General features: G+C 73.4%; 50 protein-coding genes and 2 pseudogenes (2 of these 52 only partly in view). 25 read left to right on the top strand and 27 right to left on the bottom strand.

Annotated elements, in window-relative coordinates; translation table 11 throughout:
* Window positions 1–649 carry the 3' portion of a bifunctional FO biosynthesis protein CofGH gene (locus ACRWNP_RS04310; RefSeq protein ID WP_431959558.1) on the top strand. 1,925 nt of this gene lie to the left of the window's left edge, so only the last 649 of its 2,574 coding nucleotides appear in the window; its start codon lies off the left edge, out of view; its stop codon occupies window positions 647–649.
* 172 nt (window positions 650–821) lie between these two features.
* On the opposite strand, the gene ACRWNP_RS04305 is transcribed toward ACRWNP_RS04310, so the two are convergent.
* Window positions 822–1,289 carry an ester cyclase gene (locus ACRWNP_RS04305; protein ID WP_431959556.1) on the bottom strand — a complete coding sequence of 156 codons (468 nt, stop codon included), beginning with the start codon at window positions 1,287–1,289 and terminating at the stop codon, window positions 822–824.
* A 454-nt stretch (window positions 1,290–1,743) separates the two neighbouring features.
* Here ACRWNP_RS04305 and ACRWNP_RS04300 point away from each other — a divergent pair, with 454 nt between their 5' ends.
* The 4 genes from ACRWNP_RS04300 to ACRWNP_RS04285 all read left to right on the top strand — a co-directional run bounded on the left by ACRWNP_RS04300 (window position 1,744) and on the right by ACRWNP_RS04285 (window position 5,589).
* A complete protein-coding gene (locus tag ACRWNP_RS04300) occupies window positions 1,744–2,670 on the top strand; it encodes a LysR family transcriptional regulator (RefSeq protein ID WP_431959555.1) in 927 nt (308 codons plus the stop codon).
* A gap of 414 nt (window positions 2,671–3,084) precedes the next feature.
* Window positions 3,085–3,831 carry an SCO2400 family protein gene (locus ACRWNP_RS04295; protein WP_431959553.1) on the top strand — a complete coding sequence of 249 codons (747 nt, stop codon included), beginning with the start codon at window positions 3,085–3,087 and terminating at the stop codon, window positions 3,829–3,831.
* A 17-nt stretch (window positions 3,832–3,848) separates the two neighbouring features.
* Window positions 3,849–4,331 (top strand): DUF6069 family protein, encoded by a 483-nt coding sequence (locus ACRWNP_RS04290; RefSeq protein ID WP_431959552.1) that lies wholly within the window; start codon window positions 3,849–3,851, stop codon window positions 4,329–4,331.
* A 151-nt stretch (window positions 4,332–4,482) separates the two neighbouring features.
* Window positions 4,483–5,589 (top strand): ADP-ribosylglycohydrolase family protein, encoded by a 1,107-nt coding sequence (locus ACRWNP_RS04285; RefSeq protein WP_431959551.1) that lies wholly within the window; start codon window positions 4,483–4,485, stop codon window positions 5,587–5,589.
* A gap of 462 nt (window positions 5,590–6,051) precedes the next feature.
* On the opposite strand, the gene ACRWNP_RS04280 is transcribed toward ACRWNP_RS04285, so the two are convergent.
* A complete protein-coding gene (locus ACRWNP_RS04280) occupies window positions 6,052–6,765 on the bottom strand; it encodes an AMP-binding protein (RefSeq protein WP_431959550.1) in 714 nt (237 codons plus the stop codon).
* 302 nt (window positions 6,766–7,067) lie between these two features.
* Between ACRWNP_RS04280 and ACRWNP_RS04275 the strand changes: the two genes are divergently transcribed.
* The 4 genes and pseudogenes from ACRWNP_RS04275 to ACRWNP_RS04260 all read left to right on the top strand — a co-directional run.
* The gene (locus tag ACRWNP_RS04275; protein WP_431959549.1) at window positions 7,068–10,007 is read left to right on the top strand and encodes a BTAD domain-containing putative transcriptional regulator; all 2,940 of its coding nucleotides are present in this window, start codon (window positions 7,068–7,070) and stop codon (window positions 10,005–10,007) included.
* Between the two features lie 176 nt (window positions 10,008–10,183).
* The gene (locus tag ACRWNP_RS04270; protein WP_431959548.1) at window positions 10,184–10,318 is read left to right on the top strand and encodes a hypothetical protein; all 135 of its coding nucleotides are present in this window, start codon (window positions 10,184–10,186) and stop codon (window positions 10,316–10,318) included.
* Window positions 10,319–10,668: 350 nt separating this feature from the next.
* The gene (locus ACRWNP_RS04265; protein WP_431959547.1) at window positions 10,669–10,812 is read left to right on the top strand and encodes a hypothetical protein; all 144 of its coding nucleotides are present in this window, start codon (window positions 10,669–10,671) and stop codon (window positions 10,810–10,812) included.
* Between the two features lie 3 nt (window positions 10,813–10,815).
* Window positions 10,816–11,041, top strand: a pseudogene (locus tag ACRWNP_RS04260) (enoyl-CoA hydratase/isomerase family protein); the annotation flags it as partial.
* A gap of 198 nt (window positions 11,042–11,239) precedes the next feature.
* Here the strand turns inward: ACRWNP_RS04260 and ACRWNP_RS04255 are convergent.
* Entirely contained in the window at window positions 11,240–13,621 is a 2,382-nt protein-coding gene (locus tag ACRWNP_RS04255; RefSeq protein WP_431959546.1) for a PQQ-binding-like beta-propeller repeat protein, read from the bottom strand.
* A 135-nt stretch (window positions 13,622–13,756) separates the two neighbouring features.
* Window positions 13,757–14,557: a VOC family protein gene (locus ACRWNP_RS04250; RefSeq protein WP_431959545.1), complete on the bottom strand. Its 801-nt coding sequence runs from the start codon at window positions 14,555–14,557 to the stop codon at window positions 13,757–13,759.
* 193 nt (window positions 14,558–14,750) lie between these two features.
* Here ACRWNP_RS04250 and ACRWNP_RS04245 point away from each other — a divergent pair, with 193 nt between their 5' ends.
* Window positions 14,751–15,398 carry a TetR/AcrR family transcriptional regulator gene (locus ACRWNP_RS04245; protein ID WP_431959544.1) on the top strand — a complete coding sequence of 216 codons (648 nt, stop codon included), beginning with the start codon at window positions 14,751–14,753 and terminating at the stop codon, window positions 15,396–15,398.
* 86 nt (window positions 15,399–15,484) lie between these two features.
* Here the strand turns inward: ACRWNP_RS04245 and ACRWNP_RS04240 are convergent, their stop codons facing one another.
* From ACRWNP_RS04240 to ACRWNP_RS04230, 3 genes are all read right to left on the bottom strand, one after another.
* The gene (locus ACRWNP_RS04240; RefSeq protein WP_431959605.1) at window positions 15,485–15,985 is read right to left on the bottom strand and encodes a nitroreductase/quinone reductase family protein; all 501 of its coding nucleotides are present in this window, start codon (window positions 15,983–15,985) and stop codon (window positions 15,485–15,487) included.
* Window positions 15,986–16,350: 365 nt separating this feature from the next.
* Window positions 16,351–17,181, bottom strand: a complete 831-nt coding sequence (locus ACRWNP_RS04235; RefSeq protein ID WP_431959543.1) for a glycoside hydrolase domain-containing protein — start codon at window positions 17,179–17,181, stop codon at window positions 16,351–16,353.
* Between the two features lie 287 nt (window positions 17,182–17,468).
* Window positions 17,469–18,020 carry a GNAT family N-acetyltransferase gene (locus tag ACRWNP_RS04230; protein ID WP_431959542.1) on the bottom strand — a complete coding sequence of 184 codons (552 nt, stop codon included), beginning with the start codon at window positions 18,018–18,020 and terminating at the stop codon, window positions 17,469–17,471.
* A 442-nt stretch (window positions 18,021–18,462) separates the two neighbouring features.
* Between ACRWNP_RS04230 and ACRWNP_RS04225 the strand changes: the two genes are divergently transcribed.
* Window positions 18,463–19,656, top strand: coding sequence for a flavin-containing monooxygenase (locus ACRWNP_RS04225; RefSeq protein ID WP_431959541.1), 1,194 nt, complete (start codon window positions 18,463–18,465; stop codon window positions 19,654–19,656).
* A 234-nt stretch (window positions 19,657–19,890) separates the two neighbouring features.
* Here ACRWNP_RS04225 and ACRWNP_RS04220 read toward each other — a convergent pair whose 3' ends face one another.
* Complete coding sequence (locus tag ACRWNP_RS04220; protein WP_431959540.1) at window positions 19,891–20,517, bottom strand: hypothetical protein; 627 nt, start codon at window positions 20,515–20,517, stop codon at window positions 19,891–19,893.
* A 162-nt stretch (window positions 20,518–20,679) separates the two neighbouring features.
* Window positions 20,680–22,017, bottom strand: coding sequence for an MFS transporter (locus ACRWNP_RS04215; protein WP_431959539.1), 1,338 nt, complete (start codon window positions 22,015–22,017; stop codon window positions 20,680–20,682).
* A 70-nt stretch (window positions 22,018–22,087) separates the two neighbouring features.
* On the opposite strand from ACRWNP_RS04215, the gene ACRWNP_RS04210 reads away from it, so the two are divergent.
* On the top strand, window positions 22,088–23,113 hold the full coding sequence (locus tag ACRWNP_RS04210) for a GlxA family transcriptional regulator (protein WP_431959538.1): 1,026 nt from the start codon (window positions 22,088–22,090) through the stop codon (window positions 23,111–23,113).
* A 15-nt stretch (window positions 23,114–23,128) separates the two neighbouring features.
* Here ACRWNP_RS04210 and ACRWNP_RS04205 read toward each other — a convergent pair.
* Together ACRWNP_RS04205 and ACRWNP_RS04200 are read right to left on the bottom strand one after the other, a co-directional pair.
* Window positions 23,129–23,245 (bottom strand): annotated as a pseudogene (locus tag ACRWNP_RS04205) (Zn-dependent alcohol dehydrogenase); the annotation flags it as partial.
* 39 nt (window positions 23,246–23,284) lie between these two features.
* A complete protein-coding gene (locus ACRWNP_RS04200) occupies window positions 23,285–23,758 on the bottom strand; it encodes an ATP-binding protein (RefSeq protein WP_431959537.1) in 474 nt (157 codons plus the stop codon).
* A 621-nt stretch (window positions 23,759–24,379) separates the two neighbouring features.
* On the opposite strand from ACRWNP_RS04200, the gene ACRWNP_RS04195 reads away from it, so the two are divergent.
* Window positions 24,380–25,483, top strand: a complete 1,104-nt coding sequence (locus ACRWNP_RS04195) for a tetratricopeptide repeat protein (protein ID WP_431959536.1) — start codon at window positions 24,380–24,382, stop codon at window positions 25,481–25,483.
* 28 nt (window positions 25,484–25,511) lie between these two features.
* Here the strand turns inward: ACRWNP_RS04195 and ACRWNP_RS04190 are convergent, their stop codons facing one another.
* The 3 genes from ACRWNP_RS04190 to ACRWNP_RS04180 all read right to left on the bottom strand — a co-directional run bounded on the left by ACRWNP_RS04190 (window position 25,512) and on the right by ACRWNP_RS04180 (window position 29,145).
* Window positions 25,512–26,900: a cellulose binding domain-containing protein gene (locus ACRWNP_RS04190; RefSeq protein ID WP_431959534.1), complete on the bottom strand. Its 1,389-nt coding sequence runs from the start codon at window positions 26,898–26,900 to the stop codon at window positions 25,512–25,514.
* Window positions 26,901–27,106: 206 nt separating this feature from the next.
* A complete protein-coding gene (locus ACRWNP_RS04185; RefSeq protein ID WP_431959533.1) occupies window positions 27,107–28,525 on the bottom strand; it encodes a glycosyltransferase in 1,419 nt (472 codons plus the stop codon).
* Between the two features lie 242 nt (window positions 28,526–28,767).
* Window positions 28,768–29,145 (bottom strand): STAS domain-containing protein, encoded by a 378-nt coding sequence (locus ACRWNP_RS04180; protein WP_431959532.1) that lies wholly within the window; start codon window positions 29,143–29,145, stop codon window positions 28,768–28,770.
* 219 nt (window positions 29,146–29,364) lie between these two features.
* Between ACRWNP_RS04180 and ACRWNP_RS04175 the strand changes: the two genes are divergently transcribed.
* The gene (locus ACRWNP_RS04175; RefSeq protein ID WP_431959531.1) at window positions 29,365–29,913 is read left to right on the top strand and encodes a sigma-70 family RNA polymerase sigma factor; all 549 of its coding nucleotides are present in this window, start codon (window positions 29,365–29,367) and stop codon (window positions 29,911–29,913) included.
* Window positions 29,910–31,211 (top strand): maleylpyruvate isomerase N-terminal domain-containing protein, encoded by a 1,302-nt coding sequence (locus tag ACRWNP_RS04170; protein WP_431959530.1) that lies wholly within the window; start codon window positions 29,910–29,912, stop codon window positions 31,209–31,211. Before ACRWNP_RS04175 ends, ACRWNP_RS04170 begins: the two co-directional genes overlap by 4 nt.
* Before the next feature lie 66 nt (window positions 31,212–31,277).
* Here the strand turns inward: ACRWNP_RS04170 and ACRWNP_RS04165 are convergent, their stop codons facing one another.
* From ACRWNP_RS04165 to ACRWNP_RS04155, 3 genes are read right to left on the bottom strand one after another with little or no spacing between them, the layout of a single operon-like run.
* Window positions 31,278–32,846: a transporter gene (locus ACRWNP_RS04165; protein ID WP_431959529.1), complete on the bottom strand. Its 1,569-nt coding sequence runs from the start codon at window positions 32,844–32,846 to the stop codon at window positions 31,278–31,280.
* Window positions 32,843–33,631 carry an ABC transporter ATP-binding protein gene (locus tag ACRWNP_RS04160; protein ID WP_431959528.1) on the bottom strand — a complete coding sequence of 263 codons (789 nt, stop codon included), beginning with the start codon at window positions 33,629–33,631 and terminating at the stop codon, window positions 32,843–32,845. Before ACRWNP_RS04160 ends, ACRWNP_RS04165 begins: the two co-directional genes overlap by 4 nt.
* Before the next feature lie 34 nt (window positions 33,632–33,665).
* Window positions 33,666–34,346: a bifunctional DNA primase/polymerase gene (locus ACRWNP_RS04155; RefSeq protein WP_431959527.1), complete on the bottom strand. Its 681-nt coding sequence runs from the start codon at window positions 34,344–34,346 to the stop codon at window positions 33,666–33,668.
* A 250-nt stretch (window positions 34,347–34,596) separates the two neighbouring features.
* Here ACRWNP_RS04155 and ACRWNP_RS04150 point away from each other — a divergent pair, with 250 nt between their 5' ends.
* Both ACRWNP_RS04150 and ACRWNP_RS04145 read left to right on the top strand, forming a co-directional pair.
* Window positions 34,597–35,979 (top strand): transcriptional regulator, encoded by a 1,383-nt coding sequence (locus ACRWNP_RS04150; protein WP_431959526.1) that lies wholly within the window; start codon window positions 34,597–34,599, stop codon window positions 35,977–35,979.
* Window positions 35,980–36,180: 201 nt separating this feature from the next.
* A complete protein-coding gene (locus tag ACRWNP_RS04145) occupies window positions 36,181–37,488 on the top strand; it encodes a hypothetical protein (RefSeq protein ID WP_431959525.1) in 1,308 nt (435 codons plus the stop codon).
* A gap of 127 nt (window positions 37,489–37,615) precedes the next feature.
* On the opposite strand, the gene ACRWNP_RS04140 is transcribed toward ACRWNP_RS04145, so the two are convergent.
* Window positions 37,616–38,845 (bottom strand): ABC transporter substrate-binding protein, encoded by a 1,230-nt coding sequence (locus ACRWNP_RS04140; protein WP_431959524.1) that lies wholly within the window; start codon window positions 38,843–38,845, stop codon window positions 37,616–37,618.
* Between the two features lie 205 nt (window positions 38,846–39,050).
* On the opposite strand from ACRWNP_RS04140, the gene ACRWNP_RS04135 reads away from it, so the two are divergent.
* The gene (locus tag ACRWNP_RS04135; protein WP_431959604.1) at window positions 39,051–39,497 is read left to right on the top strand and encodes an SCO4402 family protein; all 447 of its coding nucleotides are present in this window, start codon (window positions 39,051–39,053) and stop codon (window positions 39,495–39,497) included.
* Window positions 39,498–39,654: 157 nt separating this feature from the next.
* Complete coding sequence (gene purU / locus ACRWNP_RS04130) at window positions 39,655–40,533, top strand: formyltetrahydrofolate deformylase (protein ID WP_431959523.1); 879 nt, start codon at window positions 39,655–39,657, stop codon at window positions 40,531–40,533.
* 49 nt (window positions 40,534–40,582) lie between these two features.
* Here purU and ACRWNP_RS04125 read toward each other — a convergent pair whose 3' ends face one another.
* Both ACRWNP_RS04125 and ACRWNP_RS04120 read right to left on the bottom strand, forming a co-directional pair.
* Window positions 40,583–41,428 (bottom strand): alpha/beta fold hydrolase, encoded by an 846-nt coding sequence (locus ACRWNP_RS04125; protein ID WP_431959522.1) that lies wholly within the window; start codon window positions 41,426–41,428, stop codon window positions 40,583–40,585.
* Window positions 41,429–41,776: 348 nt separating this feature from the next.
* The gene (locus tag ACRWNP_RS04120) at window positions 41,777–42,469 is read right to left on the bottom strand and encodes a metal-dependent transcriptional regulator (protein WP_431959520.1); all 693 of its coding nucleotides are present in this window, start codon (window positions 42,467–42,469) and stop codon (window positions 41,777–41,779) included.
* A 111-nt stretch (window positions 42,470–42,580) separates the two neighbouring features.
* On the opposite strand from ACRWNP_RS04120, the gene ACRWNP_RS04115 reads away from it, so the two are divergent.
* Window positions 42,581–43,330 carry an SIS domain-containing protein gene (locus ACRWNP_RS04115; RefSeq protein ID WP_431959519.1) on the top strand — a complete coding sequence of 250 codons (750 nt, stop codon included), beginning with the start codon at window positions 42,581–42,583 and terminating at the stop codon, window positions 43,328–43,330.
* 43 nt (window positions 43,331–43,373) lie between these two features.
* Here ACRWNP_RS04115 and ACRWNP_RS04110 read toward each other — a convergent pair whose 3' ends face one another.
* Complete coding sequence (locus ACRWNP_RS04110; protein ID WP_431959518.1) at window positions 43,374–44,690, bottom strand: PAS domain-containing protein; 1,317 nt, start codon at window positions 44,688–44,690, stop codon at window positions 43,374–43,376.
* 373 nt (window positions 44,691–45,063) lie between these two features.
* Window positions 45,064–45,687: a pyridoxamine 5'-phosphate oxidase gene (gene pdxH / locus ACRWNP_RS04105; RefSeq protein WP_431959603.1), complete on the bottom strand. Its 624-nt coding sequence runs from the start codon at window positions 45,685–45,687 to the stop codon at window positions 45,064–45,066.
* 295 nt (window positions 45,688–45,982) lie between these two features.
* On the opposite strand from pdxH, the gene ACRWNP_RS04100 reads away from it, so the two are divergent.
* Window positions 45,983–47,083 carry a citrate synthase 2 gene (locus ACRWNP_RS04100; protein ID WP_431959517.1) on the top strand — a complete coding sequence of 367 codons (1,101 nt, stop codon included), beginning with the start codon at window positions 45,983–45,985 and terminating at the stop codon, window positions 47,081–47,083.
* A gap of 24 nt (window positions 47,084–47,107) precedes the next feature.
* On the top strand, window positions 47,108–47,677 hold the full coding sequence (gene thpR, locus ACRWNP_RS04095; RefSeq protein ID WP_431959516.1) for an RNA 2',3'-cyclic phosphodiesterase: 570 nt from the start codon (window positions 47,108–47,110) through the stop codon (window positions 47,675–47,677).
* 144 nt (window positions 47,678–47,821) lie between these two features.
* On the opposite strand, the gene ACRWNP_RS04090 is transcribed toward thpR, so the two are convergent.
* The 3 genes from ACRWNP_RS04090 to ACRWNP_RS04080 all read right to left on the bottom strand — a co-directional run bounded on the left by ACRWNP_RS04090 (window position 47,822) and on the right by ACRWNP_RS04080 (window position 50,031).
* Entirely contained in the window at window positions 47,822–48,241 is a 420-nt protein-coding gene (locus ACRWNP_RS04090) for a CBS domain-containing protein (protein WP_431959515.1), read from the bottom strand.
* A gap of 68 nt (window positions 48,242–48,309) precedes the next feature.
* A complete protein-coding gene (locus ACRWNP_RS04085) occupies window positions 48,310–49,305 on the bottom strand; it encodes an aldo/keto reductase (protein ID WP_431959513.1) in 996 nt (331 codons plus the stop codon).
* 33 nt (window positions 49,306–49,338) lie between these two features.
* Window positions 49,339–50,031: a GDSL-type esterase/lipase family protein gene (locus ACRWNP_RS04080; RefSeq protein WP_431959602.1), complete on the bottom strand. Its 693-nt coding sequence runs from the start codon at window positions 50,029–50,031 to the stop codon at window positions 49,339–49,341.
* 252 nt (window positions 50,032–50,283) lie between these two features.
* On the opposite strand from ACRWNP_RS04080, the gene ACRWNP_RS04075 reads away from it, so the two are divergent.
* Both ACRWNP_RS04075 and ACRWNP_RS04070 read left to right on the top strand, forming a co-directional pair.
* Window positions 50,284–50,889: a DsbA family protein gene (locus ACRWNP_RS04075; RefSeq protein WP_431959512.1), complete on the top strand. Its 606-nt coding sequence runs from the start codon at window positions 50,284–50,286 to the stop codon at window positions 50,887–50,889.
* Between the two features lie 25 nt (window positions 50,890–50,914).
* Window positions 50,915–51,928 carry a hypothetical protein gene (locus ACRWNP_RS04070; protein WP_431959510.1) on the top strand — a complete coding sequence of 338 codons (1,014 nt, stop codon included), beginning with the start codon at window positions 50,915–50,917 and terminating at the stop codon, window positions 51,926–51,928.
* 76 nt (window positions 51,929–52,004) lie between these two features.
* Here the strand turns inward: ACRWNP_RS04070 and serC are convergent, their stop codons facing one another.
* On the bottom strand, window positions 52,005–53,123 hold the full coding sequence (gene serC / locus ACRWNP_RS04065; protein ID WP_431959509.1) for a phosphoserine transaminase: 1,119 nt from the start codon (window positions 53,121–53,123) through the stop codon (window positions 52,005–52,007).
* Window positions 53,124–53,209: 86 nt separating this feature from the next.
* Between serC and ACRWNP_RS04060 the strand changes: the two genes are divergently transcribed.
* On the top strand, window positions 53,210–55,993 hold the full coding sequence (locus ACRWNP_RS04060) for an FAD-binding and (Fe-S)-binding domain-containing protein (RefSeq protein WP_431959508.1): 2,784 nt from the start codon (window positions 53,210–53,212) through the stop codon (window positions 55,991–55,993).
* A 28-nt stretch (window positions 55,994–56,021) separates the two neighbouring features.
* Here the strand turns inward: ACRWNP_RS04060 and ACRWNP_RS04055 are convergent, their stop codons facing one another.
* Window positions 56,022–56,149, bottom strand: partial view of a Uma2 family endonuclease gene (locus ACRWNP_RS04055; RefSeq protein WP_431959507.1) — the final stretch only. The gene runs 451 nt beyond the window's last position; 128 of the gene's 579 nt are visible here — the last part of the coding sequence; its start codon lies beyond the right edge, outside the window; it ends in the stop codon at window positions 56,022–56,024.

Raw genomic sequence — 56,149 nt, 5'->3', positions numbered from 1 at the left:
CGTCCCCGGCACCGCCGCCGAGATCCTCGACGACGAGGTCCGCTGGGTCCTGACCAAGGGCAAGCTGCCCGCCGCCACCTGGGTCGAGGTCATCACCACCGCCCACGAGCTGGGCCTGCCCTCCTCCTCCACCATGATGTACGGGCACGTCGACCAGCCCCACCACTGGCTCGCCCACCTGCGGCTGCTCGCACGGATCCAGCAACGGACCGGCGGTTTCACCGAGTTCGTGACCCTGCCCTTCATCCACACCAACGCACCGGTCTACCTCGCCGGCATCGCCCGCCCCGGCCCCACCCTGCGCGACAACCGCGCCGTCACCGCCATGGCCCGCCTCCTGCTCCACCCGCACATCCGCAACATCCAGACCAGCTGGGTCAAGCTCGGCACCGACGGCGCCGCCGAGATGCTCCGCTCCGGCGCCAACGACCTCGGCGGCACCCTGATGGAGGAGACCATCTCCCGCATGGCCGGCTCCAGCTACGGCTCCTATCGCTCCATCCGCGACCTCGTCGCCATCGCCGACGCCGCCGGCCGCCCGGCCCGCCAGCGCACCACCACCTACGGCGACGTCCCCGCCGAACGCATCGCCACAGGTCTGGCCACCGACGGCCACCTGCCGGAGCTGCTGCCGGTCCTGGAGGACTGACCGATCGCTTGAGAAGGTGCCCGCCACCACGGCTTCGCGACCCGCCGCCCCCGTTCGAGGGAGGCGGCGGTCGTATCGCGGGTCACCTGCGGATCATCGGGGAGTACCTCGTGCCCGCCGTGACGCACGGCCCGCTGGACGGGTCCTGCCCCGGCACGATCAGCGGCGGCCTTCAGTAGGAGGCGGGGACGAGTCCGACGCCGAGCTGGCGCAGCCACTCCAGGTTGTCGTACTGGACCCACTCTTCCGCCAGCCTGCCGTCCTCGTCGTAGCGGAACATGTTGATCAGAGTCAGCGTCACCTTCTTGCCGTGCGGCTGCACCGTTCCCACCGGCGTCGGATCGAACGGATTCTCGAAAATGCCGCCCATCTCCGTCCGGCAACCGATCAGATTCCCGGCTGAGACGATTTCATATCGCTCGCAGTAGTAGTCCGTGAAGGCGTTGCGCATCTGACTGAAAAAGCTCGACAGTTCCTCGAACCCGAGGTCGCCGTCGGGGCCGTGGAACGCGAAGTCCTCACTGAAGTAGGCGCGCAGTGCGCCCGGATTCTCCTTCGAGATGGCGTCCCGGCCGATGCGGACGAGCGCACGGGAACGCACGTCGTAGCGGGTGTCGTCGGGGGATATGAAATGAGTCATGGTGTTTCCTCTGAGATCAGGTTGCTCACGGTGCCGTGCCGCATCGCGGCGCGCCCCTGCGAAGCCGACGCAGCGCCGCAGAACCGGAAGCGGATTCCGGGTCGAAAGATCCTGCCCGGGATGGACTCGGTCTCTTGTAAGACCGCGCACAAACGCCGCGGGCGCCGGCGACCTGGCTGGCGGCCGGTCATGCTCTGCACTGCTTTCCTCATGAAACAGCTTTGCACCGCCGGAGACATTCCACCAGCGAATCGTTGGCATCGCTCCCATGCGGAAACAGCATGGCTCGCCGGCCGGAGCAGACCCGTCCTCGCATCCGCCGGCGTGCCGCTCCAGGTCGCTAAGCGCGTCCCCTCGCACGCTTCGGCACACAGCACGGCCGCCTCCCCTCGCCATGCTCTGAGTGGACGGTCGCGCTTTGCCCTACCTTGTCGTTCACGCATATCGTCGGGCCATGCCGGAACTGACGCTGACGGGCCTGCGAGTCACGCTGGAGGTCGCTCAGCGCGGGTCCTTCACCGCGGCGGCCGAGGCGCTCGGCTACACCCAGTCCGCGGTCTCGCGCCAGATCATGGCCACAGAAGCCGCAGTGGGGGCCCCGCTGTTCGAGCGGCAAGCCCGTGGAGTCCGGCCGACTCCGTCCGGGGAGGCGCTGCTGCGGCACGCGCGCCGCATGCTCGCAGACGCCGAAGCGGCGGAACTGGAGATCGCGGGGCTCCGCGACCGTCTCGCGGGGCGCCTGGCCGTCGGCGCGTACCCCACCGCGGCCGCGGTGCTGGTGCCCAGGGCCATCGCCCGCCTGCAAAAGGCGCACCCGGCCCTCACCGTGAGCCTGTGGGAGGCGGGCAGCCCCGCCCAGCTGCGCCGCCTTCGCGCGGGACGCCTCGAGGTGGCCGTCGTGGCAGTCGGGGAAGGGCTCCCCGACTACGACCTCACCGGGCTGCGCACCGAGGTCGTACGCACCGGCCGCGGGATAGGCGTGGCCGTCCACACGGCACATCCGCTGGCCTCCAGGGAAGAGGTGCACGTCGACGACCTGGCGCAAGAGGCGTGGATCGTGGGAGCCGGCGAGGAAGGCGGGCCCCGGTTCGGCGCCTGGCCCACCCTGGAAGCTCCGCGCGTGGCCTACGAGGCGCACAGCTGGCAGACGCGCCTCGGGCTCGTTGCCGCGGGACTGGGGATATCGGTCATGCCCGGGCTGGCCGCGGACATCGTCCCGCAGGGCGTGAAGTGGCTGCGTGTCGAGGATCCCGCGCTCAGGTTCAAGAGGGAGACCATGATGGTCACGGCCACCGACCTGTCGGCACGAGCGAGAGCCATGCGTCAAGCCATGCACGACGAGGTCGCCGGACTCGCGACGGAGCGCCGATCACCCGTGTGACCGGCTCCCCTGCCCGGAGAGCGCCTTCGAGATCTCGACCCGAAGGAGCCTCCTCGCTTGGCGCAGGTCGCGGACCGCGCGGCACCGTTTCCGCACAGCGCCCGCTTCTCACTCATCCCTGACCAGCCGAGAAAGCCCCTACCGAGGCGGAACCAACCGAGGAGTCCGCCGACGCCCTGCCGACACACCTCGTCGACGACCCACTCGCTCCCAGAGGGCGCGGCCGGGCCGCGCCCCCGGCTCGACCTGCGCAAAAGAGTCCGAGCAACTCTCCAAAAGCGTCACACAGGCTGCGCAGCTCCTTCGGGAGGTGTCGTTAGCGTTGCTGGCCGTCCCGCCCTGCACGGGGAACGTGCGCGCGGACCTGCCGCCGACGTCCCCCGGCGGCTCGCGTCAGCAGAGAAAGACTCGGAGATGGACTACTGCTCCTCTTGCCGTCGGCATCTCAACGGGGCTCTCGTGTGTCCGGGGTGCGGCGCCTACGCACCCGACATCGCGCCGCCCATGTGGCAGGGCCCGGGCTCCACCGCGGAATGGCAGACGAGCCGTGAAGCGGACTCCGACGACCCCGACGGCCCCGGCCAGGACGACGCCGACCCGTCCCCGCAGGGCCGTGCGGCCCGCCGCCGGCAGATGGAACGCTGGAAGAAGAACCGGCGTCGCGCCGCGGCCGCCACGGCCGTGGCGCTCGTCGGCGGCGGTCTCACCGTCGCGGCGATGCCGCACGGCGGCTCCGACGGCCGGGCCGACACGGCAGCGGCGGCGGAGGCGGAGCCACTGACGCCGGCCACGGCCCGTACTGTCCCGCTCTCCTCGATCCCGGCGCGGCCCGGTGGCGGTGACGCCGGCCACCGCCCCGGTGAGGGCGCGCCCACCGCCACCACCGCGCCGCGCGGCGAGGCGGCCCGCGCCGAGCCGTCCGCCGCGAGCACCGGCGCGCCGGCGCACACCGCCCCGCAGGGCGACGCCGGTTCACGGGTCCGCCCGGTCACGGCCGTCCTCGCGCCGGCGGACACCGCCCCGCACACCACCGCGCCCTCGTCCGCCCCCCACTTGCCCGCGGACGTCGCGACCACACCCCCCACAACGACGGCGACCCCCACGTCGTCGGCAACGAAGTCACCGATGCAGCTGTGCCTCCTGGTGCTCTGCGTCGGCTGACCGGAAAGGAACGTCACGTGTCAAGCAGCCACGCCGACCACGACCGCCGCCGAGTCAGCGCCTGGCGGTTGTGGGGCGTCGGAGCCGCGACCGCGGTGCTCGCCGTCCTGCTGGCCAAGTCCGGCATCCTGGTCGCGCGGAGATTCCTGCTGCTGCCGCTCTTCGCCCCCCAGGGCTACGGGCCGTGGCGCGACGCCGCCGCGACCGCCTACGTCCTCGGGGCAGGGCTCATCGCACTCGCCGCGACGCTGCTGCTACGCCTCCTGCTCGCCGCGACGCCGCGCGCCATGGTGTTCTTCGGCTGGATCATGACCGCGCTGACCTTCCTCGCCGTGCTGATCCCCCTGGCCCTGCACCGCTCGAACGAGATGCTCGCCGCCTGCGTGGTGAACCTGTTCATCGGGCTGATCGTCACCTCCCTGCTCGCGAGCGCGGCGCGCTGGGCACAGACCCGCGGCGGCCGGGCCCCCCGGCCGGCCTGGCAGGGCCGCGGCTGGTAGCACCCGAAGTCCCCGCCCCTTGAAGGCCCCCGCTGCCCGGCAGCGGGGGCCTTCCCCCGTGCGTGACCGACCACATTCCGTTCGTGACCGGAGGCCGACCGATCTGGGTCGATTACAGTGCTTGGTCGGGTCGGACAGAGAGGCGCTGGTCATGAGCGGGGCCGTATGGGGGCGTGCCGAGCAGCAGGACTTCCGCAGCCGGGTGCGCGGCTGCCTGCTCGGTGGCGCGATCGGCGACGCCCTCGGTGCCGGCGTCGAGTTCGACTCGCTGACGGACATACGACAGACGCACGGCAAGGACGGCGTCACCGATTACGTCCCGGCGTACGGGCGGCGGGGGGCCGTCACCGACGACACCCAGATGACGCTGTTCACCGCCGAGGGCCTGATACGCGCCCAGGTGCGCCGCGACGCCGGGGCCTGGCACCCGCCCACCGACGTGCACCGGGCCTACCTGCGCTGGGCGGCCACCCAGAACGACTGGGGGCCCGACGAGCGCCGCAAGGACACCGGCTGGCTGGCCCGCGAGGAGTGGCTGTACGCGCGCCGCGCCCCGGGCAAGGCCTGCCTGACCGGGCTCGCCGACGAGCGGATGGGCACCCTCGACAACCCCAAGAACCCGGACTCCAAGGGCTGCGGCACGGTCATGCGGTCCGCGCCCTTCGGGCTGCTGGTCGGCTGGGAGCCGCATCTGGTGCTGCAGCTCGCCGTCGAATGCGCCGCGCAGACACATGGTCACCCCACCGGCGTGCTGGCCGCCGGAGCGTTCGCCGTCATCGTCCACGGACTGGCCCGCGGCGAGGCCCTGGACGGCGCCGTGCAGCACGCGCTGGCCCTGATCGCCGCGCGCCCTGGGCACGAGGAGACCTCCGCTGCCCTGCAGGCCGCCCTCGGGGCCGTACGTCAGGGGCTGCCCAGCGCGGAGCGGGTGGAGTCCCTGGGCGCGGGCTGGACCGCCGAGGAGGCGCTCTCCATCGGCGTCTACTGCGCCCTGGTCGCCGAGGACGTCCGGCACGGACTGCTGCTGGCGGTCAACCACTCAGGGGACAGCGACTCCACCGGCTCGATCTGCGGCAACCTGCTCGGCGTGGAGCACGGCGAGACCGCCCTGCCCCCGGCGTGGACGGCGGAACTGGAGGGCCGGGGCACCATCCTGCAGCTCGCCGACGATTTCGCCATGGAGACGACGCAGGGCCCCGCGCTGCACGGACCCGGCGGCGCGTCCGCGGCGTGGCTGGAGCGCTACCCCGGCAGCTGACCGCGGGCCGAGGGCCGGCGGTCCGGGGTACCACGGCTGGGATGCCGCGGTTCACAGATACTGCGGTATCGCGCCGGCCCTCCGCCGGCCACCGCTGGGGGGGTGGCCCTGCGCGTGCGGCGGATTGCCCGCCCACACCCCCACCGGCCGTTGGTCGCAGGCGATACTGGGGGGCGGGGGAGCTGGGGGCATCCCCGGCCGAAGGCCGGGGGAGGGTGGGCGTTCTGAACCCTGACGCGTATGTGTCGTGCGGCACAGACGGCACAGACCTGCACCGCCCGCCACGCACATGAACACGCGGTCCGGAACGCCCAGCCCCGCAGGCCCCGACCCCGGCCCACCCGACGCACCCCGCGCAGGCCCGCACCAACCATCCGGGGCGATCGGGCGCGCGGGGGATGGCCGCCGCAGGCGCGGAAAACCCGCACACGACAACCGGGGCGGAACACCGCGCACCCCGGGTCACGCCACCCCCCCATCCGGCTCCAGCAGCAGCATGCGCCACACCGCGTCCTCCAACCCCTGCACGGAGGCGATCCACCCCAGCCCGTCCTCCGGGGTGCCCCGGCCCGCCGCGACCGCCAGCTCGCCGACCGCGTCCGCGAGGTCCCCATGCCGCAGCGCGGGCTCCATGCGGCCCCCGCCCAGCCCGTCGGCGACGTACCGCTCGTAACCGGGCGCCGTGCGCAGGACGCCGACCGGACGCCACTCCTGCGCCAGCCGGTCCACCGGCTCGCCGCCCACCCGGCGCCCGTCGGCCTCCACGACCTGGGTGCGCGAGCGGTCCACCGCGAGCGCGGTCCACGCGTCGGCACCCGTGAGCACCGCTGCGGGCCGGCAGCGCTCGACGGCCTCCGCGACCGTCCCCACCCCGTCCGGGCCGCCGCCGACCAGCGGCACCGCCGCCATCCCGGCGTACAGGCAGCCGTAGAACGCCCCCGCGAGGTCCACGCCCTGCGGATAGGCCAGCAGCACCCGGCTGCCCGGCGGCAGCAGCCGGCCCAGCCGTGCCGCGACCGCGCGCGCACGGCGGTCCAGCCCGGCGAAGTCGCAGTCGTACGGTTCGTACGGGCGCCCTTCCGGCTGCCGGAAGGCCCGGCTGCGCAGTGCGGGGCCGGGCAGCCGGTACACCGACGGCGCCGGCCCGCCGCCGCTCCGGCTCCGTGGTCCGCTCACGGCCTGCGACACACAACGCGAGCACATGGGCGTCCCTCCACTCCCCCGGTCGGACCGCCCGCCGACCCGGCGGCATATGACCGTACTTCACCTGAAACTGGCCCGAACATCCCCTGCTACTCCTCGGAACGCCCCTCCCGAAAGCCACCCATAGGTGACCGCATACAGGTTGAGGCGGCAAACTGGCACAGGCGGCGGAACCGATGGTGATGGTCCCGCCGTCCGTGAAAACTGTTCCGGCTCGTGATGAACGATCGATATACGCGCTCGTCGCGAAGGTACGGCGGCACCTGGGGGCAGGCATGGCAAGCGGTAAGGACCGGGGCGGAGCGCTGCGCTTCGCGGTGCTCGGCCCGGTGCGGGCCTGGCGCGGCACGGAGCCGGTCTCCGCCGGGTCGCCACAGCAGAAGGCGCTGCTGGCCGCGCTGCTGCTGCGCGGCGGCCGCACGGCCACCGCGCAGGAACTACTGGACGCCGTCTGGGGCGAGGACCCGCCGCCCACCGCGCTCGCGGCGCTGCGCAGCTACGCCTTCCGCCTCCGCAAGGCCCTCGGCGCCGACGCGCTGGCCACCGTCGGCGGCGGCTACGTGCTGCGCCCGGGGGACGACTTCGACCTCTCCCTGGCCGAACGGCACCAAGCCGCGGCGGAGAAGGCTCGCGCGGCCGGGGACCTGGCCACGGCCCGTGAGGAACTGCGCGGCGCCCTCGCCCTCTTCGACGGCGAGCCCCTCGCGGGGCTGCCCGGCCCGTACGCCGAGACCCAGCGCACCCGCCTGCTGGAATGGCGGCTGCAGCTCACCGAGACCTGCCTCGACCTGGACCTGCAGGCCGGCTGCCACGCCGAGGTGGTCTCCGAGCTCACCGTCCTGTCCGCCGAACACCCCTTGCGCGAGCGCCCGCGCGCCCTGCTGATGCTCGCCCTGTACCGCAGCGGACGGCAGGCCGAGGCGCTCGGCGTCTACGCCGACACCCGCCGCCTCCTGGACGACGAGCTGGGCGTCGACCCGGGTGCCGAACTCACCGAACTGCACCAGCGCGTCCTGGAGGCCGACCCGTCGCTGCTGCCGCCGCCCGTCCCGCAGGAAGAGGCCGCCGCCGAGCCGGTACGGCCGGCCCAGCTGCCGGCCACGGTCGCGGACTTCACCGGCCGCGACGCCTTCGTCCGCGAGCTCGGCGAGCGCCTGGCCGCGGCCTCGGCGGAGGGCGGCGTCATGTCGGTCTCCGCCGTCGCCGGCATCGGCGGGGTCGGCAAGACGACCCTCGCCGTCCACGTCGCCCACGCCGTCACGGGCACGTTCCCCGACGGCCAGCTCTACGTCGACCTCCAGGGCACCGCCGCCCGGCCCGCCGAGCCCGAGACGGTGCTCGCCTCCTTCCTGCGCTCCCTCGGCGTCGACGACTCCGCGATACCCGAGTCCCTCGCCGACCGCGCCGCGCTCTACCGCACCACCCTCGCGGGCCGCCGGATCCTGGCCCTGCTGGACAACGCCCATGACGCCGCCCAGATCCGTCACCTCCTGCCGGGAACGCCGGGCTGCGCCGCGCTCATCACCAGCAGGGTCCGCATGGTCGACCTCGCCGGGGCCCACCTGGTCGACCTCGACGTCATGAGCCCGGAAGAGGCCCTGCTGCTCTTCACCCGCATCGTCGGGGAGGAGCGCGTCGCCGCCGAACGCCAGGCCGCCCTCGACGTCGTCGCCGCCTGCGGCTTCCTGCCGCTCGCCATCCGCATCGCCGCCTCCCGCCTGGCCACCCGCCGCACCTGGACGGTCTCCTTCCTCGCCCGCAAGCTCAGCGACGAACGCCGCCGCCTGGACGAGCTCAAGGCCGGCGACCTCGCCGTCAAGGCCACCTTCGAGCTCGGCTACGGCCAGCTCACCCCGCAGCAGGCCGTAGCCTTCCGCCTGCTGGCCCTCGCCGACGGGCCGGACATCTCCCTGGAGGCGGCCGCGGCCGTCCTCGACATGGACGTCTACGACGCCGAGGAACTGCTCGAGGCCCTGGTAGACATCAGCCTCATCGAGTCCGCCGCGCCCGCCCGCTACCGCTACCACGACCTGGTGCGTCTCTACGCCCGCGACTGCGCCGAGCGCCACGAGAGCGACGACGCCCGCTGCGCCGCCCTGTCCCGGCTGCTGGACTTCTACCTGGCGTCGGCCGCGTGCGCGTACGAGCTGGAGAACCCCGGCGACCGCCTGCTGGCGCACCTCGCGCCCGTCGGCCGCCCCGGGCTGCCCTTCGACTCCCGCGAGGACGGCCTGGACTGGCTGTTCACCGAGGCGCCCAGCCTCCTCGCCGCGGTCCAGCAGGCAGCGGGCGGCGGCTGCGAGGGGCCGATGCGGCGAGCCGTCGACCTGCTCTTCACCGCGCAGGACCTGATGGAGTCCGGCATCCACGCGCGCCAGTACGAGCAGGCCACACGCGCCATCGTCGCCACGGCCGGCAGCTGCGGCGAACCGCTCGTGGAGGGCCGGGCCCGCGTACTGCTGGGCCAGCTGAACAGCCTGGCCGGACGGCTGGAGGAGGCGGACCGGGAGGCCGAACGCAGCCTCGTGCTGGGGCGAGCCGTCGGAGATCCTCTGACCAGCAGTTACGCCCCCAATCTGCGAGGGATGGTGGCCTTCCCGAGGCGGCGCTTCCAGGACTGCGCGGACCACCATTCCCAGGCCCTGGAAGCCTTCATGGCCGACGGCAACCGGCACGGCGGCGCCGCCGCGCTGAGCAATCTGTCCCGCGCCCAGATCGAGCTCGGGGACGTCTCCGCCGCCGTGACCTCGGCGGAGCAGGCCCTGTCGATCTACCGTGAGCTGCGCGCCGGGTTCCGCCTCGGCAACGGCCTCTACGCGCTCGCCATCGCGCTCACGGCGGCCGGTCGCCGCGAGGAGGCGCTGGCGTCGCTCTCCGAGGCGCTCCCCGTCTTCAGGGCGGCGCGGCAGCAGTTCTGGGAGGCCATGTCCCTCTTCCGCATGGCGGAGGTGCACCTGACCTCCGGCGCCCATCGCCAGTCGGCGGCGCTGGCCGAGCAGTCGCTGAACGCGCTGCGCGACCTCGGGGGTGAGCTCTACCGCGCGAAGGTGCTCACCGTCCTCGGGCGCGCGCTCGCCGAGGCCGGCCAGGTGGACCGTGCCCGCGCCTGCTGGCGGGACGCCCTGGCGGCCTTCGTCGCGCTGGGCTCCCCCGACGCCGACGAGGTGCGGCGCCTGCTGCACGGTCCCGCCGCCGCTCCGGCCGTCGCCGTCTAGCCGGTTCCGCGCTGCGCAACACCGCCGATACAGGACATCAACAGTTCCGTTTATCGGTTGATTATCGACGCCTGCCACGATTCCATCACTGCAAGAGCTGCCCGCCTGGTAGCGCACGGGGGTCGTTGCCAGGCGGGCTTCGTATCGGCCCAGTTCCACCCACCAGGGGAGGCACCATGAGCGAGACGGCACCCGAGTCCGGCTCCACCGTCGAGGAAGAGCCGGAAGTCGTCACCACCGAGGAGACCGAGGAGCCCGAGGTCAAGAGCGACGACACCACGGTCAAGCCCGACAACTGGCACACGCCCTGACCGGCGCCTGACACGGGGGACGGCCGGCCCGAGGGGGCACGGGGGACAGCGCGACGGGGACGGCACCACCACGGGGGACGGCACGACTGAGGGGCGCACCAAGGGGGACGCGCTTCCGGGGGGAGCGGCACGGGGGAACCACGGACCGACTGCGGCGCGGAGGGGGCGCCGCAGCCGGTCCTTCTTTCTTGCGCGCGCCGGTCGGCGGCGGCCCTCGACGTCGCCCGGCTCTTGCCGGTCCGGTGGGCCAACACGGTATTTCTCCTGGGCGAGTTGGCCTCCCGCGCCCCTTGGGCCCAAGTCGTCTCGCCCGCTGGGTGCCCGCACCCGGCCTCTCCTCCGGAGGCGTAGTGAGGTTTGTACGCAAGGCCGCCGCCGTCCTCGCCGCCGTGACGGCCGGACTCCTGTCCGCCGCGCTCCCGGCCGCCGCCGCGGACAGCCCGGACAACTGGCACCAGACGATCGTCAGCCCCGACAACTGGCACGCCCCCTGACACCCGGAGCGCCGGACCGCCGAGGCTCTCCAACAGGGAGCCGACGGGGTCCTGGCCGCCCGTCCCACCGAGGCCGTACAGGGCACGATCCGCGCCGTCGGGTCGGCCCACGAAGCCGCGCGCCCCGGCCTTCGCGCACGGGCCGCACCTCATCGCCCTCGGCAACCTCCCGCCCGAGCGCCGGACCCGGCCGCTCGCGCACCGCACGCGGGAGCACCGGGTGCGCTGACCGGTGCGCCGCCTGCGTCCGGGCCGGCGGACCCCGGTGGCCGGGGCAGCCGTTGACGATCCGCCCGGAACGCGGCGAACGAGGGTCACCCGGACAGCCCCTCGCGTGGCGCCCCGGTCCCCCGCCGCGTAGGTTGACCAGCGACGGCCGTCGTCAGCCCCTTCCGTGAGCGGCACGACGGCCGTCCGCCGGCGTTCCTCAGGCGCGCCGGGTGGCCGCCTCGGTGCCCTTCACGGCGTTGAGGGCGTACACGCAGCGGTCCTTGCTGCTCGCGTAGACCACGCCGTCCGAGACGACCGGGGAACCGGTGATCTCCCCGCCGGTCTCCAGCTTCCAGCGCAACTGGCCGCCGCTCGCGTCGACCGTGTAGAGGCAGTGGTCCTTCGAGCCGAAGTGCACCCGCCCGTCGGCCACCACCGGGGAGCCGACGATCTCGCCCTGGGCGGCGAAGCGCCACTTCGGGGTGCCGGAGACCGCGTCGAGCGTGTACAGCGCACCGCCCGCGCCCAGCATCACCGAACCGCCCGCGACGAGCACCGGCTCCACGCTCTGCCGCTGCTCGGTGGCGACCCGCCAGCGGTCGCGCCCGTCCGCCGGGTCCAGGGCGTACACGGTGCCCAGGTAGTCCGCGACATAGACGCCGCCGCCCGTGACGCCCGGTCCCGGCACGTGGGCGGGCGGCGCGAACATGACGGCGGGGGCGTCGAAGCGCCACCGCTCGGTGCCGCTGCGGGCGTCCAGGGCGAGCACGCGGTTCCCCACGGTCACGTAGACCGCGCCGTCGGCGACGACCGGACGGGTCGGCATGGCGCCGCCCTCCCCGGTCGGGTACGACCAGTGCTCCGCGCCGCTGCCCGCGTCCAGGGCGTGCAGCCGGCCGCCGCCGTGGAAGTACACGACCCCGTCCACCACGCTCGGGCCCGACTCGGGCGTCTCGAACTCCGTCTGCGCGCCGCCGCGTTCCCAGCGCAGCCGTCCGGCCGCGGCGTCCCAGACCTGCACGCCGCCGCCGCGGGTACCGGTGACCACGGTCCCGGCGTCCGCGCGAAGCGAGTAGATCCAGCCGTCCACACCGGTGCGCCAGTGCTCGGCGCCGTCCGCGGCGTCCAGCGCGTACAGGCTCGGCCCGTCGGAGCCGTGGATCCGGCCGTCCGAGACCGCCATCGTCCACGCCACGTCACGGGTCTTGAACTGCCGCCGCCCGGTGGCCACGTCGAGCGCGTGCACCTCGAAGGAGGTCACGTAGAGCCGCCCCGAGGAGACGACCGGGGTGCCCCACACGTCGTTCGACATGCGGAACCGCCACGGCCGCCATTCGCCCGGCGGGACCGCGGGGGCCTGCGGGGCGCCCTGCGCGTTGCCCTGACCCGGCACCGCGGCCGGCGGACCTCCGGCCGCGCCACCGCGACCGGCCCAGCCGAGCCCGCCGCCGGCGGCGGCCGCGGTGGCCGCGGCCTGGTTCTTGCGCTCGGCGAGCCGCATCCCGGGCCCTATCGGTGCCGAACCGGCGAGCTGCACCGGTCCGCCCGGGCCCTCGGCGGCGGCCGGAGGGGGCGCCACGGGGGCCACGGGGGGCGCGGGAGGCCGGGCCGGCATCGGAGGCAGCGCGGCACCCGCGCCGCCGCCACCGGGCGCTCCGGCGCCCACGCCACCGCCGGGGGCGCCCGGCCCCGCGCCGGGGCGGCCGCCGCTGCGCCGCTCCTCTATCAGACCCACCGCCGCGGGCGGCAGCCACGCGGAGGCCGTACCGGTGTCGTCGCCCGCCGAGGAGAACAGGTGCGGCGCCAACTGCGCCTGCAGGTCCGCCGGACTCGGCCGGCGGTCGGCCTCCATGCGCATGCACGCCTCGATGAGCGGCCGCAGTTCGCTGGGCAGACCCGACAGATCAGGGCCCTCCCTGAGCAGCATGAAGACCGTCTCCACGGGATTGGCCCCGTGGAAGGGCGCGTGCCCGGTCGCGGCGAAGACCAGCGTCGAGCCCAGCGAGAAGACGTCGCTGGAGCCGGTGACGCTGCGCGAGTCCTTGGCCTGCTCCGGGGACATGTACGCGGGCGTGCCGACGGCCACGTTCGTCATCGTCAGCCGCGTGTTGGACACCCCGCTCGCGATACCGAAGTCGATCACCCGCGGGCCGTCCTCCACGACGAGCACGTTGGAGGGCTTCAGGTCCCGGTGGACCAGCCCCGCCCCGTGGATCGACTGCAGAGCCTCCGCGACCCCGGCCGCCAGCCACCGCACGGCCTGCACGGGCAGCGGCCCGGACTCGTTGACGATCTCCTCCAGCGAGGGCGCCGGCACGAACGCCGTCGCCAGCCAGGGCACGGCGGCCCTGGGATCGGCGTCGACGACCGCCGCCGTGTAGAAGCCACTGACCGCGCGGGCCGCCTCCACCTCACGGGCGAAGCGCACGCGGAACAGCTGGTCCTCGGCGAGCTCAGCCCGTACGGTCTTGATCGCCACGCGCCGGCCGGACGCCGAGCGGGCGAGATAGACCAGGCCCATACCGCCGGCGCCCAGCCTGCCCAGCACCTCGAAAGGGCCGATCCGTCTCGGATCGTGCTGCGTCAGCTGCTGCACCACTGCCCTGCCACCTCCCCGTGGGTTCCCCCCATCCCGGGGTCCGACCCTGATTCTTCCTGGGATGAGTATCAGTTGCGAACCCGGGGCGGTGTCGACACGCGATTACCTTTGATTCGGTTGCGGATCCGGGCGCGTTCAGGACGGCTTCTCACCGACCGTGGTGCCGGGGTCGATCAGGGCGAAATGGGCACCCTGGTCGTCGCTCGCCAGGAGAAAACGGCCGAAAGGCGAATCCATCGGACCCATCGTGACCCGGCCCCCGAGCCGCGCGACCGTCTCCGCGGCGCGGTCGGCGTCGGATACGGCGAAATAGACGACGAAGTGCGCGGGCAGTTCCTCGGGGAACCCCTGCCCCATCCGGAAGCGGCCGAGGACGGCGTTGCCGGGAGTGACCTCCTTGCCCCCGGGGACGAAGATCCGGAAGTCGATGGCCTCGTCCTCGATCCGTTTGCTGCCGAAGCCGAAGACCTCCTCGTAGAAGGGGTCGGTCCGCTCGGTCTCGCGCGTGTAGACCTCGGCCCAGATGTAGGAGCCCGGCACGCCGGTCGTCTCGAAGCCGCCGTGCGTGCCGGGCTGCCACACCCCGAACACCGCACCGCCCGGGTCGGCCGCCATGAGCATCGTGCCGAAGGGGCCAACGGCCATGGGCTCCATGATGAGTTGGCCGCCCGAGTCGCGGATCCTGCCCGCGGTGGCCCGGATGTCGCAGGAGGCGAGGTAGAGGTTCCAGACCGTCGGCATCCGGCCGTCCGGCTTGGGGGACAGGGCCGCGACGTTCTTCCCGTCCGGGCCGTACGCCTGGGTGTACTGGCCGTACCGCTCCTCGCCCTCGCCGAAGGTCCAGCCGAGCAGTCCGCCGTAGAAGCGCTTGCCGGCCTCCAGGTCGTTGAGCATGGCGTCGGCCCAGCAGGGGGTGCCATCGGGGTATGCGGCCATCTCGTCCTCGATTCGTCCGATGATGCGGCTGGCGATCCCGATTCACGTGGGGATTCGCGTGGATCGACGGAGTGTCTGGCTTGACACGTTATCGACGGATCCCCCGCCGCGCCCGAGGAGAAATCGAACACATGACCTTCCCCATTTGCATGCATCGAATCGCGCGCTGATCACCAGCCCGTAAACTGACGGCATGACAGGACAAGTTCGCACCGTCGACGGCCGTGTGGCAGGCCGCCGGGGACAGGCGACGCGGCAGAAGCTGCTCGACTGCCTCGGCGAAATGCTCAGCACGTCGCCGTACCGGGACGTCAAGGTGATCGACGTCGCCCGGATGGCGGGTACCTCCCCCGCAACGTTCTACCAGTACTTCCCCGACGTCGAGGGCGCCGTCCTCGAGCTCGCCGAGGAGATGGCCAAGGAGGGGGCCGCGCTGACGGACCTCGTCGCCGGCCGTTCCTGGGCCGGCAAGTCCGGCGCCGCGGCGGCGGAGGAACTGGTCGAGGGCTTCCTCTCCTTCTGGCGCAAGCACGACGCCATCCTGCGCGTCGTCGACCTGGGCGCCGCCGAAGGGGACAAGCGGTTCTACAAGATCCGCATGAGGATCCTCAACCCCCTCACCAACTCCCTTTCCGATTCGATCAAGGAGCTCCAGGGCAAGGGCCGGGTCGACAAGGATGTCAGCCCGGCAGCCGTCGCCGGATCCCTCGTGGCCATGCTCGCCGCGGTCGCCGCGCACCAGAAGGGTTTCCAGAGCTGGGGCGTCAAGCAAGCCGAGCTGAAGCCGAACCTCTCGCTGCTGGTGCACCTCGGTGTGACGGGCAAGAAGCCGACGCGGTGACGCCCGTCGCCGACGCCCGCCTCCGGCGGCATTGTTGATCTACACCTACGCTCAAGTCGAAGTCCTGCCTGCAACGACGCGGGCGCCTACCGGTCCTCGGGGGAGGTTGCCGGCCCAGGCGCCCGCGTTGTCCTTTCCGGGGACTTCGCGCCGCGGCCGCACGGCCGCGCCACCGCCCGGTTCCCCGGGGACGAGCCGGAACAGCCGGATCCGCCGCTCCGCGCGCCGCGCATAGGCCGCGTACGAGGGCCGGAACTCCACCAGCGCCGCCCACACCGACTCGCGCCCCTCGCCCGCCGGCAACGGGGCCCGTACGGGGATGTCCCGGCCGCGCGCCGGCTCACCTCGACGTCGGGATGCCTCAGCGGGTCCCCCGTCCACGCCGGATGATCCGTACCCCCGACGTTGCTGCCGACCAGCACGAACGTCCCGCCCTCCTCGCGCATGCACGCCGGCGGGGCGCACCGGGGCGGACCGCCGCGCACGCCGGTGCTGGTGAGCGCCACCCCGGGCAGCAGCCACGCGCTGGGCAGCACCCTGCCGCGGGTCGCCCGGTGCACGAACCGGGCGACCGCCGGGACGAACATGCGGCCCGACCCCGGCGAACGCCCGGTCGAGGACACCTTCTGCATGACGGTCCGCAGCGCGCTCATGCCGCCGCCCTCCTCGGTCGTGGCCGCGAACAGGCCCACGCGTTCGGCCGCGTGGGCCCGCAGGGCGTGCACGGGGCCGAAGGGACGTTCGCCGGAGGCGGCCGGGCGGGCCACCCGAACTGTTCCCTGGCCCCGACGTACTCCACGCGCCGCGGCGGCCGCCAGGACACCCGTACGGGCCAGTGCGGGGCGCGGAACGCCGGCCGCCTCCCCGCCCGGGGGCTCCGCTGGGACGTCGCACAGTTCGACGCGGGGCGCCGCGGGGCCCTGCGTCCCGCCGCGGCGCCTCGCTTCGGGCGTCAGCCGGTGACGGCGACCGGGGCGTCCCAGTAGCTGCGGTCCACGGTGATGGCGTAACCGCCGCGGGACTCCTTGCTGTTGACCATGTACTGGTGGCCGCGGCGGTGCCCGGTCCACAGCGACGTGGAGAACGGCCAGTCGGTGGTCGTGGTCTTGTGCCCGTCCCACAGCGCGTACCAGAGGATGTCCGGCAGGTCGGTGCGGTTCGTCGCCGTGGCGACGGCCTTCGCGCTGGAGCTGCGGAAGCCGTAGAAGCCTGCCCAGTACCCCTTGGCGTGCACCGCCTTGTCCCACGCCCGGATGTACGTGAGCACCGCGTTGTTGCACGAGGTGTTGGCGACGTCGTACGACTCCATGTCCAAGTACACCGGGCTGCCGGCCTTCATCCCCAGCGCCGACGCCTTGGCCACCGCGTCCGCGCCGTCCGTCGCGCCGAGCGAGGCGGCGGTGGAGGCGGTCAGCTTCTCCGGGTTGCGGCTGGTCTGGCACGGCGGCTGCGCGCCCACGTAGAGCGGGATCAGCTTCCAGCCCGTGGCACTGACCGACTTGACCCAGGAGGCAGTCAGGTTCGGCTGCGCGCAGCCCCGGTTCCTGCCGCCGACGTACACCGCCGCCGCGCCGTAGAACCCGGTGTGCCACGCCTTCATCGCCGACGCGGACGGCGCCGCGCACGTGTCGAACGCCCGCCCCGTGTAGACCTTGGGCGCCGGGCGCGACACCGTGGTCGCCATCGAGGCCTCCGCGGCCACGCCACCGCCCACGAGCACCGCGGCCGCCGCCACCGCCCATGCGATGTAACGACGCTTCTTCGACATCCGGTGACCGGACATCCCCACCCCATTCATGACACGGGGCGCACCGCACCGGGTGCGCCTTGCAGGACTGCTGAGGCCCCCGGCGCGGCACGCGTGCGGCACTGGGCGCGGCACGGAGTACGGCGGCCGCGCGGCGCACGGATTCACCGGCGTACGGGTCCGCGGCGCGCGAGGGGCGGATCGCACCCTAGCCAATCCGCACACCGTGATCGGGAAAGCACATGTCCCGATCGGCACAAGATTCCGCCAAGGCACGGCAAATCTCCGCCGAGGGGCCGGGGACGCGGGCTCGAAGACGCGGGTCAGGGACGCGGGTCGGTCGCGAGGCGGCTGTGCAGGTGGACGTCGCGCAGCGCGCCCGACAGGTCGACCATCGCGTCGCGCAGCACGCCTTCGAGGAGGTAACCGCAGCGCCCCGCGACACGGCAGGAGGACTCGTTGCCCACGGCGTGGCCCAGTTCCAGCCGGTGCAGCCCCAGATCGCGGTAGGCCCACCGGGTCACCGCCTCCAGGGCCCGGGAGGCGAGGCCGCGCCCACGGGCCTCGGGGAGCAGCCAGTAGCTGACGCGTGCCCCGCGCATGGCCTGGTCGATCATCCCTATGCCGGCCTGGCCGACTACGACCCCGGCCTCGGTGACGGCGAACGATGCGAGGTCGCCGGCCGCCCAGCCGTCGCGCCGGCGCCCCAGGAACGCCCGCGCCCCGGCCTCGTCGGGCTCGGGGGCGTGCGCGGTGTTCCAGCGGCGGAAATCCGGGTCGGCGAGGCCGCGCAGTGCCGCGTCCAGATCGCCGGGCGTCTCCTCCCAGGGTCTGAGCAGCAGTCCGTACGCTTCCAACTCCACCGGCTTCAGCACGCCCTCATTGAAGCAAAGGACGCCGCCCGGGCGGACGGAAGACAGGTATCGCGATCCCCTCGTCGGTGGCCGCGGGGCGAGGGCAGACGCGCAGGCCATGCCTACGCCCAGCGCGTCCCAGGCGCGGCCGACGGTTGCCGCCATGCTGCGCGGCCCCCCGGTGAGACCGACGACCGCGGCCCAGGCGATGCCGGTGCGCGGCTCGAACCGGCCCCTCTTGTCCTTGTGCCGCCGGCTTCCCAGCCACCACAACCCGAGGCCGATACGCAGGACGGCGAGCCATTCGGCGTCGGCCGGCCGGACCGTCCGCGTCACATGCCTTCGAGGAAAAGGAATTTGACACTCAGTCTGCCGACCGCGTGCGGTCACGCCTCCGCATGGCGCCGGGGCGAAAGCGCGCTACCTTCCGGAGTGACCTCACCCTGCAGGCACGGGAGCAGCCATGACCGACACCTCGGCATCCGCCGGTACCTCCGCATCCGCCGCCACCCCCATACCGAGCACGGCCGCGCCGGACGCGATCGTCGTCGGCGCGGGCCCCGGCGGCCTCGCCGTCGCCGCCTCGCTGCGACACCGGGGCGTGCGCACCCTGGTCGTCGAACGGTCGGACGCGGTGGGTGCCTCCTGGCGTGGCCATTACGACCGGCTGCGGCTGCACACGACCAGACGCCTGTCCGCGCTGCCGGGCCTCGGGATCCCCCGGGCGTACGGCCGCTGGGTGGGCCGCGACGACGTCGTCCGCTACCTGGAGCAGTACGCCGAGTTCCACGAGCTGGACGTCGCCACCGGCATAGAGGTCGGGCGCGTCGAGCCCGCGGAGGACCCGGCGGCGGGCTGGGTGCTCCCGGCCACCGGAGGGCGCCGGCTGACCGCGCGGAGCGTCGTCGTCGCCACCGGCTACAACCACTCGCCGCACGTGCCGGACTGGCCCGGGCGGGACACCTTCGACGGGGAGTTGCTGCACGCCTCCCGCTACCGCAACGGCCGGGCCTACGAGGACCGGGACGTCCTGGTCGTGGGCGTGGGCAACACCGGCGCCGAGATCGCCGTCGACCTCGCCGAGTCCGGCGCGGCCCGCGTCCGGCTGGCGGTGCGGACGCCCCCGCACATCATGCGCCGCTCCACCGCCGGGTGGCCCGCGCAGCGCACCGGCATCATGGTCCGCCGCCTCCCGACGAGGCTGGTCGACACGATCGCGCCCTACGTGGAGCGCGTCTCCGTGCCGGACCTGTCGGCGTACGGGCTCCCGCGCCCGGACAACGGCCTCTACTCGCGGGTGCGGGAGGGCTCCATCCCCGTCCAGGACGTCGGCATCGTCGACGCCGTCCGGTCGCGGAAGGTCGAGCCCGTGGCCGCCGTCGAGGGTTTCGACGGACATGAGGTCCTGCTCGCCGACGGCACGCGGATCACCCCGGACGCCGTGGTCGCGGCCACCGGCTACCGCCGCGGCCTGGAACCGCTGGTCGGTCATCTCGGCGTCCTCGACGAGCGGGGCCGGCCCCTGGCACACGGCCGCCGCAGCCCCAAGAACGCTCCCGGTCTGTACTTCACCGGGTTCACCAATCCCATCAGCGGCATGTTCCGCGAAATGGCCATCGACGCGCGCCGGATCGCCAAGGCGGTGGCGCGGCGGTAGCGAACGCCGCGCGGCGGGCAATCGAGGGGGTGTGGGCCGCCCCTCTCCCCCTCAGCCGGCCGGGCCGCCTTCCCGCGGGGCGCACAGGCTCCTCGCGCCCCGCCTGTTCCTGACGCGACGTCATGAACTCCAGGACGCCGCTGCCCTGCCGGCCCCGGCCCGGCCACCGGTCGCCGGCTCGCCTTCCTCGAACGCCGCCCGCCGGACTTCCGTGGACGGTGACAGCGAGACGGCTCACTCGCCGGGTGCCCCGGCCCCGGGCGGTGGCCGGTACTCCTCCAGCAGTCCGGTGCCGTAGGCCAGTAGACCGCCCGCGAGGACGAGGCCGATCACGGCGATCGACACAACAGAGATCTGGAAGGCGACCTGCCGCTGACGCGCCCACCCGGTCCTGCCCTCCGGGTCCCGACGGCCCGCGTAGAACGAGGTGACCAGGACCGGCGCCGCCCCGGCACCCGCGACGCACAGCCACGCGAGCGGGTACGGACCGCCGAGCCACACCACATGCACCGCCAGGACGGCGGCAGTCGCCACCTCCGCCGCCAGCAGGCAGAGCCAGCGGGGACGACCGGTGCGCGCCGCGAGCCGCAGTCCCAGGACCGTCGCCGGCAGGGCGTGCAGGAGGGAGGCGGCCACCGCGCAGGCCCACAGGGGGATCAGGGCCAGCGGCAGCACGCAGAGGGCGAAGGGCTCGTCGAAGGCGTGTTCCGAGGACTTCAGGGACGGAAGCAGCGCCAAGTGGACCGTCTGCGCGACCACCGCCACCGCGCAGTACGTCGACACCGCCGCCGCGCGTCCGGTATCGCCCCACGGGTCGACCGCGGTCCGCGCCAGGGACCCCCACCCCGCACTCCATCCCATAACCGGCACGGTACGCGGCGTCCCGGACCGTCCCCCGCGCGCCCCTCATCTCTGACGGAACGTCACTTCCCGTGGGATCGTGAGCGGAAGGTCGGCGTAGGGGGGTGCTCACGTCCCGGCGCTGTGCCGCGAAGGCCGCCGGCGGCTCCGGAGCCACGCCGGCTATGCCGCGAGGGGCAGCGTCCCCGTGCCCGGGGTCGGGTGCCGCCGGATCACCAGCGCCATGAGCGCCGCCACGGCGCACAGCGCCCCGGAGGAGTACCAGACCACGTCGTAGGAGCCGAAGACGTCGCGCGCCGCGCCGCCGAGGAACGCCACCAGGGCGGCGCCCACCTGGTGGGAGGCGAGCACCCAGCCGAAGACGATGGCGCTGTCGGCGCCGTAGAACTCGCGGCACAGGGCGATGGTGGGCGGCACGGTGGCGACCCAGTCCAGGCCGTAGAAGACGATGAACAACACCATGGGCGGGTGGACCGAGTCGCCCAGGAGCACCGGCAGGAACATCAGCGACAGTCCGCGCAGCCCGTAATAGGTGGCCAGCAGCCGCCGCGGGCTGAAGCGGTCGGTGAACCAGCCGGAGGCGACGGTGCCCACGATGTCGAAGATGCCGATCACCGCGAGCAGGGACGCGGCGGCCGTCACCGGCATCCCGTGATCGTGCGATGCCGGCACGAAGTGCGTCTTGACCAGGCCGTTCGTCGAGGCACCGCAGATCGCGAAGGTTCCGGCCAGCAGCCAGAACGGGCCACCGCGGGCGGCGTTGAACAGCGCCTTGACCGCCCGCGTGGCCGCCCCCGTCACCGGCGGCGGCTTCGGCATGAACTTTTTGGCGCCGTACGGGGCCAGGCCCACGTCGGCCGGGTGGTCCCGCAGCAGCAGGTAGACCACGGGCGCGACGAGGAGCGCGGCACCCGTGACAGTGAGCGCCGCGGCGCGCCAGCCCGCGTTCTCGATGATGACGGAGAGCAGGGGAAGGAAGATCAGCTGCCCTGCCGCGCCGGCCGCCGTCAGGATGCCCGTGACCAGGCCGCGCCGGTGCTCGAACCAGCGGTTGGTGACGGTGGTCGCGAAGGCCAGGGCCATGGAGCCGCTGCCCAGCCCGACGAGCACACCCCACAGGAGCACCAGCTGCCAGCTCGCGGTCATGAAGACGGTCAGGCCGGCTCCGGTCGCGATGGTGAGGAGTGCGGCCGCCACGACGCGGCGGATGCCGAAGCGGTCCATGAGTGCGGCGGCGAACGGCGCGGTCAGCCCGTAGAGCGCGAGGTTGACGGAGACGGCCAGTCCGATCATGCCCCTCGACCAGCCGAACTCGCCGTTCAGCGGCTCGATGAGCAGTCCGGGCAGGGAGGCGAAGCCCGCGGCGCCGATGAGCGCGACGAAGGCGGCGGCGGCCACCGACCACGCGCGGTGGATCCGGGGTGTGCGGAACGGCCGGGAATCGGCGGCGGGGACCCTGTCGGCCAGGGACTGCGCGGGAAGCTCGGGAGTCTGCGTCACCAGGTCAGCATCCGGCATCGCTTCTCACGGAACGAGTGGCCGGATGGCCATGTTGTGCAAGGATCGGGCCATGACCGCATCCATGGAGATGTTTTCGCGGACCGCCGATACCGGCACACCGGTGCGCCACCGGGTGGTCGTCCTGGTGCAGCACGGCGTGATCCCCTTCGAAGTGGGCATCCCGCACCGCATCTTCGGCGGCGCGAGGGACCGCGACGGAGTCGATCTGTACGAAGTGGTGACCTGCTCCCCCTACGGCCCCGGGGCGGTACGCGCCGACGCCGACTTCGAGATCCACGTCGCCCACGGACCCGAGGTCCTGGAGACGGCCGACACCGTCATCGTCCCCGCCGCCCACGAGCGCTCCGTCGCGCACACGGAGGGCCGCCTGCCCGAGGAGATGGCGGCCGCCTTCGCCCGGGTCCGCCCCGGAGCCCGGCTCGTCTCCATCTGCACCGGCTCGTACTTCCTGGCCGCGGCCGGCTATCTGGACGGTCTGCGCGCCACCACGCACTGGTCGAGCACGGACCACTTCCAAAGGCTCTTCCCCCAGGTGCGCGTCGAGCCGGACGTCCTGTACGTCGACAACGGCGCGATCCTCACCTCCGCGGGCGTCGGCTCGGGCGTCGACCTGTGCCTGCACCTCGTACGCCGTGACCACGGCATCGCGGTGGCCAACGCCAGCGCACGCCGTACGGTCGTGCCGCCGCACCGGGAAGGCGGGCAGGCCCAGTACATCCAGCGGCCCGTCCCCCAGCCCCAGCAGGCCACCACGGCGGCGGCACGCTCCTGGGCGCTGGACCGGCTCGACCAGCCTCTGACGCTGCGTGAGCTGGCCGAGCGCGAGGCGATGAGCGTGCGCACCTTCACCCGTCGTTTCCGGGAGGAGATGGGCACCAGCCCCGGGCAGTGGCTGGCGCAGCAGCGCGTCGAGCACGCCCGGCACCTCCTGGAGTCCAGCGACCTGTCGGTCGACCAGGTCGCCCGGCAGGCCGGGTTCGGCACGGCGGCCTCCATGCGGCAGCATCTGCAGGCCGTCCTCGGCGTCTCACCCAGCGCCTACCGGCGCACCTTCCGGGCGACGGCGGCGTTCTGACAAGCGCCGGGAAGGTCAAGAGGTCAGCAAGCCCCGCGCCACGCGGCCGCCCCGGGCGCGCTCCGCCGCCTTGACGAAGTCCTCCACCGGGTAGGTTCCGATGACGAGTTCGTCCAGCGGGAGCCGGCCCTGCCAAAGTTTCCGACGGGCGGCCCGTACGGTCCGGTCAGGTCAGAAGGCGGGGCGGCGGAGCAGCCCGCCCATGGATTGCGCGGGGACGATCGCGGGGCGCTCACAGCGGTCGATCTCACACCAGATCTGCTTGCCGGCGCCCTCGCGCTGCCAGCCCCAGCGGTCCGCGAGGCCGTCCACGAGTTCCAGTCCCCGGCCGCCGGTCTCGTCGTTGTCGGCGTGCCTCGGGCGGGGCGGCGAGTCACTGGTGTCGGCCACCTCGACGCGCACGGTCTCCTGTTCGCCGCTCCGCGCGGCACCGGAGGAGCGGAAGAGCATCCGCAGCACGGCGGGACAGCCGGTGTGCACAACGGCGTTGGTGACCAGTTCGGAGATGAGCAGGATCAGCGTCTCGGCGACCGGCTCGTCGGCTCCTATACCGGAGCCCGCGAGACGCGAGCGGGCCCACCGGCGGGCCCGCCCCACCTCTGCGGGGTCGGGACCGACCTCAAGTTGAACCTGGAGCACCTGCACCGCTCACACCATCCGAACCGGCGGACACATCGCCTCGCGCCTCGGCAGGGTCACCGTACGTGACCTCTTCGCGACCCAGCATGATTGACCCGCAGTCACCGCAACAAGCGCTTCGGGCATATTCCAGCGCGAGGGGGTACGAGTGCCGCATACTGTGCGGGGCTCATTACGGGTCGAAATCGAACAGCCCGGTGCAGGCAGCTCACCGGGCACCGAGACCCCGCCACTGCCGCATCCGTCGCGTTTCGCCACCACACGCACCCGATGGAGCGTACCCGAGGCGGGCTCCGACTCCATGGCGTGACAAGTCACACCTCGGACACAACCCGATATCGGCACTCGGGAACCCTTTATCCGTGACGAATCGGCCATCACGGACTCAACACCGCAAAAAGCATCACCGGGGAGACTCTCCGCGATCCTGTCCTCACACTCCGCCGTGGGCCCGGCCGTCCGCAAACCGCCCCAACGGCTCGAGGCGGTGGACGCCCTGCCGCGGGAAGAGACCTGCGCAAGGTCCTGAAGTACAAGCTCAGGGAGCGCTTTACGAAAGCGTGAGGCACGTCCGGCGCAAAGCCGCGTTACCCTCCTCCGCAAGAGTTCCAGAGGGGAAGGGTCACGGTGGGCACACAGGACGGCCAGGACCGGGCGCGGGACGGCCTGGAGGAAGGTCCCGGCACAGTTCCGGAAAGCGGCCCGCAGGACGGCCCGCAGGATCCCCTCGAACTGCTCCGGCTGGCAGACGCCGCCCTGGACGCGGGCGAACTGGACCAGGCACGGCTCCACTTCGAAACCGCCGAACGGCTGCTGGCCGCGGACCCAGCGGCCCCGGACGCCCGGCGCGCCGCGGCGCTGCGCGGCCGGGCCGTGTCCCATCTGCTGGCGGGTGAGGTGCGGTACGCGTCCCATCTGCTGGAGGAGGGCATCACCCGGCTCGAGCGGCAGACCGTCTCCGACGGCGCCCGCCCCGACCCCGACGCCCTGCTGATGCTGTACATCGCGTCCATCGGGCCGTACACCGACCTGGGCGCCTACGCCCGGGCCGCGCACGCCGCCGAGCAGGCGCTCAATCTCGCCCCGGGGGCGGGCGATCCGGCGCTGGTCGCCCAGATGCACCGCAGCATCGCCCGCACCCTGATCGTCGCGGGGCGCACCGGCGAGGCCGAGGCGTCCCTGGCGAAGGCCCAGGAGCTGTTCCAGCGGCTGGAGTTGCACACGGACCTGGCCCACTGCCACTGGATGCGGGGCTACGTCCACTCCCAGGACGGCGACCTGGAGCAGGCCGAGCGCGAGTTGCGCACCGCCCGGGACATGCTGTCCGCCGGCCGGTCAGTGCTGTTCACGGTGCAGGTCGAGGTGGAGCTGGCGGACGTGCTGCGACGGCGCGGCAAGCCGGCCGAGGCCGAGGAGCTGCTGACCCGGCTGCTGGACGAGCTGGGCCCGTGGCGCGGCGCCGTCCACGCCGGCGGGGCGCACCGGCTGCTCGGGCTGCTGGCGGAGGAGCGCGGCGACCCGGAGGCCGCGGAGGAGCACTACGTGTCCGCCCTGGCGCTGCTGGAACGCGCGGGGGCCGCCGGCGACCTGGCGGACATCTGCCGGCTGCTGGGCGACCTGCTGCGCCGTTCGGGCCGGGTGGAGGCCGCACTGGACGCCTACCGGACGGGCCTGGGCCACCGCGCGGCGATCGGCACCACGACGCTGGGCCCGGCCCCGGCCGACTCCTGACGCGGGCCGGCCTCGCCGCCCCACCGGCTCAGGGCTCGCGAACCGTGTTCACGTAGCCCGTGCCGCCCGCGGCGAGGCCGTGGACCGCCTTGTCCACCTCCGTCAGGGACTGGGCCTTCCTGGCGTTGTGGTAGAACCAGTCGACCCGCATGTCCCAGGTGCGCTTCCCCGTGAACGGCAGGTCCACGAACCAGGCGTTGAAGTTCACGGACATGTTCTGGGTCGGGTAGTACTTGCCCTCGGTGCGGAACAGCTCGTGCCCGTCGAGGCTGTAGGTCACCACGCCGTGCGCGGCCGTGGTGACCAGCGTGTGCCACCCCCTGAGGCTGGAATGCGTGGCCCGGGTGACCCGGTCCCCCTCCCTGGCGCTGCGCCAGGTCGTCGTGTCGAGCCTCGGGCCGGGGGCGCCCCAGCCCCCGTTCGGCTGGTACTCGTTGTCGAGCTCGCTGTACTCGGCGTGGTGGTGGGGCGAGATCATGTAGAAGGTCTCGTTGACGTGGTCGCCGTTTCGGCCGCTGGCCGGTTCGTCCGTGAAGTGGATCCGGGCGGCGAAGGTCCCGGTCAGGAACTTCGTGCCGGTGGTGTGCACCTCGGCCTGGCTGGTGCCGCGCCGCGTCCCGTCGGTGGCGGCGCGCAGCCGCAGGACCTGGCCGCCCAGGGCGTCCCCGTCCGCGGGGAAGCCGACGCCTCCCGCCGACCACGTGTCGTGGATGCCGGGGCCGCCACCGCTGGTGCGGACCAGCCAGCCGTGGGCGCGCAGCGCCGGGTCGCGGGGGCCGCTGTACCGGAAGTCGTCGAAGACGATCCCGGAGGGCGGCGCGGGCCGTGCCGCGCCCGCCGCGGCGCCCTGGGGGGACGTGGGGGCGGCGCCGGCGGGCTCGTCGCCCCAGACGCGCCTGCCGTCCAGGTAGCCGGTCACCAGCTTCGACGCCTGGAAGGTGTCGTGGCCGGGGCTGAACGACCGGTCGTCGCGCTGGTCCACCTTCCCGCCGGGACGGTACAGCTGCACCCCGATGGCGCCGCTCTTCGCGCCCGGGGCCAGGGTGCCCGCGGCCTTCGAGAAGGTGATCTCGAGGTAGTGGTCGGCGGCCGGGACCGGACGGTCCACGGCCACGGTCCTGCCGTCGACGTTCGAGCAGCCCATCGCGGCCTGTACGCAGTTGAAGGCGTACGGGGAGCCGCCGTCCTGCGTGAACCAGTACCGGACCGCCACGTCGGCCAGGCGCACCCGGTGGCCGGAGGTGTTGACGACCTCCAGCCACGGCCGGGCCGTGGCGGCGGACGCCGGGGTGCCCGCCTTGTAGCGGACGGTGAGCTCCGGGGGCGGCCGGTGCGCCTCGCGCCACACGGGATGGAGCGCCGTGACGCCCGCGCCGACGGCCGCCGCCAGCAGCAGGTACCCCGCGACCCTCCACACGGGGCTCCGCCGCTTCCCGCGTCCGGCGGGGGCGGGGCGGCCGGGCCGGACACAAGGGCGGACAGGGGGGCGGGCAGAACCCACAAAAGCTCCTAGCGCGGTGGAGGGGCGATGCCGAGGGCACGCCATGCGGTCTCCGGGAAGCGGTCGATGCGGTCGATGCGGTCTCCGGGAAGCGGCCGGACCCGGCGGCGGAACGAACGGGCCTAGGAGGCGGCGTCGCGCACGGCGCCGGCGGTGCCGAACGCCGACGGGGTCCCGGTGTGCGCGGACGGGTCCCACGGGTCCCACTCGTCCCCGGCGGGCTCCGGGCGCTGGTGCGGGAGGTGGGGCTGCCCGGCGGGCTGGAAGGCAACGTCGTCGTGGGCGCCGCCGACCTCGATCCGGGCCCGGGTGCCCCAGTTGGTGCGTCGCAGCGTCGCCAGGGACCACAGCCGCAGCGGCAGCAGCAGGCCGATGTTGAGCAGGGCGTACAGCGGGGCGGCGAGGAACGTCAGTACCCGGTCGGCGATCCTCACCTGCGCGGCGCCGCGCAGGTAGTGGACGGAGCGGACCCAGGCCATGACGCACATGTAGGCGAGGTAGCCGGCCAGCAGCGTCCAGCCCCGCGGGTGCACCAGGACGGCGACGAGCGCCGCGAGCAGCCCCGCGGTGAAGGCCGCCCAGGTCACCAGCTCGACGAGGTTCAGCCACCAGTACATGCGGTGCAGCCGGAACTTGGCGAGGAGCAGGAAGCCCTCACGGATGAACGACTTGCCCCAGCGGATCTGCTGGCGCACGTAGTGGCCGAGGCGCTCCGGGACGTCGGTGTAGCCGACGGCCGACGGCTGGATCAGGGAGAGCCCCTCGGTGAGGCAGTAGTACGTCAGCCGCCGGTCGTCCCCGAAGGTCGCGGGGCGGCCGAGGAACCGCTGGCCGAGGAAGTCGTCGAGGTGCTTGCGGACGACCCACCCGCGGTACATGGCCAGCGACCCGCAGGCGCAGAGCACCGAGCCGAGGCGGGAGTAGGCGACCCGCTCGCCGAGGAAGGCGTTGACGTACCGCATGTCGATCAGACGGGTCAGGAGGTTGGTGCCGCGGTTGTGCGCGAGCACCAGCCCGGTGACGCACTGGACCCGGCGCTTCGTGAAGGGCCGGGCGAGCTCCGCGACGGCGTGCCGGTCGAGCAGCGTGTCGGAGTCGACGCACAGGTACACGTCCGCGAGCGGCTCCTGCCCGAAGCCCGCGGCCAGTCCGTGGCGCTTGCCGCGGTTGTCGGGGAAGCGGACGAAGTCGAGCCGGACCCCCGCGCGCCGGAACTGCGGGCGCATCTCCTCGATCAGGGCACGCGCCGAGTGGTCCTTGGAGCAGTCGTCGACCACGGTGAGGGAGTGCGGCAGCAGGGTCTGCGCCAGGACGGACTCCAGGCAGCCGCGCAGCATGGCCGGGGCCTCGTTGTAGACCGTGATCACGCCGTGGATGCGGAGCCGGGTCACCGGCTTGTCGAACGTGAGCTCCGGACGGCGGCGCCGGCGGATGGAGAGCAGCAGCTTGACGGCGAGGAGGGAACCGACGGTCACTCCGTACCAGTGCACATGACGCAGGGACCACGAGAGGTGGTCCCATGCACCCGCGAGATCGAGCATGGGCAGTGGAGACCTCCGTACGAACGCCCCCACCCGCCGGACAGAACCTTGAACACGTGTTCTGCGCACGAAGGTAACCCGGGCGAAGGGCCGGCGAAAGGTGCGTTCTCCACAGATTCCGCCCGCAAGTCTGCAATCAGGCCTCTACCAGCGCCTGATGGGCGAAGCGGACAGATGATGTGAAAGTCCTCACACAGCACTTGGCGAGCCCGCGCGCCCACCGAGCGGCGCGCCGGAAGGACCTAGGCCGACAGGGGCCGGGCCGCATCGTCGGTGGCGGCCTCCAGGTCGGGGAACACCTCGAAGAGCCGGCGCACGCCGAGGGCGGCCAGTACCCGGTTGACGTGGGCGACGCCGTCCGCGGGACTGTTCCGCGGGAGGATCAGCCGCAGTTGCCCGGCGCAGGACCGCATCAGTCGCCGGGCGGCGATCAGCACACCCACACCGCTGGAGTCGCAGAAGTGGACCCCGGCCAGGTCCAGCACCACGCTGTGGCGCCCGTCGGCCACCGCGTCGTGCACGTGCTGGCGCACCACCGGAGCGGTCACGAGATCCATTTCCCCCGAAACGGTCAGGATCACCCAACCGTCCTGTTCGCCCTGCAGCACCTGCAATGCCACTGTCTGGCCCTTCTCCCGGCAGCGGTCGTACAGACCCTATGCCCCGCCAGAGCCGCTTCCCCGCAATCTTCCGGTCACACCCGGATAACGCACTACCAGAATCGATCAGTTACGGCAGAAGCTTGCCGCAAGGCGTCGTACGTGGCAGCAATCGGCGGATACATTCGATCCGAGGCAGTGCGACCGTAGTCGGGCGACGGTGACAAAGGGGGAGACGCGATGGCGGCATCCGCACCACCCCGCTGGGACCGCAAGATGCAACAGCGCCTCGCGCGCGGCGAGGAGGCCGCGCTCGGAGAGCTGTACGACCGCTACGCCTCCCTGGTGCACAGCCTCGCCCACCGCGTCATGGACGACGAGGAGGCCGCCGCCCAGATCACCCGTGAGGTCTTCGGCTACATCTGGGAGAACCCGGACGCCTACGACCCCAGGCAGGGGTCGCTGCGCTCCTGGATCGCCGGCCTCACCCAGCGCCAGGCGGTCCACCGGCTGCGCCAGTCCGAGAACCGCGGCGCCGGCACCCCGGAGCAGGTCGAGGCCCGGGTCCGGGAGGCATCGACGGCCGCCCGCGCCGACTACATCGTGACCTCCATGCCCGAACCCCTGCGCCAGGCCCTCGACCTCGCCTACCGCCGCCGCATGGACTACCGCGAGGCCGCCGCCGACCTCGGGGTCACCGAGGACGAGGCACGCCGCCGCCTCCGGCTCGGGCTCCAACTGCTGTCCACCGCCGTGCACGACTCCCCGTCCCAGGGCAGGTCCCTGTGAACGGACCGGCCGAGAACGACGAGACGCCCCCGCCCGGGACCAACCTGCCCCGGGTGCCGATGCCGCGCGGCGCCGCCGAGGACGGCCCGCTGCCGGAGGTCCTGTGCCTGCCCCCGTCCTCACCGGACGCGCCCGCGCGCGGCGCGGCGGAGGTGGCGCGCGGACCGGAGCGCGAACCCGTGAAGCCGCCCGTACCGCCCGGACCCGCGGAGTACGACCACCGCGTGCTGCGCTCCCTGCTCGGCGCATGGGCGCTGTCGGCCTGCTCCCGTGACGAGGCCGGTGCCGTCGAGGTCCACCTCACCGACTGCGCGCCCTGCGCCGAGGAGTCGGTGCGCCTGCGCCGCGCGGTGGGGCTGCTGCACCAAGAGGAGTCCCTCGACCTCGACCCGCTGCTGCGCGCCCGCGTCCTGGAGGGCTGTCTGGGCCGCCGCCCGGCCCGCATCCCCGTCCCCGAGTGGGCCTCGCCGTACGACGCCGAGACCGCGCGCCTCGACGCGCTCCTCACCGACCTCGGCGAGCCCGAGTGGGACCTGCCCGTCAAGCTCGTCTGGGCGGGCGGGGCGCGCGAGCTGACGCTCTGCGGCGTCCTCGCCCATCTCGGCTCGGTGGACGGCATCGTGGCCACCGCGCTCGGACTCGACGACCCGCTCGGCCCGGGCGCGCCCCGCACGCGCCTGGAGCGCACCGAGCTCGCCGGGGAGCGCTGCCGCCGCCACACGCACGCCTTCGTCCGCAACAAGTGGCGCACCCAGACCCGGGACATCGTGCGGACGCTGTCCTTCGCCGGCTCCGCGACCGGCGGGCTGCCCGTGGACTTCGCCGACGCCGTCGTGCCGATGCGGGACGCCCTGATCGACCGCGCCTTCGAGTGCTGGATCCACGCCGAGGACATCGCGCAGGCCCTGGACTACCCCGAGTACGGGCCGCCCGCGGCGCCGCACCTCAACCGCATGATCGACCTCGCGGCCCGGATGCTGCCCACCGCCCTGGCCGCGCTCCGCCAGGCGGGGCTGGCCGAGTCCACCGCCCGTCTCGTCCGGGCCGGCGCCCCCGGTCGCACCCTCGACCTGCACGTCGAGGGCTCCGGCGGCGGCCACTGGTACATCTCCCTGGACTCGCCCGGCGCGATCGGCACCCCCGAGGCGGTGGTCGCCGAGATCGCCGTCGACCGGCTCGACTTCTGCCAACTGGCCGCGGGCCACATCTCCCCCGGCCGCATCGCCGCCGGGCGCGACGGGGACCGCGCGGCGATCCGGGACGTCCTGTACGCCACGGCATCGTTGTCCCGCCTCTAGGGCGTGTCGAACCCAAGAAGCCTCCAGGGCCCCCGCCCGGGTGCCGCACGGGCCCACCGGCGGCACCTACCCCTTGCTCACCGCCGCCAGCACCTCCGGCAGCCGGCCCAGCAGGCGGGGAGCCGCCGTACGGACCCCCAGCACCGCGAACGCGGCCCCGTAGAGGCAGCCCAGCGGCAGGACCAGCCACAGCGCCCCGTGCCGCCCCGAGACGTGGAGCCAGATCAGCAGGCCGAGCACGGGAAGCGTGATCAGCGCACCCGTCATCGCGCCCCCGACGAGGCTGAGCCAGGCCAGGCCCGTCTGGCCCGGCGCGGCGGCGCTGCCGAAGCGGTTCTCCTGCGGCATGGAGTAGGGGAAGCGCACGCTCGCCCAGGCGCCGGTGGCGATCAGCGCCCCCAGCAGAGCGAAGGAGAGCCCGAGCGTCTCGGCGACCGCGTCGGCGCGCCCCAGCAGCAGGGCCGCGCCGACGGTGACGACGGCCACGTACGGGACGCCCACCACCGCGATCGCCAGGGCCCGCCCGCGCAGCTCCGCGTACGCGTCCGTGCGGGAGGAGATGGTCGCGGCGACCGTCCAGAAGGCGGAGCCGTCCATGCCGAACTGGTTGTACATCTGCAGCCCGAGCAGTCCGGCCGCCCAGCAGGCGGTGTAGACGCTGCCGTCCTGGATCGCCGAGACGAACGGCAGGAGCAACCCCACGGCCAGGGCGGTGACCCAGGCGGCCTTGGTCCGCGGATCGCGCCAGGCGTAGCGGAACTGGCGCTCCATGACGGTGCCGGTGCGCCCCTCGGGGAACAGCCGGAACCGGGTCTCCCGGACGCCGGACGGGCCCGCCTGCACAGTGGAGGCGTCCGGGCGGGACATGAGCCGGTCCAGGCTGCGGTGCCACCACGTGAGCACCAGCCCCAGCACGGCCCCGGCCCAGAGAAGTTCGGCGACCGCGAGCCCGTACGCGCCCTCCCCCGCCGACCGCACCGCGTCCAGCGCCGACGCGGGCGGCACCCAGCGCAGCACCGAGGCGAGCGCGCTGATCCGCTCCAGACCGTGCCCGGAGCTGAGCGCGTTGGCGCCCAGGCTGACCAACTGGGCGCCCACCGCGATCACCACGCCGCTGAGCACCGCCAGGTCGCGCCCCTTGCGGCTGGTCAGCAGCCGGGTGTTGGCCGTGGCGACGGCCCGCGAGAGGGCCACGCACAGCAGCACGGCCAGCGGCACCGCGAGCACCGCCGCCACCACCGAGGCGGCACCCGCCACGACGGACACCGCCGCTCCGGCCGACACCAGGAGCGTGAGCAGCGGCCCGACGCCGACCAGCGAGGACACCAGCAGGGCCCGGATCAGCGGCCGCGGCCGCAGTGGCAGCATGGCCAGCCGGGTGGGGTCCAGGGTGTCGTCACCGCCGAAGACGAACAGCGGCATCACGGTCCAGCCGACGCCGAGCATTACCCCGGCGCCGATGGCCGCCGCGGGCGCGTAGTCGTTCCCGCGCAGGGCGACGAGTCCCACGCTCAGGCCGAGCGCGTACAGCAGGGACACCAGGGTGCCGATGATCCAGCCGGCCCGGCGTCCGGCCGACTGGCGCAGCCCATTGCGGACGACCGCCAGCTTGAGCCGTACGAAGGTGCCGGTCACGACCGGCTCGCCCCGCCGAGCCAGTCCAGGTCCTGCCCCGGTCCGCGGTCGCGGGCGCCCACCAGGGTCAGGAAGGCGTCCTGCAGCGTCGGCGCCCGCCCGCGCACCTCGGCGAGCGGGCCCTGGGCCACGATCCGGCCCGCGGCCATCACGGCCACCCAGTCGCACAGGCTCTCCACCAGCTCCATGACGTGCGAGGAGAAGACGACGGTCGCCCCGGACCCGGTGTACCGCTCCAGCACCCCGCGGATCACCTGGGCGGAGACAGGGTCGACCCCCTCGAAGGGCTCGTCCAGGAAGAGCACTTCGGGATTGTGCAGCAGCGCCGCGGCCAGGCCGATCTTCTTGCGCATGCCCGTCGAGTAGTCCACGACGAGCTTGCCCGCGGAGCCGGCCAGGTCGAGGACGTCGAGCAACTGGGCGGCCCTGCGGTCGGTCTCCGCGCCGGGGATGCCGCGCAGCCGGCCGGTGTACGCCAGCAGTTCGCGGCCGGTGAGCCGCTCGAAGAGACGCAGCCCCTCGGGCAGGACGCCGATGCGGGACTTCACGGCGACCGGATCGCGCCAGACGTCGGCGCCGCCGACCTCGATGAGGCCGTCGTCGGGCCGCAGCAGCCCCGTCACCATCGACAGGGTCGTGGTCTTGCCCGCCCCGTTGGGCCCCACGAGTCCCACGAAGTGCCCGGCGGGCAGGGCCAGATCGATTCCGGCCACGGCGATCTGCGGCCCGAAGCGTTTCCACAGCCCATGGACGCGTACGGCGGGCGCGACGGATGCGTTCGGCATTCGACCAGCCTATGCCGACGGGGATACGGCCCGGCTAGCGCGCGCGGCCGCAGGCGTAGGCGAGGGGGGAGATCAGTTCGTCGGTGTCCGGCAGCCACCGGTTGAGGGCCGTGGGCGGGCGCACCCACTGGACCACGCCGCCCGTGCCGAACCGTGTGGGCGGGGCCGGGACCCAGTCGCCGTCGCCGCGCACCACCAGGTCGAGTGAGGAGAGCGCCCAGCCGAGCCGGCGCAGCAGGTCCGGCGCCTTGGCGGCGGCCCCAGGCAGCACGAAGAAGATCATCCGCCGGGCGGGGGTCCCGAGCACCGGGCCGAGCGGCAGTTCCATCCGCTCCATGCGGGCCAGCGCGAGGCAGCCGGCGTCCTCCGGGACGTCGATCGCGTCGAAGGTGCGCCCGGTGGGCAGCAGGACCGAGGAGTGGGGCTGCCGCAGCCACATCCTGCGTACCGAGGCACCGCTCCCGCTCGCCTCGCCGACCCAGCCGGGCCCGGTGGGATGGGCCCCGGGCGCCGGGCAGGTGGTGGCGCCGCAGGAACAGCGCACGGTGCGCGGGCCACCGCGGCCGGAAGGGGCGGCGTCCTCGACGAGCCAGGCACCGGGCAGCACATCCCAGTGCCGCTCCTCCGCGTACCCGACGGCGGCGTCGAGGAGTTGGCCGGCGATCCGCGGCGGGGCCGCGACGGTGTGTTCCACGGTGTCTTCCACGACCTTCACAACTGCGCCGCCCAGCGGGGGTTACGGGCGGTGACGTCCCGGCCTCGCGGCTCATGGCGGGCGCACGGGAGCACGTGCGGGGGCGCGCGGTGGGGGAGGTTCGGCATCCGGGTAGTCACCCTTGGGTGTGTAAGCATGCATCCCAACGTAAATTATGTGGTTTGCGGGGCATTTGAGTGGCGCGTACCGGGAAGGGATCTTCAAGAAGGGATCTTGAGGTCCCCAAAGCGGCAGCTGTGAGGGGGAGCCCATGGCCGCACGACCGCTCGTCGCCCGCCAGCCGAATGAACGGCTGCAGGCACTGATCCAGGAGGCAGGCTGCTCCAACGCCGGATTGGCCCGCCGGGTCAACATGTGCGGCGCGGAGCACGGCCTCGACCTGCGTTACGACAAGACCTCCGTGGCCCGCTGGCTACGCGGCCAGCAACCGCGGGGCCGGGCCCCGGCGATCATCGCCGAGGCCATCGGCCGCAAGCTGGGCCGGACCGTCACCATCGACGAGATCGGCATGGCCAACGGCAAGAACCTGGCCACCGGTGTGGGCCTGCACTTCGCGCCCACGGTGCTCGGCGCGATCGAGCAGGTCTGCGAGCTGTGGCGGAGCGACGTCGGCCGCCGGGACTTCCTCACCGGCTCCAGCGTGGCGGCCTCGGCCCTGGTCGAGCCCAGCCGCGACTGGCTGATCACCCGGGCCGACACGCAGGTCGCGCGCGCCGGCGGGCAGCGGGTCGGCATGTCCGACGTCGAGGCCGTGCGGGCCACCACCCGGGCCCTGAACGAACTCGACCACCGCTTCGGCAGCGGCCATGTGCGCCCCGTGGTGGTGCACTACCTCAACAGCGTGGTCTCCGGACTCCTCGCCGGCTCCTACCGGGAGACGACGGGCCGTCAGCTCTTCTCCGCCGTCGCCCGGCTGACCGAACTCGCCGGCTACATGGCCGTCGACACCGGTCAACCCGGCCTGGCACAGCGCTACTACATCCAGGCGCTGCGGCTCGCCCAGGCAGCTGGTGACCGCGCTTACGGGGGCTACGTCCTGGCCGCGGGGATGAGCCACCTCGCCGCGCAGTTCGGCAACCCGCGCGAGATCGCCCAACTGGCCCGGGCCGCCCAGGAGGGCGCCCGCGGCCAGGTCACCGCCACCGCGCGGGCCATGTTCTACGCGGCGGAGGCGCGCGGCCACGCCCTGATGGGAGACGTGCGGGCCTGCGGCGCCGTCGCGGGGCAGGCCGTGGAGGCGCTGGAGCACTCCGAGCCGGACGACGACCCCGACTGGATCCGGCACTTCGGCCCGGCCTACCTCGCCGACGAGCTCGCCCACTGCCATCGCGACCTCAACCAGGCACCGCAGGCGGTCCGCCGGGCTGAGGAGGCACTGGCCGGGCACGCCCCGGACAAGGCCCGCCGCCGTGCGATCGGCCTGTTGCTGCTCGCCCAGGCCCAGGTCCAGCAGCGGGAGGTCGAACAGGCCTGCCACACCGGCGCCCGAGCCGTCGAACTGCTCGCCGCACTCCGCACCACCCGCGGCGCGGAGTACCTCGACGACCTCCGCCTGCGCCTGCAGCCGTACGCGGCGGAGAGCGCCGTCCGGGAGTTCGACGCCCGGCTGGAGGAAGGGGAACTGGCCGCATGACACGAGGGGGACGGGGGCGTCGCGCACCCCCGTCCACCAATCGTTACAGGAACGACGTCAACCCACCGGTAGGGCTCCCTGTTCTGCGACGAGGAGGCCCCCGGACCTCGTCGGACCCACCGCGGCGTGGTGACGTCCGAGGCGGACCCGGTAGCGTGAGCCGACGATTCCGTAGCGACGGAGAAGGCAGGGGTACCGGTGATGCACGGCGGACGCGGTGACGAGGCGTATCCGGAGGTGCACGAGGGCGTGGTGCTGCCCGCGGACGGGGGCATACCCGGACCGGGAGCGACCGCGGCGTGGGGCGCCGGCCCGGCGGCCGGGCAGCCGTGGGGCGAGCAGCCCCAGGCGTACGGCGCCCCGCAGCAGTCCGCCCCGGACACCGATGCGACACAGCTCTTCCCGCCGTACCCGCAGGCCGGGCCGCCGCCCATGCCGGCCCACCAGCCGCAGCAGCCCCCGGCACCCCAGTTCCAGCCCGCCCCCGTGGCGGACGCCACGCAGGTCCTGCCGCCGTACCCGGTGTCCGATGCCGCCCCGTACGGCACCCGCCCGGGCACGCCGGTCGACGCCGACGCGACCCAGCACCTGCCGCGCTTCGAGGACGCGCAGGCCCCGCGGCAGGCCCCCGGCTACGGCTACCCTCACGACCCCCAGGGCCCTCAGGGCCCCCAGGGCCACGACGGGATGCTCCCGGCACAGCAGCCCCACGACGACTTCGGGCACCTGTACCGCCAGGACAACCCGCCCCCGCGGCAGCCCGGCTACGCGGCGTCCCCGGACTACGCACAGCCCGGCTACGCGCAGCAGCCGCAGCCCTCCTACGCGCCGCGGCCGTCCTACGACTACGACGAGCCCGCCCCGACCCGCCGCAGGCTCACCCCGGCCGCGCTGATCGGCATCGTCGTCGGCGGCTGCGCCGTCGCCGGCCTCCTCGCCGGGGCCCTGATGAGCGGCGGGGACGACGACGGCCCGGCCGCGTCCCAGTCCCCGCCGGCCTCGTCGAGCGCCTCGGCCACGGCCTCCTCCGGAGGCGGCGGCGGCGAGGGCGCGGCCGAGAAGCAGGCCAAGGGGCTGGAGGCGCTGCTCAAGACGAGCGGCAGCAACCGCACCTCCGTGATCAACGCGGTCGAGAACACCAAGGGCTGCCGGAACCTGGACGCGGCGGCCGCCGACCTGCGGGCCGCCGCACAGCAGCGCAACGACCTGATGACGCAGCTGAAGTCGCTGCCGGTGGACCAGCTCCCCAACCACCAGGCCCTCATTGACGCCCTCAACAGGGCGTGGACGGCCTCCGCGGCCGCCGACAACCACTACGCGGCCTGGGCCGACCAGCTCAAGGGCAGCAAGAAGCTGTGCCGCCACGGCCGCGCCCGCCCGACCGACCAGTACACGGCCGGCAACACCCAGAGCGGCACCGCCTCGCAGGCCAAGGCGAGCGCCGCGGCACTGTGGAACCCCATCGCGAAGAAGTACGGGCTGACGCAGCACCAGGGCAGCCAGCTCTGACGCAGCACCAGGGCAGCCGGTTCTGAAGCGACCCAGGGCAGCGAAGACGAAGCGCCGGCGGCCGTGGCCGCCGGCGCTTCCGCTTCCCCCCGGGAAACCGCTTCCGCCGTGGAACCCCCGGCGCCCGTCAGCGGGGTGCGTCCTCCAGGACGCCGGTCACGTCCACGAAGCCCTTGCGCGCCGCGACCAGCCGGCCCTTCTCGACCTTCTGGAAGGTGACCCTGCCGTTGACCAGGCGCGGCTGGTCGATGATGGAGGCCGCGTCCTCCTCCCGCCAGCCGAGCGGGGGCGTGAGGCCGTCGGTGGAGATGCCGTGCGCCGCGTCGAGAGCCTGCTTCAGTGACGGGGCCGTGACCGCCGCGCCCTTGCCCATCTTCTCGATGACCTCGGTAAGGGCGGTGTAGGCGATCCATGTGGTCTGCACGCCCGGGTCGTTCGGGTCGATGCTGTTGTCGCCGAACGCGTACCTCTTGATCGTGCTTCGCATCTGCGCCCAGCGGGAGTCGGAGGCCGGCGGGTACCAGCCGGTGATGTAGGCGCCCTCCAGTGGGCTGTTGCTGCCGCCGGTGCTGTCGAGGGTGGACTGCTGGACGCTGCCGAGGACGGAGGCGATCCGCGCCCTGGGACCGGCCTCCAGGCCGGTGGCCGGGTCGGGGGTGGTCGTCCGGCGGAAGGCGTCGAAGAAGGTGGCGGTCTTGTCGCCGAGCGCGGCGCTCACGCAGTCCTCGGGCTTGTTGGCACCGATCGCCCGCCGGGAGATCGCGTTGTAGTCGGTCGCGTCCTCGGCGGCACGCAGATCGGTGGCGCTGGTGCGGCCCGCGTCGCGCAGGCCGGCGTCGAGGAAGCGTGCGAACAGGTCGCCGACGGCGGTGTCGGGGCGTATCAGGCTCACCTTGTCGCATTTGCCGGCCAGTTGACGGCCGGCACCGGCCATCAGCGCGGGCAGGCCGCCGTTGACGGGGTAGGAGAGCGGGCTCTCGAACTCGTCCTGGGTGATGCCGTAACCCCCGAGGTACGGGATGCCCTCGGCCTCCAGCGTGGAGGTGAAGGCGGAGCCGTACTGGCTGTAGGAGCCGACGACGGCGACGGCGCCCTCGTCGGCGGCACGCTGCGCACAGTCCCCGGCGCCGCGCGAGTTGTTGTGGTCGTTGCAGGTGATGACCTTCAGCTCCCGGCCCGCGACGCCGCCGCGGGCGTTGACGTACTTGGCGAAGGTCTTGGCCATGGCAGGCATGCCCGGCATGTTGGTCGCGTCGGTGTTCTGCGGGGCCCAGGTCATGACGACGATCGGGCCCGTGGTGCCATCCGCCCCTCCCGAGAGCGTGCCGCATCCTGCCAGCAGGGCGACGCCGGCCATCGCGGATACGAACGGAACGGCTCTACGCGTACGCCAATCACTCATGGAATGGGAAGATTCCGCGTTTGTCGCAACGCCAGGGTGAACGCACGGAAACGGAGGGTCACCATCGGGTGAACAGAGTGTGTGGAGCAGGGAGCACGTACGATCGTGCACTGTGCAGAGTACGGAGAAGTCTTCCCGCCGCGGCACCCGCTCCTCCACGATGGGGGGCATGCCGCTCAACGACATGCCCTGGTGGCGCTGGCGCGCGAACGTGCGCTCCGCGCTGCACATGATCAGCGACCCGGTGTTCCAGCGCGACGTATGGCTCGCCGGGCAGCCGGGCTACGGCGACGTGACCGACGCCGTCTACCGCCTGGTCGAGGACACCTGGCTCGACAACTGGTCCGCGGAGAAGTACGTGGGCACCGTCTTCCGGGACTCCCAGGAGGCGGCCCTGATCGACGTGGCCGTGCTGCGGGTGCTGAAGATATTGCACCAGGTGGGCGCGGACGCCCCCGTCTCCGCCTACCTGGAGCACCACGCGTGGCCGGAGGCCGTGCGGGCCGCCCGCGAGGCGCACGTACGGATGGCGACCGGGGACGGCGAGGACCCGGACACACCGCCGCGCTCACTGGAAATCCTCAAGATCTACACACGCACGGCCTGAGGCGGCCGCGCCGGGCGACGCGAGCGGGGCACCGCCTGCGCGCGCGAGCGGGGCACCGCCTGCGCGCGCGAGCGGGGCACCACCTGCGACGAGACCCGGGGCGCCCGGCTGGCGGACGCCTTGCGACGGCCGGGCGACTTTGTGCGACGCTAGCCCCGTGAACGCCGCCGACGACTCGCAGCCGCAGCCCCAGGAGTACATCCTCACCCTGTCGTGCCCCGACAGGACGGGGATCGTGCACGCCGTGTCGAGCTACCTCTTCATGACCGGGTGCAACATCGAGGACAGCCAGCAGTTCGGGGACCACGACACGGGGCTGTTCTTCATGCGGGTGCACTTCTCCGCGGGCCACCCGGTCACCGCCGGAAAGCTGCGGGCCAGCTTCGCGGCCGTCGCCGACGCCTATGGCATGGACTGGCAGATCACGCCCTCCGCCGAGCGGATGCGGATCATCCTCATGGTCAGCAAGTTCGGACACTGCCTGAACGACCTGCTCTTCCGCACCAGTATCGGCGCGCTGCCGGTGGAGATCGCCGCCGTGGTCTCCAACCACACCGACTTCGCGGACCTGGCCGGCTCCTACGGCGTCCCCTTCCACCACATCCCGGTGACGAAGGAGAACAAGGCCGAGGCCGAGGCGGAACTGCTCTCCCTGGTGGAGAAGGAGAACGTCCAGCTGGTCGTCCTCGCCCGCTACATGCAGGTCCTGTCGGACCACCTCTGCAAGGAGCTGTCCGGCCGGATCATCAACATCCACCACTCCTTCCTGCCCAGCTTCAAGGGCGCCCGGCCCTACCACCAGGCGCACGCCCGCGGGGTGAAACTGATCGGCGCGACGGCGCACTACGTCACCGCCGACCTCGACGAGGGCCCGATCATCGAGCAGGAGGTCGAGCGGGTGGGTCACGACGTCACCCCGGAGCAGCTGGTCGCCATCGGCCGCGACGTGGAGTGCCAGGCCCTGGCGCGGGCCGTGAAGTGGCACAGCGAGCACCGCGTCCTGCTCAACGGCCGCCGCACGGTCGTCTTCGCCTGACGCCCGCCCTCCCGCCGGGCCCCGGGCGGCCTTGCGGCACCGTCGTGTCTCAGGCCTGGCAGAGCGGCACGTCCGCGACGTCCGCCAGGAAGGTCTCCACCGCCGCGCACCAGGCCTCGGGCTGGTCCCAGGGGACGAGGTGCCCGGCCTCGGGGATCTCCGCGTAGGAACCCCGGGGCAGCACGCGCACCATCTCCTGGGCCTCGGCGCGGCCCAGCTCGCCGTCCCAGCCGCGCACGACGAGGGCGGGACAGGACACCTGGGCCAGCTCGTCCCAGTGGGCGTCGTGGATCCAGGACTCCCGGGAGCGGAGCATGTGCCGCCGTTCGAACACCGGGCGCCAGCCGTCGGGCCGTTCCTCCATCACCTCGGCGAAGAACTCCGCGCGGGCCGGGCGGGATCCCTCCAGCCAGGGATCCTCCTCACCGAACCACCGGCGCACCGCGTCGGGGCCGGAGAAGGGCAGCGGCCAGGCCCGGAACCAGTCCTCCCAGCGGCGCTGGCTCGCCTCCCCGAGCGCCACCGCACGCATGTCGCACAGGACCACGGCCCGCACCAGCGACGGCCGGCGCGCGGCGAGCTGCCAGGCGGTGAGGGCGCCCATCGAGTGCCCGACGACGGTGGCCGGGGCGAGCCCCAGTTGTTCGACGACGGCGGCGGCATCGGCCACATAGGCGTCCCGCGTGTAGGGCCCCTCGGGCTTGGCGCTGCCTCCGTGGCCGCGCTGGTCCAGGGCGACCACGCGGTGGCGGGCGGCGAGCCGGCGGGCGGTACCGGTCCACTGGGAGGCCCTTCCCATCAGGCCGTGCAGCAGCAGGACGGCGGGCCCGTCGGCGTACTCCCACGCCGCGAGCGGGAGGCCGCCCGCTCCGGTGACTTCGACGCGCCTGGCCATGAGCCGCACCCCCTGGTACGTGACGTTCAGACCCCCACGCTATCGAAATTCTGTTCGACGTGCGTCTTCACGCGCGCAACACCGCTCTTTCGAGTGACAACGCTCAAGGATTGCCGAAGCGCGCCGAGGGGAGGACTTGAGCGGGACGCGGCCCGGCGGGGAAGACGGGCAGCGGGGAGCCACCCGGACAGCTCGGGGATCCGGGTGGGCTCCACGGGGGCCCAGGGGGGAGGGAACGGGGGAGGAAGGGACTCCGGCGCATGGGGAGGCGCCGGAGTCCCTCGAACAACGGCCCCGGCACCGGCGGCGCCCACGACCCGGCCGGAACCCGGCCGGCCCGCGACGCGGCTACCGCTTGGCGACGAACACGTGCGAGGCGGTCTCCGTGCTCAGCTCCGCCGCCTCACCGCCACTGCCGACCAGGACACCGCCCGCCGACGGGGTCACCGACACCACCGCGCCCGGCTGCACCCCGGCCCGCCGCAGCGTGTACATCAGCTGGGCGTCCGTCTGGATCGGCTCGCCGATCCGCCGCACGACCACGCTCGCGCCCGTCTGGCCCGGCTCCAGGTCGGTCAGGCTGACCATGCCCTCGTCCAGGAACGGGTCCGCGCCGTCCTTCTCGCCCAGCTCCTCCAGGCCCGGGATCGGGTTGCCGTACGGCGACTCCGTCGGGTGCCGCAGCAGCTCCAGGACGCGGCGCTCGACCGCCTCGCTCATCACGTGCTCCCAGCGGCACGCCTCCGCGTGCACGTGCTCCCACTCCAGGCCGATGACGTCGACCAGCAGGCACTCGGCCAGCCGGTGCTTGCGCATCACGCGCGTGGCGATCCGCCGGCCCTCGGAGGTCAGCTCCAGATGCCGGTCGCCCGCGACGTGCACCAGCCCGTCCCGCTCCATGCGCGCGACGGTCTGACTGACCGTCGGCCCGCTCTGGTCGAGCCGTTCGGCGATTCGGGCGCGCATGGGGACCACACCCTCCTCCTCCAGCTCAAGGATGGTGCGGAGATACATCTCCGTCGTGTCGATCAGTCCGGACATGCGTGCCCCTCGATGGCTCGTACGTGGCCCTGGCCTCAATTCTGACGCATGCGACCGGCAACCGGGGCCCCGTGGTTGACAGGCGGACGCCGCGGCACCACGGTTCTCGGCATGACCGATCTGGCCGCCACATATTTCGATGCCGCCATCGCACTGCTGAGGCGCGTGAGGGACGAGGAGTCCGCGGGGATCGAGGCGGCCGCGGCCGCGCTCGCGGACACCGTGGCGGCCGGGGGGCGGGTGTTCGCGTACGGCGCCGGGCACTCCTCGCTTCCCGCCCAGGACGTCGTCTACCGCGCGGGCGGCCTCGCCCTGGTGAACCTGCTGGCCGTGCCCGGCGCGGTCGGCGTGGACGTCGTGCCCGCCACGCTCGGCAGCGCGCTCGAGCAGGTCGGCGGCCTGGCCGGGGTCGTCCTGCGCAGCTCACCCGCGCGGGCCGGCGACCTCCTGGTGGTCATCTCCCTGTCCGGCCGCAACCCGCTCCCCGTGGAGATGGCGCAGGAGGCCAGGGCACTCGGGATGAAGGTGATCGGCGTCACGTCGGTGACGTACGCCGAGGAGACACGCTCACGGCACGCGAGCGGCACCTTCCTCAAGGACCACTGCGACGTCGTGATCGACAGCAAGATCGCGCCGGGCGACGCGGAGCTGTCCGTGCCGGGAATCCCCGCGCCGTTCGGCCCGGCCTCCACCGTGGTGACCAGCGCGCTGATGCAGGCCGTCGTGGCCACGGCCGCGGCGGACCTGGCCGGGCGCGGCGTCACCCCGCCCATGCTCCGCTCGGGCAACGTCGACGGCGGCCACGAATGGAACGCGAAGGTCTTCGAGGAGTACGCGGACCGGATCTTCTACCGCCACTGATCCCGCGCCCGGCCCACGCTCGGGCCCGCGCTCGATCCCACGCTCAGGCCCGCGGCGGCAGGTCGAGACAGGCCGCCACCCGCAGCGCGACGTCCTCGGCGAAGGCGGCGTCCGCCCGGTCGAAGGGGCGGCGGCCGACGCCGCGCAGGAAGGTCAGCACTCCCAGCGTGCGGCCACGGCTGCGGAGCACGGCGCACACGCCGTGGACGGTGCCTTCGGGCCAGCGCCGGGCGGCCGCCCAGCGGTCGACCTGGGCCCGCGCGGCGGGCTCGGCGGCCCCGGCCCCGAAGCCCGCGCGGACGGAGCCGGTCCGGGCGACCGCCTGCAGTGCCGGGTGCCCCTCCCCGTACCGCACCGGGATGCCCCCGGCCACCGGCAGGCAGGGCCCCGCGCCGCCGGAGGGCGTGGCGGCGGCACGGACGAGCCGGACCCCGTCGGGCGCCAGCACGTCGAGCAGCGCGTGCTCGGCGAACCCGGCGAGGGCGAAGTCCACGTAGCAGGTGGCCGCCTCCATGGGCTCCTCGCACTCGGCGACGGCCAGCGCGGCGCGGTGCAGTTGGTTGCTGCGGAAGCGCAGCCGCGCCGCCTCCTGCTCGGCGAGCTTGACGTCGGTGACGTCGTGGAAGAGCCAGCCGACGCCTAGCGGCACCGGCTCCTCCCCCAGCGGCGAGCCGAGCCGCAGGAAGCCGCTGCGCCAGCAGCAGCGGGTGCCGCCCTCCTCGCGCAGGCTCACCCACAGCTCGCCGGGCGCGGGGGGCGCGCCCTCGGCGAGCACGTGCTGCAGGGCGCTCTCCAGCTCCTCCACGCCCTGGTCGAGGAAGTCGCCCAGCGGCCGTCCGAGCGGCGCCTCACGGCTGGTGCGCAGCACGCGCGCGGCGTAGGCGTTGACGACGACGGGGCGCAGGTCGGCGTCGACGAGGACGACCCCGTACGAGGCGTCGTCGAAGAGCGCCTCGCTGAGGGCTATCGAGCGCTCCAGGTCGATCTGGGCGTGCACCTCGGAGAAGGCGCAGTAGACCCCGGCCGGGCGCCCGTCGGAGCCGTGCACGGCGGCGGCCTGGGTCCGCACCAGCACCCGGCGGCCGTCCTTGGTCAGCAGCGCGAACTCGTGGACCTGGCGGCCGTCCGCGGCCATGGCGCCCATCAGCCGCTCGCGCACCTGCTCGGCGTCGGCGGTGCGTGCGGCCCAGCCGGCGAAACCTCGCCGGCCGACGGCCTCCTCCGCCGTCCAGCCCAGGATGCGGGCGGCCTCGGAGTTCCAGTGCGTGATCACTCCGTCGCGGTCCAGGGCACAGAGTCCGGCCTCCATGCCGTCGAGGAGGGCGGCGAGCAGCTGCGGCGTCGCATCGAATGACTGCACGTCTCGACATTCAACCCCTGTGTGACCGACGACACAGGAACTTCACGAAATTCGGTGGCCGGCGTGCCCGTGGTTCGCGGGGCGAAAAAAACCACTTGTCGTCGGACGGAACGTTTCTTAAGGTTACGTGCACACATGAAGGGAGGTGGTCCGAAGAATGAGTTCCCATCGGACGCGTGAGGTGGCTGCGGGCTAGCGCCGCGCTCCTCGCCTGCGCGCGATGTGCGTGGCGGGCCAAATCCATCGCAGTCACCCGACCCGCGGGCTCGTCGGATTCGTCCGGCCGATGCCCGGACGGCGAAGCCGTCCGGGGAGCAGCCCGCGGGTCGCCTGCGTTCTGCGGGCGGTGAGCGGCCCCGCCGTCACGCGGCCGTCACGGCGACAGGCGCCGTACCGTCCAGCCGCCCTCGGCGGCGGTGTACACCAGCCGGTCGTGCAGCCGGTTCTCCCGGCCCTGCCAGAACTCCACGCTGCGCGCGACCACCCGGAAGCCTCCCCAGTGCGGCGGCACGGGCACGTCCGTGCCTTCGGGGTAGCGGGCCGACAGCTCCTCGTAGCGGTTCTCCAGGTCCTCCCGCGAACCCACCACCGAGGACTGCTCGCTCGCCCAGGCGCCGATCCTCGAGCCGTGCGGCCGGGTGCGGAAGTACGCCTCGGTCTCCTCGCGCGAGACGCGCTCGACGGCGCCCGCCGCGATCACCTGACGGGCGATCGGGTGCCAGGGGAAGAGCAGCGAGGCGTACGGCCGCTCGCTGAGCTCGCGGCCCTTCCTGGAGCCGTAGTTGGTGTAGAAGACGAACCCTCGGTGGTCGTAGCTCTTCAGCAGGACCGTGCGCGAGCTGGGCAGGCCCTCGGCCCCCGCGGTGGAGACCACCATGGCGTTGGGCTCGTCGACACGGGCGTTGACGGCGTCGGCGAACCAGTGCGCGAACTGCGTGTACGGGTCGCCTGCCAGCTCGGCCTCGGTCAGTCCGTGGGCGCGGTACTGCTTGCGCATGGCGGCGGGGTCGTGGTGACTGTGCTGCACCCGCACATCTTGCAGCACGGCGGCGGCACCGTGTGCCGAACGGTGCCTCCGGAGCCTGCGCGGGAGGCACCCGGGAGGTGTGCCGCAACGTGTGCCGGACCTCACGCTTCACGTCACCTGCGGGAGGGGACAGACTTACAGGCCGGGTATCTGTGCCCTCTCGACATCGGGGGATATCGTGCGGGCACCCAGTGCCGACCCCATGCCCCACCCCGCGTGCCACAAGCACCACCGGATCGTCGACCGCATCAAGAGGAGCCGCCTGATGTCCGACTTCGTACCCGGACTCGAGGGAGTCGTCGCCTTCGAGACGGAGATCGCCGAACCCGACAAGGAAGGCGGCGCGCTGCGCTACCGCGGGGTCGACATCGAGGACCTGGTGGGCCACGTCTCCTTCGGGAACGTGTGGGGCCTGCTGGTCGACGGTGCCTTCAACCCCGGCCTCCCCCCGGCCGAGCCGTTTCCGATCCCCGTGCACTCCGGCGACATCCGCGTCGACGTCCAGTCGGCGCTGGCGATGCTCGCGCCGGTGTGGGGTCTGCGGCCGTTGCTGGACATCGACGCCGAGCAGGCCCGCGAGGACCTGGCGCGCGCGGCCGTGATGGCGCTGTCGTACGTGGCGCAGTCGGCGCGCGGCCAGGGGCTGCCGATGGTGCCGCAGCGGGAGATCGACAAGGCGCAGTCGGTGGTGGAGCGCTTCATGATCCGCTGGCGCGGCGAGCCCGACCCCAAGCACGTCGCCGCCGTCGACGCCTACTGGACCTCCGCCGCGGAGCACGGCATGAACGCGTCGACGTTCACCGCCCGGGTGATCGCCTCCACCGGTGCCGACGTGGCCGCCGCGCTGTCCGGCGCGGTGGGGGCCATGTCGGGCCCGCTGCACGGCGGCGCGCCCTCGCGCGTGCTGGGCATGATCGAGGAGATCGAGCGGACCGGCGACGCCGAGGCGTACGTGAAGCAGGCCCTGGACAAGGGCGAGCGCCTGATGGGCTTCGGCCACCGCGTCTACCGCGCCGAGGACCCGCGGGCGCGCGTGCTCCGCCGTACGGCCAGGGAACTGGGCGCCCCCCGGTTCGAGATCGCGGAGGCGCTGGAGAAGGCCGCCCTGGAGGAACTGCACTCGCGCCGCCCGGACCGCGTCCTGGCGACCAACGTGGAGTTCTGGGCCGCGATCATCCTGGACTTCGCCGAGGTCCCGGCCCACATGTTCACCTCGATGTTCAGCTGTGCGCGTACCGCCGGCTGGTCCGCGCACATCCTGGAGCAGAAGCGCACCGGCCGCCTGGTGCGCCCGTCGGCCCGCTACGTCGGCCCGGGCGCCCGCGACCCGCGCGAGGTCGAGGGGTACGCGGACATCGCACGCTAGTGCGCTGAGGTGCACCCTGGGGGCATGAGGCTGTTCGTGGCCGTCGTGCCCCCCAGGTTCGCCCTCGCCGAGCTGGGCGGGACCGTGGACGCGCTCCGCGCCCTGCCGGGTGCGGACGGCCTGCGCTGGACGGAGCGTGCCGGGTGGCACGTGACGCTGGCGTTCCTGGGCGAGGTGGACGAGGGCCTACTGCCCGCCCTGGTCGAGCGCCTGGACCGGGCGGCGCGCCGCCACCCGCCCTGCGAGATCGCGCTGACCGGCGGCGGCCGCTTCGGCGACCGAACGCTGTGGGCCGGTCTGGACGGCGACGACCTCGGACGCGCTGCCGCGGCCGCGCAAGCCGCCGCCCGGCGGGCCGGCCTCCACCACGAGGACGAGCACGCCCGCTTCCACGCCCACCTCACACTGGCCCGGCAGCGCGCCGGGCGCACCAGGGTGGGCCTGAGGCCCTTCACGGACGCCCTCGCGCGGTTCGCGGGCACACCGTGGACGGCGGCGGCGGTCACCCTGGTGCGGAGCCATCCGCCCACACCCGGGGTGCCGGGGGCGCAGCCCCGCTACGAGACGGTGCGGACCTGCCCGCTGAGGCCCTGACGCCGTCCCGTTAACCTCGATGCGTGGACCCGAAGACCCGTACCCGAGTAATGACCGCCGCCCTCGCCCTGCTGGTGGTCGTGGTGATCGTCGGCACGTTGGTGCGCGGCTGACCGGCCTGACGGCCGGAGGGGGCCGGTCGCATCAGGAGCCGGCATAGACCCTCTCGACGAATTCCGCGACCTGTTCGTCGGTGAGGTGGCGGGCCAGGTCGGCCTCGGTGATGATGCCGATCAGCTTCTTGTTCTCGACGACCGGGAGCCGCTTGATGCGGTGCGACTCCATCTCGCTCAGGACGTCGGAGACGTCGGCTCCCGCGTCGATCCAGCGGGGGGTGCCCTCGCACAGGTCGCCGCACTTGACCTTGGAGGGGTCGCGCCCCGCGGCGATGCACTTGGTGACGATGTCCCGGTCGGTGATGATGCCGCACATCCGGTCGTTCACGTCGTGGACCGGCAGCGCGCCGACGTTGAGCTCGCGCATGAGCTGCGCGGCCCGGTCGAGAGTCTCGGTCGCCGGTATCGCGCGGGCACCGGGGTGCATGATCTCTTTGGCTGTGGTCATACCCTCATCGTGCGCCCGACCGGGTGAATCTGCGACCGGGCGCACGAGGGTGCGGACACCGGGGACGGCTACCAGGCGAAGGCCTCCGGGGACGGGCCCGGGCCGGGGAAGATCTCGTCCAGCTCGGCGAGCAGTTCCGCCGGCAGCTCCAGTTCGACGGCACGCAGCGCGGAGTCCAGCTGCTCCCGGGTCCGCGGACCGACGATCGGGCCGGTGATCCCGGGGCGGCCCAGCAGCCAGGCCAGGGCGACGTCACCGGGCTCCAGGCCGGCCTTGCCGACCACGTCCTCGTACCGCTGGATCTGCTCGCGCAGGACGCTGTCCTTCAGCGAGTCGGCGCTGCGGCCGGAGGTGGAGCGGGAGCCGCCGCCCTCACGCTCCTTGCGCAGCGCACCGCCCAGCAGGCCGCCGTGGAGCGGCGACCAGGGGATGACGCCCAGGCCGTACTCCTGCGCGGCCGGGATCACCTCCATCTCGGCGCGGCGCTCGACCAGGTTGTACAGGCACTGCTCGCTGACCAGGCCCAGCGAGTGGCGCCTGGCGGCGGCCTCGTTGGCCTGGGCGATGCCCCAGCCGGAGAAGTTGGACGACCCGGCGTAGAGCACCTTGCCCTGCTGCACCAGGACGTCGATGGCCTGCCAGATCTCCTCCCACGGCGTGGCGCGGTCGATGTGGTGGAACTGGTAGACGTCGATGTGGTCCGTGCCCAGGCGCTTCAGGCTCGCCTCGGCGGCGCGGCGGATGTTGAGCGCGGAGAGCTTGTCGTCGTTCGGCCAAGGGGCGCCGTCGGTGCCCATGTTGCCGTAGACCTTGGTCGCCAGGACGGTCTTGTCGCGGCGGCCGCCGCCCTTGGCGAACCAGCTGCCGATGATCTCCTCGGTGCGGCCCTTGTTCTCGCCCCAGCCGTAGACGTTGGCCGTGTCGAAGAAGTTGACGCCCGCGTCGAGCGCGGCGTCCATGATGGCGTGGCTGTCGGCCTCATCCGTCTGCGGGCCGAAGTTCATCGTTCCCAGTACGAGCCGGCTGACCTTGAGTCCGGTACGTCCGAGCTGTGTGTACTCCATGGGGACCAGCCAAGCCGTTGGAGTGCGCTCGAATCAAGCGGAGTTGCGGGGATGCCGGTACGGCGCCCCCAGGCCCCACGCCTGGTGCGCGGCATCGGCGAACGCGGCCGCCAGCCGGTGCTCCCCGCGGGCGTTGGGGTGGGTGCCGTCGTAGGTGTCCCGCGCGACGTCGTAGCCGGCCGGGCGGGAGGCCAGCAGCAGCGGCGAGACCGGGGTGCCCAGGTCGGCGACCGTCTTGGCCAGGCGGGTGTTGAACTCCTCGCACTGCGCGCCGAATCCGGGGTCCTGATCGCAGCGCGAGTTGGGTATGACGGGCAGCAGCACCGCGGCGACACCGGGGTTGGCCGCCCGCGCCCGCCCGATGAACAGCCGCACATTGGCCTCGGTCTGCTCGGGGTTGGTGTAGAAGCCGAGGTCGATCAGGCCGAGCGACACCAGCAGCACGTCGGGACGGTGCTCCCGCACCGCGCCCTCGATCAGCGGCGCCATGTGCAGCCACCCCTCGCCCCAGCCGGCCAGGTGGCGGCGCGCGCGGACGGGGAAGGCGGGGTCGGCGTAGCGCTGCGAGACGGCCGCGTCGGCCCCGGGGTCGTACAGCGCGGTCCGCGGGCCGACGATCTCGAAGTCCTCGCCCTCCGTCCCCAGCGACCGCAGGTGCTGCCACATCCGGTAGCGCCAGGTGTGCTCCCCCGCGCTGCCGATCGTCATGGAGTCGCCGACGAACATCCACGCCGTACGGCGTCCGAACGTGCGGCGGGGCCCGTCACCGGGGCCGGGGGGTGCACTGGACATGGAGGGGATCTTAGGGCCCGCAGGCCGTCGGCACGGCCCTGACCTCGGGTCCGGCGGTGTCGGCACCGTCACTGCCGGGGGCCGGGAACGCCGGGCGGGGCTGTGGCCGGTCCTGTGGATTGGCCCAGTGGCCGGGCGACCCAATGGCCCTGCTGAGGCAGCCGTTCCGTTCCTAGGGTGACGGGCATGACGCACTCGGTGGACTTCTACTTCGACCCCATCTGCCCCTTCGCCTGGATCACCTCCCGCTGGATCCTGGAGGTGGAGCGCGAACGCGAACTGCTCCTGCGCTTCCGGGTGATGAGCCTGTCCGTCCTCAACGAGGGCCGCGAGGGCCTGCCGGAGCGCTACGAGCGGCTGCTGAGCACCGGCTGGGGGCCGGTGCGGGTGTGCGTCGCCGCCGCGCGGCACCACGGGGAGCACGTGCTGCGGGAGCTGTACACGGCGCTCGGCACCCGGCTGCACGTACAGGACCGCCCGGCTTCCGACGAGGTGCTGCGCGAGGCGCTGGCCGAGGCGGGCCTGCCGCCGGAGCTGGCGGAGGCCGCCGGGAGCACCGCGTACGACGAGGAGCTGCGCAGGAGCCACCACGAGGGCATGGACCCGGTCGGGGAGGAGGTCGGCACGCCCACCCTGCACATCGACGGGGCCGCGTTCTTCGGTCCGGTCCTCACCTCGATCCCGCGCGGCGAGGAGGCGGCGCGGCTCTTCGACGGGGTGCGGGCGCTGGCCGGCCACCCCACCTTCTTCGAGCTGAAGCGCAGCCGCACCGGCGGCCTCGACTTCGCCTGAGCCGGCCACCTGGCAGGCTTGGCGCATGCGCCCACTGCTCGCCGCGGCCGCGGCCTCCGTCCTCGTCATGGGTCCCCTGATCGGCACCGCGTCCGCCGACGACGGGGAGTCCGTGGCCTTCACGATGCCGGACCCGCGGATCACCGAGTCGAGCGGCCTGGCCGCCAGCCGTCTCCACAAGGGCGTCTACTGGACCCACAACGACAGCGACGACGGCCCGTACGTCTACGCCGTCGACTCCGCCACGGGGAAGACGGTCGCCACCGTCACCCTGCGCGGCGTGGGCAGCCCGCGCGACGTCGAGGCGATCGCGATGGGCCCGGACGGCGCCCTGTACGTCGGCGACATCGGCGACAACCTCGACGGCTCCTGGCCGCACGTGTGGATCTACCGCTTCCCGGAGCCGAAGCGGCTGGCGGACCAAACGGTCACCGCGACCCAGTTCACCGTCACCTACGACGGCGGCCCGCGCAACGCCGAGGCGCTGATGGTCGACCCGAAGTCCGGGCGGGCGTACATCGCGAGCAAGAACGAGGACGGCGGCGGCCTCTACGAGGGCCCGGCCAAGCTCTCCGCGAGCGGCACCAACGTCTTCCGGCGCATCGCGGACATCCCGCTGTGGATCACCGACGGCGCCTTCTCCCCGGACGGCAGCCGGCTGGTGCTGCGCGGCTACTTCGGCGCCCTGATGTACCGCTGGGCCGACGGCACGGCGCGCCGGATCGACCAGATGCACGTGCCCCTGCAGCGGCAGGGGGAGTCCGTCGCCTTCACCCCGGACGGCCGGGCCCTGATGTACGGCAGCGAGGGCACCGGCAGCGAGGTCTGGCGCGTGCCGCTGAGCGGGGACGACCTGCCCGACGCGGCCCGCCGTGCGGCCTCCTCCCCCGGGACCTCGGGGACCTCCTCGGCGGACGCAACCGGTTCCGGTACGGACGAGCCCGGTTCGACGCGGCAGTTCGCGCTGGGCGCCGTCACCCTGGCCGCGGTCGCCGCGCTGCTGATGGGCGTGCGCCGGCTGCTGCGCCGGGAGCGCTGAGGCACCGCGGGAACGCCGACGGGCGGGGCGGTCGCCCCGCCCGTCGGCGGTGGTGCTGGCCCCGTGAGGCCCGGGATCAGAGCCGCTCGACGACGAAGTCGACGCAGGCGGTCAGGGCCTCGACGTCCGCCGGATCCACGGCCGGGAACATCGCGACGCGCAACTGGTTGCGGCCCAGCTTGCGGTACGGCTCGGTGTCGACGATGCCGCCCGCGCGCAGCACCTTGGCGATCGCCGCGGCGTCGACGTCCTCGTTGAAGTCGATCGTTCCGACGACCTGCGAGCGCTTGGCCGGGTCGGTGACGAACGGGGTGGCGTGCTTGGAGTCCTCGGCCCAGCCGTACAGCTTGCGGGAGGAGGCGGCGGTGCGGCCCACCGCCCAGTCGAGGCCGCCCTGGCCGTTGATCCACTCCAGCTGGTCGTTCAGCAGGAACAGGGTGGCGAGCGCCGGGGTGTTGTACGTCTGGTTCTTCTTCGAGTTGTCGATCGCGGTCGGCAGGTCGAAGAAGGCCGGGATGTGGCGGCCCGACGCGGCGATCCGCTCGGCGCGCTCCAGCGCGGCCGGGGAGAACACGGCGATCCACAGCCCGCCGTCGGCGGCGAAGGACTTCTGCGGGGCGAAGTAGTAGACGTCGGTCTCGGCGATGTCGACCGGCAGGCCTCCCGCGCCCGAGGTGGCGTCGACCAGGACGAGGGCCCCCTCGTCGGCGCCGGCGACGCGCCGCAGCGGCATCGCGACACCCGTGGAGGTCTCGTTGTGGGTGAAGGCGTAGACGTCCACACCCGCCTCGGCGGCGGCCTCGGGGTGCGAGCCCGGGTCGGCGGAGATCACGGTCGGCTCCTCCAGCCAGGGCGCCAGCTTGGCGGCCTTGGCGAACTTCGAGGAGAACTCGCCGAAGCTGAGGTGCTGCGACTTGCGCTCGATCAGTCCGTGGGTGGCGATGTCCCAGAAGGCGGTGGAGCCGCCGTTGCCGAGCACCACCTCGTAGCCCTCGGGGAGCGCGAACAGCTCGCGGATACCGTCCCGGACCCGGCCGACCAGGTCCTTCACCGGCGCCTGCCGGTGAGAGGTGCCCATCAGCGAGGTGCCGGTCGCGGCCAGCGCGCTGAGCGCCTCGGGTCGCACCTTGGAGGGGCCCGAACCGAATCGTCCGTCGGCGGGCTTGATGTCAGCGGGAATCTGGATCTCGGCCACGTTCGCAGCGTAATGCGTGACGACCCCGTCACGGGGCTCCGTTCCATCCGGTGAGACATGCGCCGCGGTGGGGCAGGCTGAGGGGCATGGCGGACGATCAGCGGCACGCACTGCGCCGCGACCTGGAGCGGGCCGTACGGGGCGAGGTCTCCTTCGACGCGCAGAGCAGGGCGCTGACCACGATGGACGCGTCCAACTACCGGCGCGTTCCGGTGGCCGTGGTCGCGCCGCACGACGCCGGCGACGTGGCCGCGGCGCTCGCCGTGTGCCGGGCGCACGGGGTGCCGGTGGTGCCGCGCGGCGGGGGCACGTCGATCGCCGGGCAGGCGACGGGCACCGGAGTCGTGCTCGACTTCACCCGGCACATGCACCGGATCGTGTCACTCAACCCCGAGGCGTTGACGGCCCGTGTGCAGCCGGGGGTCGTCCTGGACGACCTGCGGCGCGCCGCGGCCGCCCACGGACTGACCTTCGGCCCCGATCCGTCCACCCACAGCCGCTGCACCCTCGGCGGCATGATCGGCAACAACGCGTGCGGCCCGCACTCGGTCGCCTGGGGCACCACCGCCGACAACGTCAGGGCCCTGGAGTGCCTCACCTACGCCGGGGAACCGCTGCGCACCGCCGGGCCGCTCCGCGCCGACCTGCGGCAACTCGTCGACGACCACCTCGCCCTGCTGCGCACCGGCTACCCGCAGCGGCTCCCCCGCCGCATCTCCGGCTACGCCCTGGACGCCCTGCTCCCCGAACGCGGCCGGGACCTGGCCCGCGCCCTGACCGGCAGCGAGGGCACGCTCGCGGTGATCACGGAGGCCGAGGTCCGGCTGGTGCCCGCGCCACCGGTGCGCGTGCTGGTCGTCCTCGGCTACGCGGACGAGGGTGCCGCCGCCGACGCCGCGGGCGGGCTGCTGTCGTACGGCCCGCTGACGGTGGAGGGGATGGCCGCCGACCTGGTGGGCGGGAGGGCCCCTGGGCTGCTGCCCAGGGGCGGCGCGTGGCTCTTCGTCGAGATGCCCGGCACCGGTGAGGCGCAGGCGCTGCGGCGGCTCGCGGACGCGGTCGACTCGGTCGTCGTGACCGACCCGGTCGCGCAGCGCGCGCTGTGGCGGATCCGCGAGGAGGCCGCCGGGACCGCCACCCGGACGCCCGGGGGCGCGGAGGCCTGGCCGGGCTGGGAGGACTGCGCGGTGCCCCCGGCGCGGCTCGGCGCCTACCTGCGCGACTTCCGCGCGCTGCTGCGCGAGCACGGCCTGCACGGCACCCCGTACGGGCACTTCGGCGACGGCTGCATCCACGTACGCATCGATTTCGACCTGCTCGGCGCGGCCGGTGTGGCCCGCTTCCGGCGCTTCTCCGAGGACGTCGCGGACCTCGTCGTCGCGCACGGCGGCTCGCTGTCCGGGGAGCACGGCGACGGGCAGGCCCGCGCGGAGCTGCTGCCGAAAATGTACGGGGAGGAACTGGTCACGCTCTTCGGCCGGTTCAAGGACGCGCTGGACCCGGCGGGCGGCCTCAACCCCGGCATGCTCGTGCGGCCCGACCCCCTCGACACCCATCTGCGCTTCGCGGTCCTGCCGCGCCGGCCGGTCGACGTCGCCTTCGGCTACCCCCACGACGGCGGGGACTTCTCGGCGGCGGTGCGCCGCTGCGTCGGCGTCGCCAAGTGCCGTGACGCGGACGGAGGTCCGGAGGCGGGCGTCATGTGCCCCTCGTACCGGGTGACGCACGAGGAGCGGCACTCCACCCGCGGCCGGGCCCGCCTGCTGCACGAGATGCTCGCCGGCGAGATCGTCACCGGCGGCTGGCGCTCTCCCGAGGTCCTGGACGCCCTCGACCTGTGCCTGTCCTGCAAGGGCTGCCGCACGGACTGTCCGGTCGGCGTGGACATGGCCACCTACAAGGCGGAGTTCCTGCACCACCACTACCGGCGGCGGCCGCGGCCCGCCTCCCACTACCTGCTGGGCGGGCTGCCGACATGGCTGCGCGCGGCGGCCCCGGTCGCCGGGACCGTGAACGCCCTGACGCGGGGGGGACCGCTGGCGGCCCTGGCCAAGCGGGCGGCGGGCCTCGCGCCCGAGCGGGAACTGCCGCTGCCGGCCGAGGAGTCCCTGGTGCGCTGGTGGCGGCGGCAGGAGCCCACGCCGGAAACGGGGACGGACGCCGAGGCGGCGGCGACGGTGGTCCTGTGGCCGGACACCTTCACCGACCGCTTCTCCCCCGAGGTCGGCCGCGCCGCCGTACGCGTCCTCCAGGCGGCCGGGTTGCGGGTCGTGCTGCCGCCGGGGCGTGTGTGCTGCGGCCTGACCTGGGTCTCGACCGGCCGGCTCGACCGGGCCCGCCGGGTGATGCGCCGCACGGTGCGGCGGATGGCTCCGGTGGTGACCGCGGGTCATCCCGTCGTCGTGCTGGAGCCGAGCTGCGCGGCGGCGCTCCGCACCGACCTGCCCGAGCTCCTGGGCACCGACGAGGCCGCGGCCCTGGCGGGCTCCGTGCGCACCTTCGCGCAGGTGCTGGAGGAGGCGGCCCCCGGCTGGACGCCGCCGCGCCTCGACCGGGCCGTCACCGGCCAGACCCACTGCCACCAGCACGCGGTCCTCGGCGACGCCGCCGAGCGCCGGCTGCGGGCCCGCGCCGGGCTCAGCGGCACCCTGGCCTCCGGTTGCTGCGGTCTGGCCGGGAACTTCGGCTTCGAACGCGGCCATTACGAGGTCTCCGTCGCCTGCGCCGAGGACCGTCTCCTCCCCGCCGTCCGCGCCGCCCGCCCCGGCGCGGCCGTCCTCGCGGACGGCTTCTCCTGCCGCACCCAGCTCGCCCAGCTCGCCGGGGTGCGGGCCCGGCATCTCGCGGAGCTGCTCGCGGACGGGCTGTGAGGCGGCGGGCCACGGGACGGGCGGGGCCTCAGAAATCCGCGGTGTCCAGCTCCAGTCCGAACGGCTCCGGCAGCCGCAGCGGTGTGCCGAAGGGATGCGGGCCCTCCACCACCCGGTAGCCGAGCTCCCCCGGCTCCGCGTACAGGGTGCAGCTGC

This window comes from Actinacidiphila sp. bgisy160 (assembly GCF_965342435.1).
GTDB lineage: Bacteria > Actinomycetota > Actinomycetes > Streptomycetales > Streptomycetaceae > Actinacidiphila.
The sequence above is the reverse complement of the archived record's forward strand: the minus strand, read 5'-3'. Positions and strand labels throughout refer to the sequence as shown.

Coding starts and splice junctions, on each gene's coding strand:
- ACRWNP_RS04225 (WP_431959541.1), top strand. CDS start 18,463: ATGACCGACACCTCGGCATCCGCCGGTACCTCCGCATCCGCCGCCACC.
- ACRWNP_RS04140 (WP_431959524.1), bottom strand. CDS start 38,845: ATGGCCGGCGTCGCCCTGCTGGCAGGATGCGGCACGCTCTCGGGAGGG.
- ACRWNP_RS04185 (WP_431959533.1), bottom strand. CDS start 28,525: ATGCTCGATCTCGCGGGTGCATGGGACCACCTCTCGTGGTCCCTGCGT.
- ACRWNP_RS04115 (WP_431959519.1), top strand. CDS start 42,581: ATGACCGATCTGGCCGCCACATATTTCGATGCCGCCATCGCACTGCTG.
- ACRWNP_RS04300 (WP_431959555.1), top strand. CDS start 1,744: ATGCCGGAACTGACGCTGACGGGCCTGCGAGTCACGCTGGAGGTCGCT.
- ACRWNP_RS04100 (WP_431959517.1), top strand. CDS start 45,983: ATGTCCGACTTCGTACCCGGACTCGAGGGAGTCGTCGCCTTCGAGACG.
- ACRWNP_RS04090 (WP_431959515.1), bottom strand. CDS start 48,241: ATGACCACAGCCAAAGAGATCATGCACCCCGGTGCCCGCGCGATACCG.
- ACRWNP_RS04240 (WP_431959605.1), bottom strand. CDS start 15,985: ATGTTCGTCCCGGCGGTCGCCCGGTTCGTGCACCGGGCGACCCGCGGC.
- ACRWNP_RS04270 (WP_431959548.1), top strand. CDS start 10,184: ATGAGCGAGACGGCACCCGAGTCCGGCTCCACCGTCGAGGAAGAGCCG.
- ACRWNP_RS04125 (WP_431959522.1), bottom strand. CDS start 41,428: ATGGCCAGGCGCGTCGAAGTCACCGGAGCGGGCGGCCTCCCGCTCGCG.
- ACRWNP_RS04070 (WP_431959510.1), top strand. CDS start 50,915: ATGCGCCCACTGCTCGCCGCGGCCGCGGCCTCCGTCCTCGTCATGGGT.
- thpR (WP_431959516.1), top strand. CDS start 47,108: ATGAGGCTGTTCGTGGCCGTCGTGCCCCCCAGGTTCGCCCTCGCCGAG.
- ACRWNP_RS04085 (WP_431959513.1), bottom strand. CDS start 49,305: ATGGAGTACACACAGCTCGGACGTACCGGACTCAAGGTCAGCCGGCTC.
- ACRWNP_RS04160 (WP_431959528.1), bottom strand. CDS start 33,631: ATGCCGAACGCATCCGTCGCGCCCGCCGTACGCGTCCATGGGCTGTGG.
- ACRWNP_RS04135 (WP_431959604.1), top strand. CDS start 39,051: ATGGGGGGCATGCCGCTCAACGACATGCCCTGGTGGCGCTGGCGCGCG.
- ACRWNP_RS04060 (WP_431959508.1), top strand. CDS start 53,210: ATGGCGGACGATCAGCGGCACGCACTGCGCCGCGACCTGGAGCGGGCC.
- ACRWNP_RS04220 (WP_431959540.1), bottom strand. CDS start 20,517: ATGGGATGGAGTGCGGGGTGGGGGTCCCTGGCGCGGACCGCGGTCGAC.
- ACRWNP_RS04080 (WP_431959602.1), bottom strand. CDS start 50,031: ATGTTCGTCGGCGACTCCATGACGATCGGCAGCGCGGGGGAGCACACC.
- ACRWNP_RS04235 (WP_431959543.1), bottom strand. CDS start 17,181: ATGTCCGGTCACCGGATGTCGAAGAAGCGTCGTTACATCGCATGGGCG.
- ACRWNP_RS04305 (WP_431959556.1), bottom strand. CDS start 1,289: ATGACTCATTTCATATCCCCCGACGACACCCGCTACGACGTGCGTTCC.
- pdxH (WP_431959603.1), bottom strand. CDS start 45,687: ATGCGCAAGCAGTACCGCGCCCACGGACTGACCGAGGCCGAGCTGGCA.
- ACRWNP_RS04295 (WP_431959553.1), top strand. CDS start 3,085: ATGGACTACTGCTCCTCTTGCCGTCGGCATCTCAACGGGGCTCTCGTG.
- ACRWNP_RS04285 (WP_431959551.1), top strand. CDS start 4,483: ATGAGCGGGGCCGTATGGGGGCGTGCCGAGCAGCAGGACTTCCGCAGC.
- ACRWNP_RS04245 (WP_431959544.1), top strand. CDS start 14,751: ATGACAGGACAAGTTCGCACCGTCGACGGCCGTGTGGCAGGCCGCCGG.
- ACRWNP_RS04210 (WP_431959538.1), top strand. CDS start 22,088: ATGACCGCATCCATGGAGATGTTTTCGCGGACCGCCGATACCGGCACA.
- ACRWNP_RS04250 (WP_431959545.1), bottom strand. CDS start 14,557: ATGGCCGCATACCCCGATGGCACCCCCTGCTGGGCCGACGCCATGCTC.
- ACRWNP_RS04275 (WP_431959549.1), top strand. CDS start 7,068: ATGGCAAGCGGTAAGGACCGGGGCGGAGCGCTGCGCTTCGCGGTGCTC.
- ACRWNP_RS04150 (WP_431959526.1), top strand. CDS start 34,597: ATGGCCGCACGACCGCTCGTCGCCCGCCAGCCGAATGAACGGCTGCAG.
- ACRWNP_RS04175 (WP_431959531.1), top strand. CDS start 29,365: ATGGCGGCATCCGCACCACCCCGCTGGGACCGCAAGATGCAACAGCGC.
- ACRWNP_RS04075 (WP_431959512.1), top strand. CDS start 50,284: ATGACGCACTCGGTGGACTTCTACTTCGACCCCATCTGCCCCTTCGCC.
- ACRWNP_RS04145 (WP_431959525.1), top strand. CDS start 36,181: ATGCACGGCGGACGCGGTGACGAGGCGTATCCGGAGGTGCACGAGGGC.
- ACRWNP_RS04120 (WP_431959520.1), bottom strand. CDS start 42,469: ATGTCCGGACTGATCGACACGACGGAGATGTATCTCCGCACCATCCTT.